Below are 56,330 nucleotides of genomic sequence, written 5' to 3' on the forward strand. Positions count from 1 at the left end.
GTCCAGCTGTCGACCAACGGCCCGAGGTTCACGGCCCAGCAGTTCTGCTCCGGCTTGGGCTCGGGCTGAGGCTGGGGCTGGGGCGCCGGCGGGGTTTCGGGCTTCGGCTCGGGCTTGGGCTCGGGCTTCGGTTCCGGCTTCGGTTCCGGCTTCGGCTCGGGCTTGGGCTCCGGCTTCGGCTCGGGCTTCGGTTCCGGCTTCGGCTCGGGCTTGGGCTCGGGCTTCGGCTCGGGCTTCGGTTCCGGCTTGGGCTCCGGCTTCGGCTCGGGCTTCGGCTCCGGCTGTTCCGGCTTGGTCTCCGGCTGCGTCTCGGGCTGCGGCACGGGGGCCGGCGGGACCTCGGGCCGCGTCGGGATCTCGGGAATCGGGGGCGCCTCGGGGGCTTCCGGCTGCGTCGGGATCTCCGGCGCCTCCGGGATCTCCGGTGCCTCCGGGATCTCCGGGATCTCCGGCACCTCGGGCGCCTCGGGCTCCGTCGGGATCTCCGGCTCCTCCGGGACCTCGGGTACCTCCGGCTCCGCGCCCGCCAGCATCTGGCGGAACACCTGGGAGGAGCGCGGGTTGTCGTCGCACTGCCAGACGCCGTGCGGGCAGTAGTCCGTGATCGTGTGGTACAGCGGCTTGTGCTCGGACATCCATTCGAGCATCCGCCGCATGTACTCGGGGTTGTCACCGTTCCGGAAGAGCCCCCATTCCGGGTACGAGATCTCCTTGCCGTGCTCGGCCGCGAAATCGACCTGCTTCTGCAGCCCGTACGGCTCACTCACATGGCGGTCGAAACTCGACCCCGGCGGCTGGTCGTAGGAATCCATCCCGATGATGTCGACGACGTCGTCACCCGGATAGCACTCCGTCCACGGAATGGCGTCCGTACCCCGGCTCGGATTGAAGTCGAAGCGGAACTCCTGACCAGGAACGGACCGCATCGCGGTGACGATCCGCGTCCAGTACTTCTTCCACGCCGTGGGGTCCGGCGCGCACCGGTGGGTGTACGTCGTCCCGTTCATCTCCCAGCCGAGCACGATGACGGTGTCGGTGGCCTTCAGGGCGACGAGCCGCTCGGCGAGCGTCTTGAAGTGGTGGTCGTAGTACCCCGCCGCGCCGAGCTGGAGCTGGCGGCGGACCTCGTGGTCGGAGACCCCGGCCTCGTTCCGCTCCAGCATCGGTACGTTCAGCACGAACAGCCGGTCGGCGCGCTCGTTGCGCCACTTCGCCCAGGCGTCCAGGAAGCCCGGGGGGCTCTCGATGTTCGACCACAGGTCGCCGGGGAGGTAGGTGTGACCGACCCGGAGCTCCCGTCCGCCGAGCCATCGCTGGAGCTGGCCGATGCGGTCGACTCCGGGCGGTCCCGATTCGAGGAACGCGCCCAGCGCGGTGGAGAGGGCCGGGGCGGGGTCCTTCGTCGTCACGGACTCGGCGGCATGAGCCGGGGAGGACAGCACGACCGAACCTGAGGCGAGGAGACCTGCGGTGAACACCCCCAGCCACACACTCGGCGTCTTTCGTTTCCGGTTCGCCATGGCCACTCCTTCATGCGCTACGCCATTTGATGGTCCATCAGTCCGATACTCAGAAAGTATTCCTAATAACCCGACCGTGAACTCCCTGCCGATCTGATCAGTAGTCCATTGGTGTATTTCATCGCCCGGTTGGGGCACCCGAGACGCTTGCGGGAGCCGGACCCTACGGCCTCTCCCCGCACGCCATGCCGCGCGGGCTACACCGCCGGGCCCGCCTGGTGCGCGGGTGCGGCAGCGGCTGTGGGCGGGGTCACGGGGCGGGGTGGGCCGTCCTCGTAAGGGTGGCGAGCGGACGTCCGCGGCGCGGGCATGACGAAGGGCCGGGCCCCCGGGCGTCGAAGGACGCGCCGCGGGACCGGCCCTGAACGTACGTCAGACGTTGAAGCAGGTGTTGCCGAACGCCGGGTTGATCAGCCCGATCACGTTCACGGAGTTGCCGCAGGCGTTGATCGGGATGTGGATCGGAGCCTGGACCACGTTGCCCGACAGAACGCCCGGCGAACCGATGGCCACACCCTCGGCGCCGGCGTCCGCCATCGCGGGGGCGGCCGCACCCAGGGCCATGAACAGTCCGGCGACGACGACCGCGGCCTTCTTGCACTTCATTTTCTTCGGTCCTTTCCGCGGCGGACCGAATTTCACGGATTTCGTGAATCGCCGGTGCAATGGAGCCCCCGACCTCCGCCGCACACATCACAACGACCATGCCCCGAAAAGGAAACCGGCCTATCGCCGACCGGACGGTATTCACTCCATTGAGCCCACCGGGCCGGAAGGGTCGACGCGGACGGAGGGGTCAGCGCGGCCAGACCGGCATCGCGACCAGCCGCTCCCACTCGCGGTCGGGCAGGCCGGGGACGGTGCGCCCGGCCAGGGCCCACTGCTGCACCAGCGAGGAATAGACGGGGAAGGGTCCCCTGTCGACGGGTGGCGGGTCCGCCACATAACGGCTCTTCGGAATGAAGGCCATCCGCTCCCATTTTCCGGGATCGGGTGCCATCTTCCCTCCCATCCACGGCGCTTCACGCATCATTCCACAGACCCCGCAGGAGAGTGATTCGACGGGACCATGTCGCGTCGCGAACCTGTGTGCGACGGAACGCGCTTTACGGTGCGCTCTACCTGTCTGCGAGACCTGGGTGGTGGTGTGCGCGTGCGTGTCAGAAAAACGTTTCTCGCCTCGTTGGCGCTCGTCGCCCTCGGCTCCGGTGCGCTGGCCGGAGCCGCTCCGGCGCTGCCCTCCCCCAAGGACGGGCTCACCGTCCTGGTGGTCGGCGTGGACAGCCGGGCGGGGCTGTCGGCCGACGAGTTGCAGCGGTTCAAGGCCGGCGGGAAGGGCTGCGACTGCACCGACGTGATGATGCTGGTGCACGTCTCCGCCGCCGACGACCGGGTCAGTGTGGTCAGTCTGCCCCGCGACTCGCTCACGGCCTTCCCCGACGAGCACGTCGACCGGCGGACCGGGAAGACGCACGCCCCGCACGCCGCGAAGATCAACGCGGCTCACTCGGAAGGCGGAGCCGCCTTCACCATCGAGGCCGTCGAGCGGATGACGGGCACGCCCGTCCACCGCTATCTGGAGCTCGACTTCCGGCGCTTCGTCGACACGGTCGACCGCGTCGACGGCGGGGTGCCGATCTGCACGACGGAGCCGCTCAAGGACCCCGTCACGGGGATCGACCTGGCGCCGGGCACCAAGCGGGTCGAGGGCGGCGAGGCGCTGCAGTACGTACGGTCGCGGCGCGACGGGAAGATGGACTTCGGGCGGATGCGGAAGCAGCAGAGGTTCGTCGCCAACATGTGGCGGACGATCCGGGGCGACCTCTTCGCCGACCCGACCGGACTCTGGCGGCTCGCGTCCACGCTCCGTGGCACGGCACCGGTCGAACGCTCCCTCTCCGTGACCGAGATGCTCCTGCTCGTCGCCCGGCTGAGGGACCTCGACCCGGCCGCGACGGAGTTCGCGACCGTGCCGGTGAGCCACTTCAACCCGACCGTCGGGGGCGTCGGTTCCACCGTCGGCTGGGACGAGGAGCACGCGGCGGAGGTGTTCGAGGCGCTGCGCTCCGACCGGCCACTGCCGCCGGCCCGCCCGGTGCCCACGAGTGCGATCCCGCTGGGACTTGGCGAGTACCGGCCGGTCGGAGGCGCCTCCCTGGTCTGTCCGTAGGCCGGTCAGCGGGAGAGCGAGCGGGCCAGGTCGGCCGGGTCCGTCGTCGGCGCGTCGCAGGTGAAGTGACGGCAGACGTACGCGGCCGCGCCCCCGGCGACCAGCGGCCGGTCCTTGAGCAGCGGGAACTCCTCGCTGTCCGGGGCGCCGTAGGCGACCACGGCGCCGGGCGCCTGGCCGAGCAGCGCGGTGCGGTGCAGCCCCCGGGCCGGACCGTCGTCGTCGGAGGGGCCGACCACCGCGATCTCGCGCGGCCCGTCGAGCAGCGCCTCCGCCGTGGCCAGGCCCCAGCCGATGAACCGGGGCGCGCGCGGACCGAGTGCCTTGACCACGCCGAGCGCCCCCTCGGCGGCGGTGCGGTGCGCCTCGGAGCCGGTGTGGGCGGCGTACGAGAGGAGGGCGCCGGCGGCGGCGGTCCAGCCGGACGGGGTGGCGTTGTCGGTGGGGTCCTGGGGGCGGCGGATCAGCGCCTCGGCGTCGTGGGCCGTGTCGTAGAGCGCGCCGCCCTCGGCGACGAACTGGTCGAGGACGATGTCGAGCAGGAAGCCCGCGAACTCCAGCCAGACGCCCTCGCCGGTCACCCCGGCGAGGGCGAGGAAGCCCTCGGAGACGTCGGCGTAGTCCTCCAGGACCCCGGCGTTCGCCCCGGCCCTGCCGTCCTTGGAGGTACGGAAGAGCCGCGCGCCCTCGCCCATGTGGAGCCGTACGAGCAGGTCGGCGGCCTCCGTGGCGCGCTCGACGAGGTCGGGCCGGTCGAAGAAGGCGCCGGTCTCGGCGAGCGCCGCGATCGCGAGGCCGTTCCAGGCGGCGACGACCTTGTCGTCGCGGCCGGGCCGCGCACGCCCGTCGCGGGCGGCGAGCAGCCGTTCCTTGATCGAGGCGATGCGACCGGCGTCGGCGACACCGGCGTCCTGCGGGAGCTGGAGGACCGAGGCGCCCTCCTCGAAGGTGCCCTCGGGCGTGACCCCGAAGTACCGCGCCGCGTACTCCCCGTCCTCCTCGCCGAGCACCTCGGTCAGCTGCTCCGGCGTCCAGACGTAGTACGCGCCCTCGACATGGCGCCCCGTGCCGTCGTCCGAGTCCGCGTCGAGCGCGGAGGCGAAACCGCCCTCGGGGGTGCGCAGTTCGCGGACCATGAAGTCGGCCGTCTCCAGGGCGACCCGGCGGGCCAGGTCGCTGCCGGTGGTCCGCCACAGGTGCGCGTACACCCGGCACAGCAGGGCGTTGTCGTAGAGCATCTTCTCGAAGTGCGGGACGACCCAGGCACGGTCCACCGCGTACCGGGCGAAGCCGCCGCCGAGCTGGTCGTAGATCCCGCCCCTGGCCATCGCCTCGCAGGTGTCGGCGGCCATCTGGAGCGCGCCCTCGGCCTCCGTGCGGGCGTGGTGGCGGAGCAGGAACTCCAGCGCCATCGACGGCGGGAACTTGGGCGCCCCGCCGAAGCCGCCGCTGCGGCTGTCGTACTCGCGGACCAGGCCGAGCAGCGCCTGCGCGAGCTCCTCCTCGCCGGGCACGCCGTCGCCGCCGAAGGCGAGGGAGCGGGCGGAGAGGTCCTTGACGATCTTCCCGGCGACCTCGCCGACCTCGTCGCGCCGCTCGGTCCACGCCCGGGCCACCCCGTCGAGGACGTCGCCGAAGGAGGGCATGCCGTGCCGGGACTCGGGCGGGAAGTACGTACCGAAGTAGAAGGGCTCCGCGTCCGGGGTGAGGAAGACGGTCATCGGCCAGCCGCCCTGACCGGTCGCCGCCTGGACGGCCTCCATGTAGACGGCGTCGACGTCGGGGCGCTCCTCGCGGTCGACCTTGACGGCGACGAAGTGCTCGTTGACGTGGGCCGCGGTCGTCTCGTCCTCGAAGGACTCGTGCGCCATCACATGGCACCAGTGGCAGCTGCTGTAGCCGACGCTGAGCAGCACGGGAACGTCGCGGCGGCGCGCCTCCTCGAAGGCCTCGGCCGACCACGGCCACCAGTCGACCGGGTTGTCCGCGTGCTGGAGGAGATAGGGGGACGTCTCATGGGCCAGTCTGTTCGGCATGCCTCCATCCTCGCGCACGTGACAAGGCCCCGGTCGTACGCCACGGGTGGCGGCGCGCGAACGGGGCAGTCATGGTGGAGACGCGAGACGGCCCCGTTCCTCGCAGGTCGAATGCGAGGAACGGGGCCGCCTCAACGGCGCGGTCGGAGTCAGCCGCCGACGTTCCCGTTCTGGGAGAGGACCTCGCCCAGGATGTGCGAGAGGGCGTCGTCGCCCTTCTGCTGCACGGAGTTCTGGGTGCAGGTCTGGTTCGCCATCGGGTTGCCGAGGACGTCCTGGACGGCGACCGGGACGGCGATGACGCCGACCGGGACCTGCGCCTGGATCTTCTGGATGTCGAAGCAGTGCAGGACACCACCGTTGATGAGGCCGAAGTTCGGGCTCATGTAACCACCGGTGGAGTTGCTGCCGATCGACTGCTTCGACGTGTTGCCGATGATGTTGGCGCTGCCGCCGTCGTTGCCGGCCGCGGAAGCGGCGGTCGCCGTCACACCGACGACCGAAGCCGCAACTGCCGCCGTAGCGAGAACCTTCTTGATCACGAGTCTTCCTTCTTGAGCTCGAGGGCCCTGGAACGCTCCGTTAGCCGAAGCACGCTGATCAACTGCCCGAAAATGGATTGGTTCCGGGAGGTCACTCGGACGCGCTATTCGGCAGATGAACGCCATCGGACGCGGTGTCGAGGGGCAGGCGTTCGGGAGGTCGCGGGCCCCGCTCCCTCGCGCCGACGCGCGTCCCGCAGCACACTTGGGGCCGCAAGCGGAAGCTCTCGGAGGGGGACGCACATGCGGGACAGCCACCGGGCCGAAGCCGAACGGCTGTTGGCACGCGCCGTGGAGGAGGAGGTGCGGCGCTCCGGGGGCCGTACCGACGCGACGGCCCTGCTGGCACGCGGCCGGGCCGCGCTGGACACCATGGCGGCGAGTGCGGGCGAGGAGTACGCGGCCTATCTGCGGGCCCTGGAGGAGTCGGAGGCCGGGCAGCGGTCCCTGGGGGACCGCTTCAGCAGGGCGACGGTGGGAACTCCCGCGCTGGTCACCGCTGTCGCGGCGACCGCCGCCTTCGGGGCGGACCTGGCCCTCGGCACGGCGGCCGGCACGGCGCTGGGCGCCGGGGCCGTGGTCGCGGTGGCGGGCGCGGCGGCGACCGTCCTGAAGGTGACCGCCGGGCACTGGCCCGCCGCCCACCGCAGGGCGGGCGCGCTCGGCCAGCCCGGCGGGTCCGAGCAGCTGCGGCTCCAGTGGCTGACGGCGCTGGACGTACGGGGTGTACGGCCGTTCCTCGACCAGCAGCGGGTGCTGCTCGCGACGGCCCAGCAACCGGCCAAGAAGGTGGTGTCCCAGCTGCGGGGCGCCGACCGCAGCGCGGCGGCCCGCCGGCGGACGGTCCTGGAGCAGTCCTTCGGCCATCTGCCGGACCCGGGCGGACCGTTCACCGGGCGGCGGGCCGAGCTGGCGCAGATCACCCAGTGGGTGCAGGCGGGCCGGGCGTCGACGCTGACCCGGCCGACGGTGGTGATGCTCCACGGCGAGCAGGGCGCGGGCCGCACGACGCTCGCGGTCCGGGCGGCGCACGCGCTGCGGGACCAGTTCCGCGGGGCGTGCGTGGTGGACCTGCGGGGCGGGACGCGCGGCGAGAAGCCGCTGTCGACCCGGGAGGCGCTGCTGCACCTGCTGAACCGGCTGGGTGCGCCGCGCGAGCAGCTGCTCTTCCGCGAGCGGTCGTCGGCGGAGCAACAGGTGCGCAGGCTGGGTGAGTTGTACCACCAGCATCTGACCGGGCTGCCGGTGACGGTGATCCTGGACGACGCGGTGGAGGCGGAGCAGGTCCGGACGCTGCTGCCCGAGCGCTCGGACAGTCTGGTCCTGGTCACCTGCCGGGAGCCGCTGGACCTGGGCGCGGAGGTGCCGGCCGCGGTGCACGCGCTGCCGGTGGCGGCGCTGGACGCGGCGGGCGCGGAGGAGCTGCTGCGGGAGGCGGCGCAGGCGCCGGAACCCGGGCCGTACGACTCCGAGGCGTGCGCGGAGATCCGGGAGCTGTGCGGCGGGCTGCCGCTGGCGCTGCGGGTCGCGGGTTCCTCGCTGGGCGGTCGCTCGATGAGCGAGCTCGCGGGGCTGCTCGGCCGGCCCGGCTGGGGTGACGGACCGCTGGAACGCGCCCTTTCCGTACGGTACTTCACCGATCTCGACGAGGACGGCCGGCGGCTGCTGCGGCGGCTCGCGCTCGCCGGGCGGGCCTCGCTGGGGGCGGCGGCGGCCGGGGCGCTGCTGGGCGCGAGCGGGCAGGAGGGGGCGCGGCTGCTCGCGGAGCTGTCCCGGGCCGGGCTCCTGGACCATGTGCGGGGCGAGCGGTACCGGCTGCACGACGCGGTGCGGGGGTTCGCGGCGGCCCGGCTGAGGGACGAGGAGGACGCGGCGGCGATCGCGGCGGCGCAGGAGCGGCTGATCCGGAACTACGCGGAGCTCGCGGACGCGGTGATCCGGATGGTCGACGGCAAGATGTCGACGCGCGCGAACCGGTTCGACGGGCACGGCTTCGGCTCCCTGGACGCGGCGCTGCGCTGGCTGGACGACGAGTCGAGCTTCATCACCTCGGCGCTGCGGCACGCCGAGGGAGTCGACCAGCAGGCCGTGCTGAACCTGCTCGGCGCGCTCTGCGACTACTGCCTGCTGCGCGGCGACCTCTACCGGCTGGGCGAGATCAACGAGCTGACGGACGCGGTCGGACAGGGGCTGCTGTCCCGTTCGGTGCAGTGGCGCACCGGTATCGCCGCCCGGCAGCTCGGCGAGCTCGACAAGGCGCGCACCACGCTGACCTCGGTGGTCTCGCTCTACCAGGAGGCGCACCAGGACGCGGGGGCGGCGCTGGCGCTCTGCTCGCTCGGGATCACCCTGCACCACCAGGGCAACCTCGTGGAGGCCTCGGCCAAGCTGCGGGAGGCGCTCGCGCTCCAGGAGCCGGAGTCGCTCGCCGCCGACCGGGGCTGGACGATGCACGCCCTCGCGGCGGTCGAGCGGGACCGGGCGAACCTGTCCGAGGCGCTGTCGCTGCTGCGGGGGGCGCTGGAGCTGCACCGGGAGAACGAGTCCCTGCACGGCGAGGCCTGGGCGCACTTCCAGCTGGGCCAGGTCTGTCTGCGCAGGGGCGACGCGGAGCGGGCCGGCGCCGAGCTGCGGGCGGCCCTGGACCTGTACGGCCGGACCCGGGACGGGCGCGGTGAGGCGTGGGCGCTGACGCAGCTGGCCCGCGCCCGGCTCGTCGAGGGCGAGGTGGCACCGGCGGTCGACGGCCTGCGCCAGGCGCTCGCCCGCCACCGCGAGCAGGAGGACGCCCGGGGCGAGGCCTGGACGCTGTACTACCTGGGACACGCCCTGGAGGAGCGCGGGGACCTGGACCAGGCGGTACGGGAGCTGGAGCGGGCGCGCACGATGTTCTCCCGGATGCGGGACGTGTACGGGCTGGCGTGCGCCCGACACCACTCGGGGCGCGTCACCCGTGACCAGCGGGCGGCCCAGACCGGCAACCTGCGCAACTCCGGCTTCGCCCGGCAGCTCCTGGTGGACGCGCGGGCGGACTTCCACCGCATCGGCGTGGCCCACGGCGAGGCGTGGACGTGCCTGGAGCTGGCGATCGTGGACGCCGGGAACGGCAGGACCGCGCAGGCCCTGGAGCTGTGCGCGGAGTCGGAGCGGATGTTCCTGTCGTACGACGACCGGCGGGGCGCCGACTGGGCCCGGTTCCTGCGCTGCACGCTGCTGCCGTACGCCTCGCCGGGCGGTGTGGAGGTGGGCACGGTGGTGGCCCAGGAGGAGCTGGCGCAGCTGGTCGGGGACCGCCATCCGACGCGGGACGGCAAGGTGGAGGACTGCGCGGAGGCGTACGCGCTGGTCCTGGAGCGGGGCGTCCAGCTGGAGGCGGGCTGGCAGGCCTGGCAGCTGAACATGGTCCCGACCCGGCACGCACGCGAGGTGATGGGGGTGCCGGTGGAGGTGGGGTGAGGTGGGGCGGCCCGCGGGGGCGGCCGGGGACGGCTCGGGTCGAGGCGGGGGCGGCCCGCGGGGGCGGCCGGGGACGGCTCAGGTTGCCCTCGGGGTCGCCGAGGCGCGGGCTCCCCGGGGGGAGCCCGCGACGGACGGTCGGGGCTACTCCTGCGCGGTGGCCTTCGAGGCCGCCGGCGTCGCCTTCGGGTCCGGGGCCTCCTCGAAGGTGACCTTGCCCATGTGGCGGTTCATGGACTTCATCAGCATCCAGACGGCGACCGCCATCACGGCGAAGACGACGAAGCCGAGGACGCCGGGGGTCACCTTGTTCTTGTCCAGCTCTTCGGCGGCGAAGGGGACAAGCTGGGTCAGTGCCAGGTGTGCGCTCATGTCAGGCATTGTCGCGGATGCCCGCGAAGAGGTCGTCCTCGGGGAGGGAGGTGGGCACCAGCGACTTGCTGAGCTCGTACTCCTCCGTCGGCCAGACCTCCTTCTGGATCTCCATCGGGACGCGGAACCAGCCACCGTCCGGGTCGATCTGCGTACGGTGCGCGATCAGGGCCTTGTCCCGGATCTCGAAGAACTCCGCGCACGGCACGAACGAGGTGATCGTGCGCTCCTTGCGCTCGAACTCCTTCCAGCGCTCCAGCCACTCGCCGTACGGCGACTCCAGGCCCCGGTCGAGGAGCGCCTGGTGCAGGGCCTCGGTGCGGGGGCGGTTGAAGCCCTGGTTGTAGTAGACCTTCTGCGGCTGGAACGCGGGGCCGAACTCGGCCTCCGGGTACTTCTCGGTGTCCGCGGCGCCGTCGAAGGCCACCATCGTGATCTTGTGGGTCATGATGTGGTCGGGGTGCGGGTACCCGCCGTTCTCGTCGTAGGTCGTGATGACCTGCGGACGGAAGGCGCGGATCTTGCGGACCAGCTCGCCCGCGGCCGTGTCGACGTCCTCCAGGGCGAAACAGCCCTCGGGCAGCGGGGGCAGCGGGTCGCCCTCCGGCAGGCCGGAGTCGACGAAGCCCAGCCACTCCTGCTTGACGCCCAGGATCTCCCGGGCCTCGTCCATCTCCTTGCGGCGCACCTCGTGGATGTTGGCCTCGATGTAGGCGTCGCCCTGGAGCTTCGGGTTGAGGACGGAGCCGCGCTCGCCGCCCGTGCACGTGACCACGAGCACGTCCACCCCCTCGGACACGTACTTGGCCATGGTCGCCGCGCCCTTGCTCGACTCGTCGTCGGGGTGGGCGTGAACGGCCATCAGTCGCAGCTGCTCAGTCAAGGCTCGATCCTCTGTGATGGGGCGTGGAGGGAGGTCTCTATAGTGACGGAACCGGGGGGCCGAAAATTCCCACCCCCGCGGCGAGAGGAACGATCATGAGCGCGGTGCGAGAGCGGCTGCCCGAGGGGCGCTACGGGCGTTCCGCGGACGAGCGCGCCGACCGCAAGCTCAAGATCGCCGGCGCCGTGCTCGGTGTGCTGTTCCTCGGGCTGATGGGCTGGTTCGGCTGGCACTACGTCGTCGACAGCCGGATCAGCGCGGAGACGATCAAGTTCGACGTGGTGAGCGACACCGAGGTGCAGCTGCACCTGGAGGTGCGCAAGGACGTCGACGCCCAGGGCGTCTGCACGCTGCGCTCGCGCTCCGAGGACGGGGCCGAGGTGGGCCGCAAGGACGTCCGCTTCGACCAGGCCGAGGGCCGGATCGACACCGTCGTCTCCATCCGGACGACCGCGCGGGCGACCAGCGCCGAGCTCATCGGGTGTACCGCCGGGTAGCGGTGGGTAGAGACCCGATGGCGCGCCGGGCCGGCCGGGCCGTGGTTCCGGCGCTGACCAGGAGTGACGCCATCTTTACGGTGTATGTCCTCCCCCTTTTCGCCACTCATTGTTAGGCTCGTGGTTTCGCCCACCCAGGAAGGACAATCCTTCTGGGTAGGGCGATGCTTTGTATTCCCAGTACCTACGAGGAGCACCTGTGACCCAGACCAGCGACAACGTCACCTGGCTCACCCAGGAGGCGTACAACCAGCTGAAGGCCGAGCTGGAGTACCTGTCTGGTCCCGCGCGAACCGAGATCGCCGGCAAGATCGCCGCGGCGCGCGAGGAGGGCGACCTGCGCGAGAACGGCGGGTACCACGCGGCCAAGGAGGAGCAGGGCAAGCAGGAGCTCCGGGTCCGCCAGCTGACCCAGCTCCTGGAGCACGCCAAGGTCGGCGAGGCTCCGGCCGACGAGGGCGTCGTCGCCCCCGGCATGGTCGTGACGATCGCCTTCGACGGTGACGAGGACGACACGGTGACCTTCCTCCTCGCCTCGCGCGAGTACGCGAGCAGCGACATCGAGACGTACTCGCCGCAGTCCCCGCTCGGCGTGGGCGTGAACGGCAAGAAGGTCGGCGAGGACGCCGAGTACGAACTGCCGAACGGCAGGAAGGCCGCGGTGAAGATCCTCAGCGCCAAGCCGTACACCGGCTGAGCCGCAGAATCGATCAGGGCCGGACCCCGTCGGGGTCCGGCCCTTCGCTGTGCGGTCCATGTCATGATGCGGGCTGACGTCACGTCACAAGGGGGGATGAGACGTGCTGGGACCGTTGCGCGCGGGTACGCCGCGCCGGATCGGACCGTACGAGCTGCTGGCGCGGCTCGGGGCCGGCGGCATGGGCGAGGTGTTCCTGGGCCGGGCGGATCGCGAGGGCACCTTCGTCGCCGTGAAGACCGTACGGCGCGACGTGGCGAACGAGCCCGCCTTCCGGGACCGCTTCCGCCGCGAGATCAAGGTCGCCGGGCTCGTGCGGAGCACGTACGCCGCCGCGCCGGAGGGCGGGGACGCGGACGCCGAGGTGCCGTGGCTGGCGACCGCGTACGTTCCCGGGCCGAGCCTGTCGCAGGCCGTGCGGCGGGGCGGGGCGCTGCCGGTGGCGACGGTGCGGGAGATGGGCGCCGGGATCGCCCGGGCGCTCGCGGACCTGCACGCCGCCGGGGTCCTGCACCGCGACCTCAAACCGGGCAACGTCATGCTGGCCGTGGACGGCCCGCGTCTGATCGACTTCGGCATCGCGCGCAGCACCGGCGCCACGACGATGACCGCGACCGGCGTGATGGTCGGCACCCCCGCCTTCATGTCGCCCGAGCACGTGTCGGGCGCGCGGCACGTCACGGGGGCCTCGGACGTCTTCTGCCTGGGCTCGCTGCTCTGCTACGCGGCGACCGGCGAGGACCCCTTCGGCGAGGGCCCGCTGGCGGCCGTCCTGTACCGCGTCTCCCAGGCGGAGGCCGACCTGAGCCGCGTCCCGGACGAGCTGCGGCCGGTACTGGAGCGGTGCCTGAGCCCGCTCCCGGCGGAGCGGCCCTCCCCGGCCGAGCTGGCGGAGCTCCTCGGCGGGGAGCGCCGGCCGGCGTGGCCGGAGAGCGTACGGGAGCACATCGGCGAGTACGGGCGGGAGCTGGCCCAGCTGGTGGCGTCGGGCGGGCCGCTGCTGGAGGTACCGGCGGCGGGGCCGGCCCAGGCGGTGGCACCCGGGACGGACCAGCTGCCGACGATGGCGCCATTGGCGCCGGTGGCGCCCTCCGGGACGCCCGACGCCCCGCGCCGCGAGCGGCGGCGGCGGCTGATCGCGGGGGCCGTGGCGCTCGCCGTGCTCGGTGCCGGTGTGGGCACGTACCTGCTGTGGCCGGAGAACGAGAAGACGGCCCCGCCGGCGAAGGCGGCGCCCGGCCCGGCCGTCCCGAAGGTCGCCGGTGTGGACGACCGGGGCCTGGCCGACGCCTCCGGAGTCGTCCCGCAGAACGCGGCGCAGCGGCCTGCGGGGTGGAAGCCGTGGCAGGCGAAGCTGACGGCCCCGGCGTTCGGCTGCTCGGCCGGGGAGTCGGTGGTGGTGTGCCGGACGGTGGACGGGCGGTACGAGGCGCTGGACCCCGCGAGCGGCGAGCAGCTGTGGAACGCGGACCTCGTGCCCGACCCGCGCGACAACGACAGCTTCATAGGACCCACGGGCGGGATCTTCATCGCCGGGGCGACCGCGCGCCCGATGGTCCACGGCTCCGCCGTGGTCCTCACCTCCGGCGACAAGGTCCAGGTGCGGGAGGCGCGGAGCGGGAAGGTCCGCTGGGAGGAGAAGGCCTGGGGGTCCCAGGACCAGCACAGCCGGCCGCTCGTGGGCGACGGCGTGGTCTTCGCCACGACCCGTTCCACCACGGAGGAGGCCACAGGCAGGACCATGGTCTTCCTGAGCGCGTTCTCCCTGGCCGACGGCCGTCAGCTGTGGACCAGGTCGCTGACCAACGCGTCCCTCTCCCGCGCGCAGTTCCGCTCCTTCGACGCCGTGGCCTTCGCGCAGGGCCGGGTGTACGCGCTGAGCGACGCCGGAATCGTGGCGTACGACGCGAAGAGCGGCTCGCTGCTGGGGCAGGTGGCGAAGGAGGGCGCGGGCTGCGCGGCCGTGAAGGTCCTCGGCGCCGTCGCGTACTGCACCGATGCCGAGTACGACAGCAGGGGTGAGTTCGTGCGGACAGTGCTGCGTGTCATGGACGCGGCCACCCTCGCGCCGAGGGCCGCGCTGCCCGCTCCGGTGGCGGCGCTGGACGCCGTGGCCATGGACTCCCGGACGGTCGTCACCGCGGACGAGAAGGGTGTGTCCGTGCACGACGCGAAGACCGGGCAGCGGCTGGGGCAGTACGCGGCCAAGGCCGCCCCGGCGGGGCGGAAGCAGGCGCGGTCCGCGCCTCTGTTGGCCGGCGACCAGGTCGTGTACGCCGACTACACCTCGCTCTACACCGTCCGGATCGGCACGGACGGCAAGCCCTCCGGGCTCGACGTGCGACCGGTCCCCGGGGCACCGGGACCGCGCACCCCGGGGAGGGACGAGGCGTCCGTCTACGCCGACATGATCAGGGCCCCCGAGGTGCTGGTCATCGGTGGGATCGCCCACATCGTCCACGACCAGGGCGTCGTCTCCTCGGTCGAGCTTCCCGAGTGACCTACGGAAAGGACGTGTTCGGTGCTGGAAGCACTGCCCTCCGGGCAGCCGCCGCGCCTCGTCGGCCCGTATCGGCTGCTCGCCCGGCTGGGCGCGGGCGGCATGGGCGAGGTCCATCTGGCGTGCCGGGCGGACGAGCCGACGGCTGATCCGTACCGGATGGTCGCCGTGAAGACCGTCCGGGAGGACCTGGAGGTCGACGGGGACTTCCGGACCCGGTTCCGGCGGGAGATCACCGCCGCGCGGGCGGTCAGCAGTCCGTACGCGGCGCTGCTCGTCGAGGCGGACGCCGACGCCGCCGTGCCGTGGCTGGCGACCGAGTACGTGCCCGGGCCCTCGCTCGCCGAGGCCGTCGTCCGGTCCGGGGCGCTGCCCGTCGCGGCGGTACGGGCGCTGGGCGCGGCGCTCGCGCGGGCGCTGGACGCCGTGCACACCGCGCAGGTGATGCACCGGGACCTGAAGCCGGCGAACGTCCTGCTGGGTGCCTCCGGGCCCAAGCTGATCGACTTCGGCATCGCGCAGGCCTTCGAGGCGACGGCGCTCACCTCGACGGGGCTCGTGGTGGGTTCACCGGGGTTCATGGCGCCGGAGCATCTGGTCGGGAGCCGGGCGGTCGTGCCGGCGTCGGACGTCTTCTGTCTGGGCGCGGTGCTGGCGTTCGCGGCGAGCGGGCGCGGGCCGTTCCATGACGAGGAGTTGGCGTCGGTCATCTTCCGGATCAGCCGGGCGGACGCCGACCTGTCCGGCGTACCGGAGGAGGTGCGGCCGGTCCTCGAGCGGTGTCTGCGGCTCGATCCGGCGGAGCGGCCGACGGCGGCGGAGCTGGTGGAGCTGCTCGGCGCGGAGGTCCCCACGGCGTTCCCGTGGCCGGGCGGGGTGCTGTCGCTGCTCGCGGAGTACGGGGATGCGGCGCGGCGGATCGGTGAGGCGGCGGCCTCGGGCGCGGGGGTGGCCGACCTCCCGACGATCGGCCCGGTGGTGCCGTACTCCCCCACGGCGGTGGGGCGTCGTCCCGACGGCCCCGCGTCGTCCGAGGGGTCGTCGAAGCCGCGTCGCCGCCCGTGGGGTCGCGTCGTGGCGGGGGCGGTGGCCGTGGCGGTGGTGGCGACCGTGGGTGTCGTGGCGTTCGACCAGGACGGCGGTCAGGGCGGGTCCGGTGGTTCGGCGGGGGCCACGCCGAGCGACGGCACGGGGCGGGGCAGTGGCACGCCGACGGCGAACGCCCGGCCCGCCGCGCTCGACCATGTGGTCCAGCCCTACGGGGGCGAAGGGCGGGCGGGCGACTTCGGTACGGACGGGCTCGCCCCCACCGCGCGCCCGGCCGGCTGGTCGCCGTGGGCGGTCGAGGTGCCGGCGGGCGTCGGCCCCTGCGCGCTCGGCCCGGAGATCCTGGTCTGCTCGGGCGACGGCGGCTCGGCGGTGGCCCTGCGCGCCGCCGACGGCGGCACGGTCTGGACGAAGCCGTCGAGGGGCGCGGAGCTGCAGACGGGCGCCCAGTACCCGGCGGTCGTCGGGGACGTCGCCTGGATGACCGGGCAGGACGGGCTGGTCGGGTACCGGCTGCGCGACGGCAAGGAGATGGCGCGGCTGCCCGCACCCGGCGGCGTGTACCAGGTGAAGGGGACGGACCTGCGCGGTGACGTGCTGTACACGACGTACCTGGACAGCACCGACATGGAGAAGCCGGGCGGCCTGGTGACGGCGGTCGATCTGGCGGGCGGGAAGCCGAAGGAACAGTGGCGGACGCCGATCGACGCCTTCCCCGAGGGCCCTGTCGTGTCGGACGGGCGGGTGTACGTGCCCGGGGACGGCACCGTGCGGGCGCTGGACGCGCGTACCGGCAAGGAGACGGCCCGGGCGCGGGAGCTCGACAGCTGCTTCCAGATCGTCGTCGCGGCCGGGAGGGTCCTGTGTCCGCCGTCGGGGCGGAACGGCGTCGACGTCCTCGACGCCCGGACCCTGCGGCGGGAGCGGACCGTCGGGACGGGGATGCTGGTGACGCTCCCGCCGGCGGTGAACGCGGCGGGGGTGGTGGCGCTGTCCGACGGCGAACGGCTCGCCACGTACGACCTCGGGACGGGGGCCGAGCGGTGGAGCCGGGACGTCCCGGCCTCGCGGATCGCGTTCGGCGGCGACCGGGTGCTGTCCGTCTCGGAGAGCAAGGTCGTCTCGGTGCCGGTGAACGATCCCCCGGACACTCCCCTCGGCGAGGACGAGCGGATCTTCCAGGTGCCCGAGGGGTCGGGCGCCGTCGAGGGCGGGGAGTACGCCTCCGGTGCCGTGGTCGCGGGCGGCGCCGTCTTCATCTCCCTCGCCGGCGGGGTCGTCGTCTCCGGGTACGCGCCCTGAGCGCGTCGAGGGCCCGGAGGAGAGTCCCTCCGGGCCCTCGACGGCCGAGCGGTGTCGTCAGCCGTCCGCGCGGCGGTACTTGCGGACGGAGAGCGTGCGGAAGATGGCGACGATCAGGATCGAGTAGATCAGCGACGCCCACACCGGGTACTGCATCGGCCAGGCGTCCGACGGTGAGACGCCCGGGTCGCCGAAGAGCGTGCGGCATGCCTGGACGGTGGCGCTGAAGGGGTTCCACTCCGCGATGGGCTGGAGCCAGCCGGGGAGGTTGCTGGAGTCCACGAAGGCGTTCGAGATGAACGTGACCGGGAAGAGCCAGATCAGGCCGCCGGACGTGGCCGCCTCGGGAGTGCGGACGGAGAGGCCGATGAGCGCGCCGATCCAGGTGAAGGCATAGCCGAGGAGCAGCAGCAGGCCGAAGCCGGCCATGACCTTGCCGAAGTTGGTCGGCTCCGCGTAGCCGGGGCGCCAGCCGATGAGCAGGGCGACGATCGCGAGGACCAGCAGGGTCAGCGCGGTCTGCACGAGGTCGGCGAGGGTGCGGCCGGTCAGGACCGCGCCCCGTGCCATCGGCAGCGAGCGGAAGCGGTCGATGAGGCCCTTGTGCATGTCGTCCGCGATGCCCGCGCCCGCGCCGGCCGTGGCGAAGGTGACGGTCTGCGCGAAGATGCCCGCCATCAGGAAGTTCTTGTAGACGTCGGGGTCGGTGCTGTTGCCGATCTGCATGGAGCCGCCGAAGACGTACGTGAAGAGGACCACGAACATCACCGGCTGGATCAGCCCGAAGAGGATCATCTCGGGGATCCTGGTCATGCGGATCAGGTTCCGCCGGGCGATGACCAGCGAGTCGTTCATGGTGCTCATCGCGCCCCTTCCTTCCGGCTCTGCTCGCGGTCGTGGGCGGCGTCGGCGGTCCGGCCGTCGGCCCCGTCCTCGCCGTTGCCCTCGTCGAGTTCGGCCGCGTGGCCGGTCAGCGAGATGAAGACGTCGTCGAGGGTGGGCCGGCGCAGCCCGATGTCGTCGATCTCGACGCCGACCGCGTCGAGGTCGCGGATGACCTCGGCGAGCAGCTTGGCGCCGCCGGTGACCGGGACGGTCAGCTTGCGGGTGTGGTCCTCCACGGCGACCTCGCCGCGCCCGACGCCCGCCAGGCCGTAGCGCGCGAGGACGTCCCTGGCGGCCGGGATCATGCCCCGCTCGTGCACGACGACCTCGACGCGCTCGCCGCCCGTCTGGGCCTTGAGCTGGTCCGACGTGCCACGCGCGATGACCTTGCCGCGGTCGATGACGCAGATGTCGTGGGCCAGGTGGTCGGCCTCCTCCAGGTACTGCGTGGTCAGGAGCAGGGTCGTGCCGCCCGCGACCAGTTCCTGGATGACCTCCCAGAGCTGCTGCCGGTTCCTCGGGTCGAGGCCCGTCGTCGGCTCGTCCATGAACATCACGGGCGGGGAGACGACGAGCGCGGCGGCGAGGTCCAGGCGGCGGCGCATGCCGCCGGAGTACGTCTTGGCCGTGCGGTCGGCGGCGTCGGCGAGGTTGAAGCGTTCGAGCAGTTCGCCCGCCCTGACCTTCGCCTGCTTGGCGCTCAACTGATAGAGCTGGCCGACCATCTGGAGGTTCTCACGGCCGGTCAGATACTCGTCGACGGCCGCGAACTGACCGGACAGGCCGATCGAGCGCCGGACTTCGTTGGGGTGCTTGAGCACGTCGATTCCGGCGACCTCGGCCCGTCCGCTGTCGGGCTGGAGCAGCGTCGTCAGGACGCGCACGGCGGTCGTCTTCCCCGCGCCGTTCGGGCCGAGCAGGCCCAGGACCGTGCCCTCGGGGACGTCGAGGTCCACGCCGTCCAGTGCTCGTACGTCGCCGAAGGTCTTCACCAGACCTTCGGCGTAGATCGCGCCTGGCATGTGGGTTCTCCCAGGGATTCGGGCGTTTGCGCCCAAGCTTAGGTATGCGGGGCGGGAGCCGCCCAGCGAATTCGTGACGGAGCGCACACGCTAACGCGATACATCGCGATACCACAAGACCTGGGGACAACCCGCGCGCTCATCCCGCCGCCACGGCAGCACCCCCGCCCCCGCGCCCGCCCCTCCGCTACGGCAGCACCACGTACCCGGCGTCCTGCAGCGCCGCCTCCACCTCGCGGCAGTGCTCCGGACCCTTGGTCTCCAGGTGCAGTTCGACCTCCGCCTCCGTCAGACCGAGCCGCGGGTCGGTGCGCACATGGCTCACGTCGAGGACGTTCGCGTCCACCACCGTCAGCACCGCGAGCAGCGTCGCCAGCGCCCCCGGCCGGTCCGTCACCCGCAGCCGCAGGCTCAGATAGCGGCCGCCCGCCGCCATGCCGTGGCGCAGGATCCGCTGCATCAGGAGCGGGTCCACGTTCCCGCCGGAAAGGACCGCGACCACCGGTCCCTGGAACGCCGTCGGGTCGCTCAGCAGCGCCGCGACCGGGCTCGCCCCGGCCGGCTCGACCACCAGCTTCGCCCGTTCCAGGCAGAGCAGCAGCGCCGAGGAGAGCGCGTCCTCGGAGACCGTACGGATCCCGTCCACGTACTCCCGCACCAGCGCGAACGGCACGTCGCCGGGGCGCCCCACCTTGATCCCGTCGGCCATCGTCGCCGGCGACTCGACCGCCACCGGGTGCCCGGCCGCCAGCGACGGCGGATAGGCGGCCGCGCCCTCCGCCTGGACCCCGATCACCTTCACGTCGGGGCGCACGGACTTCACCGCGAGCCCGATCCCGGCGGCGAGCCCGCCGCCGCCGACCCCGACGAGGATCGTGCGGACCTCCGGGCACTGCTCCAGGATCTCGAGACCCACCGTGCCCTGCCCCGCGATGATGTCCGGGTGGTCGAAGGGGTGGATGAAGACCGCCCCGGTCTCCGCCGCGTACTCCTCCGCCGCCGCCAGCGTCTCGTCCACGACATGGCCGTGCATCCGCACCTCGGCGCCGTACTCCCGGGTCGCCGCGACCTTCGGCAGCGGAGCGCCGACGGGCATGAAGACCGTGGAGTGCACCCCGAGGAGCGCGGAGGCCAGCGCGACGCCCTGCGCGTGGTTGCCCGCCGACGCGGCGACCACTCCGGCCGCCCGCTGCTCCGGCCGCAGCCCGGCGATCCGTACGTACGCCCCGCGCAGCTTGAACGAACCGGTTCGTTGAAGGTTCTCGCACTTGAGGTGGACCGGCGCTCCCACCAGCGAGGACAGGTACCGGCTGCCTTCCATCGCGGTCACCCTGGCCACCCCGGACAGCATCTTCTGAGCCCCGCGGACATCGTCGAGGATCAACGGGTGCAAGGGGTCTGGCCTACGGAAGCTCATGACAGCAAGTCTCGCAGCTCACGGGCCTCGTGGCCGCCCGGGAGCGGCGGCCTCGACCGGTTTGCGCAGCACAGGTACGCACCCCGGCGGGTCCGCGTACTCTGTCCCCCACCAACCGACCGCCGCACGAGAGAGCCCCCACAGCCATGCCCACATCTCAGGACATGACGACTGAGCTTGACCCCGGTCTCCTCGATGCCCTCCAGCACCAGGTGGCCGTCTTCGCCCGCCGGGCCGAACAGACGCGCCTCGGCGGCACCGGGCAGCTCCGCAACTCGATGGACCGCGCCGCCTACCTGCTCCTGAACCGGCTCGACCAGGAAGGCCCGATGGGCGTCAAGGCGCTCGCGGCCGGCATGGGCATCGACTCGTCCACCGTCACCCGCCAGGTCGCCCCGCTCGTCGACACCGGCCTGGTCAAGCGCACCTCGCACCCGGAGGACGGGCGCGCGGTCGTGCTCCAGCTCTCCCCGCGCGGCCTGGCCCGCCTGGAGGAGGTCCGCGCCTCGCGCCGCGAGTTGATGGCGCAGGTGACGGAGGGCTGGACGGCGGCGGAGCGCGAGTCGTTCTGCACCCTGCTCACCCGCTTCAACTCCGCGCTCTCGGCCCGCCAGTCGGGTCTGCCGCCCGCCACGGACACGGAGTCCGCCGCGACCTCTTGACCCCGGGCGCGCCCTGTCCTCATATGAGGACGTGCGAGATCGGCAGGACGCGCGGGCGGGCGAACCCCGCTACCGCACCCGTCAGTTCGAGGCGTTCGTGGCGGGAGCGGCGGGGCGGCTGCTGCATGCCGCGACCCTGCTCACCGCCGAGACCCAGGCCCGCAACCCGCACGCCCAGGCCCTCCTGACCGCCTCCCTCGCGCACACCTACGCCCACTGGGGCCGGCTGCGGGGCGAGGACCCGTACGACCGCACCCGCGCCGACCTCGCCGCCCGCTTCGCGCGCACCGCCTGGCGGCACCACCGCGGGCGGGGCGGCATCCTCGCCGCGCTCACCCCGCAGGAACGGCTCGTGGTGGTGCTGCGGCTGTACGAAGGGGTGGCGGAGGAGCAGACCGCGGCCCTGCTCGGCCTGCCCGAGGACCGGGTACGGGCCGTCTGCGCCCGCTCCGTGTACGCGCTGCGGGAGCGCCGGCGCGGGGGGATCGCCTCGTGAGCGGGGGGATCGCCTCGTGAGCGGGCGGGGCGCCTCGTGAGCCGGCACGAGGAGAAGGAGGACGAGGTCCGGCGGCTCCTGGAGTCCCCGCACCCGCAGGTCCCCGCGGATCTCGCCGCCCGGGCCGTCGCGCGCGGCACCCGGCTGCTGCATCGCGACCGTGCGGTGCGCCGGGCCCTGTGGGCGCTGCTCGTGGTGGGCGTGCTGGTGTTCGTGGTGTGGGCGGCGGTGGCCGAGCCCTGGCACGGACCGCCGGCGGAGACGACGCCACCGCTCGAAGGCTGGTGAGGGCGGACTTAGCCTGGAAGGAGCAGGCGAGACGAGGAGGTCGTCATGACCAGGAAGGTCGCCGACTGCCGGAACACGCCCAGCGTCATGGGCTGCACTCTCACCATCACCGGTGAGGAGGACGAGGTCGTCCGGGCGGCCGCGGAGCACGCGGTCTCCGTCCACGGCCACGAGGACAGCCCCGAGCTGCGGGCCATGGTGCGCGAGTCACTGGAGGACGAGAAGGTCGCGGCCTGACCCCGCGAGCCGGACGCCCCTCGGCGGGGCGCCCGGCCGGAGGCGGTCTAGCCCAGCGCCTGGCGCAGGTCCGCCAGCAGGTCCTCGACGTTCTCGATGCCCACCGAGAGCCGTACGAGGTCCGCCGGGACCTCCAGGGCGGAGCCGGCCACGCTCGCGTGCGTCATCCGGCCCGGGTGCTCGATCAGCGACTCGACGCCGCCCAGGGACTCGCCCAGGGTGAAGAGCTTCGCGCGGTCGCAGACCTCGACCGCCGCCTCCTCGCCGCCGGTGACCCGGAACGAGATCATGCCGCCGAAGGACTTCATCTGCTTGGCGGCGATCTCGTGGCCCGGGTGCTCCGGCAGACCCGGGTAGAGGACGTGGGTGACCTTCGGGTGCTGGGTCAGCATCTCCGCGATCTTCTCCGCGTTCTCGCTGTGCCGGTCCATCCGGACCGCCAGCGTCTTGATGCCGCGCAGCACGATCCACGAGTCGAACGGCCCGGCCACCGCGCCCATCGCGTTCTGGTGGTACGCCAGTTCCTCGCCGAGCGCCGCGTCGGCCGTCACCAGCGCGCCGCCCACGACGTCCGAGTGCCCGCCCATGTACTTGGTGAGCGAGTGGACGACCACGTCCGCGCCGAGCGCCAGCGGCTGCTGGAGGTAGGGCGAGGCGAAGGTGTTGTCGACGACCAGCTTCGCGCCGGCCGAGCGGGCCACGGCCGCGACCGCCGCGATGTCGGTGATGCCGAGCAGCGGGTTCGACGGGGTCTCGACCCAGATCACCTTCGTACGGTCGTTGACCGCGCCGCGCACCGCGTCGAGGTCCGAGGTGTCCGCGACGGAGAAGTCCACGCCCCAGCGCTGGACGACCTTGGCGAAGAGCCGGAAGGTGCCGCCGTAGGCGTCGTTCGGGATCACCACGTGGTCGCCGGGGGCGAGCAGCGTTCGCAGCAGGCAGTCCTCGGCCGCCAGACCGGAGGCGAAGGCCAGACCGCGCCGGCCGCCCTCCAGGGCCGCCAGGTTCTCCTCGAGGGCGGTGCGCGTGGGGTTGGCGCTCCGGCTGTACTCGTAACCGCCGCGCAGCCCGCCCACGCCGTCCTGCTTGTACGTGGAGACCTGGTAGATGGGCGGGACGACCGCGCCGGTCAGCGGGTCGGCGGTGTTGCCCGCATGGATCGCGCGGGTCTCGAAGCTCTGGTGGATGTGCTCGTCGCTCATGGGTCAGGAGCGTAGTCCGCGGGGCGGTCGACCGCCGCCCGCGTCTCACCGGGTGTCCTGGACAATGGACGCATGGAGATTCTCTGGTTCCTGCTCGCGATGGGGCTGCTGTTCGCGGTCCTGGCCCCGTACCTCAGGCGCCGCCGGGCCGGTGTCGGCATCCGGCAGGTCGCGCCCGGCTCGCCGGACGCCGCCGACCCCGAGGTGTACGGCTTCCTGCGCCAGGAGGAGCAGGACGTGCGGATGCCGGGGCCTGACCGGGACCTGCTCGACGTGCTCGACGTGGTCCAGGCGACGCAGGAGTGGCGGGCGGCCTCGCAGCTGCTCGCGGGGACGGAGAAGGAGGGCGAGGTCCGCTGGCAGCGCGTGCAGGCGTTCGCGGGCGCGGCCTCCCTGGAGCTCCAGCAGAAGCCCGGCGTCGGCGGCGCGTGGCTGCGCGCCTGGCGGGCGGAGAACCCCAAGGACGCGGGCGGCGCGGCCGTGCACGCGGAGTTCCTGGTGCAGCAGGCCTGGCGCTCGTCCGCGAGCGGCAGCGACGACTTCCGGATCATCCTCGAGGAGGCGAAGAAGGTCAGCGAGGAGGCGGCGCTGCTGGCCCCCGGCGACCCCGTCCCGTACATCACGCAGCTCGCCGTCGCCCGAGGACTCGGCTACAGCCACGAGGAGTTCGACCAGGTCTGGGCGAAGATCATCGACCGGGCGCCGCAGCACATGGGCGCGCACCTGGCGGCGCTGCACTACTGGTGCGAGAAGTGGCACGGCTCGCGCGAGGACGCCGACCGCTTCGCGACGGCCTCGGCGGCGCGTGCCCCGCAGGGCTCGCTGCTCGCCGCGCTGCCGCTGTTCGCGGTCTACGAGCACCTGCCCGAGATCGTGCTCGTCCAGGACTTCTTCCGTACCGAGGTGGTGCGCAAGGCGATGGAGGGCGCGCTGTACGCGGTCCACTCGGCGCGCCCCGACGACCCGATGCTGGCGCACGTCCGGCACCTGCTCGTGCTCTTCCTGGTCCGCGCGGAGCGCTGGTCGGAGGCCATGCACCAACTGGTGCACGTCGACGGTCACGTGGGCGCGCTGCCGTGGACGCTGAACGAGGACCCGGCGGCGGAGTACACGGTCTACCGGAACCTGGCGGTGGCGGGGTACGAGGCGAACGGCGGGAGCCCGGCGACGCTGCCGAGGTGAGCACGGGCGCTGCCGAGGTGGGCAGGGGGCTGCTGCCGAGGTGAGCACGGGCCTGCTGCCGAGGTGAGCATGGGTCCGGCGGGTGCGGCCCGGGGGCCGGGGGGAATCCCTCCCGGCCCCCGGGCGTTGTGGGTAACGCCCACCGTCGAGGAGATGCCGCATGTTCCTGTCACGCACCCCCGTCCTGCCCACGCCCGAGCAGGCGCTGAAGGGCCGCCCGGAGCCCGAGTTCCAGGTGCCCGAGCGCCACACGGTGCTGGGCAACCCGCTGCTCGGCCCCTACCCCGAGGGCCTGGAGGTCGCCGACTTCGCCCTGGGCTGTTTCTGGGGCGCCGAGCGGAAGTTCTGGCAGACCGAGGGCGTCTGGACGACGCTCGTCGGCTACCAGGGCGGCTTCACGGAGAACCCCGCGTACGAGGAGGTCTGCTCGGGCCTCACCGGCCACACCGAGGTCGTCCGGGTCGTCTTCGACCCCACGAAGGTCTCGTACGAGCAGCTGCTCAAGCTGTTCTGGGAGTCGCACGACCCGACCCAGGGCTTCCGCCAGGGCAACGACGTCGGCACCCAGTACCGCTCGGCGGTCTACACCCACTCCCCCGCCCAGGCCGAGACCGCCGAGGCCTCGCGCGCCGCGTACCAGAAGGTCCTGACGGGCTCGGGCTACGGCACGATCTCCACGGAGGTGCTCGCCGTGGAGGGCCGCACCTTCTACCCGGCCGAGGGGTACCACCAGCAGTACCTGGACAAGAACCCGGCCGGTTACTGCGGCATCGGCGGCACGGGCGTCTCCTGCCCGATCGGTGTCGCGAAGGCCCAGTAGCGGGGTTCTGTCGAGGGACCGGTTCCCGCGAGGGGCAGCGTCGTGTGCCCGGAAGTTGCCCGTACGGCACTTCCGGGCATCGCTGTGCGTGGTCATCCTGGGCGCGGGCGGACGTCGCCGTCGGAGCCATCGGGACCACCGGAGATGCCATGCGCGTAACTGAGCCGGGCCGCGAGCGCGGTGAACCGGAGCGGTCGGCGCGGCAGTCCGCGCCCGCCGGCTCCGGCCCCGCCCCGGCGGCCTTCTCCCCGCTCCACCTGCGCGCGCTCCAGCGCTCCGTCGGCAACCGCGCGGTGACCGCGATGCTCGCCGGGCGGCAGGAGCACGACCACGCCCACGAGGCGCGGGAGACGCACGGGGCGGACGAGACGCCTGTGCAGCGCGCGGCCGCGCACAGCGTGCTCCGCTCGCCCGGGCGGGCGCTGGAGTCGCCGCTGCGCAGCGAGATGGAGGCCCGTCTCGGCGCGGACTTCTCGAGCGTACGGCTGCACACGGGCCCCGCCGCCCAGCGTTCGGCGACGGAGCTGGGCGCCCGCGCGTACACCTCCGGCGAGCACGTCGTCATCGGTTCCGGGGGCTCGGACAAGCACACCCTCGCCCACGAGCTGACGCACGTCATCCAGCAGCGGCAGGGGCCCGTCTCCGGTAGCGACAGCGGCGACGGGCTGCGCGTGAGCGACCCGGCCGACCGCTTCGAGCGGGCCGCGGAGGCGAACGCGACCCGCGCGATGGCCGCCCCGCTGCCGGACGCGCACGGACACGAGCACGGACGACACGAGGAAGGGCACGAGGAGGGGCACGAGCACCGGGGAGGCGGTGCCGGGCACGCCTCGCACGCCGGGGAGCCCGCCGTGCAGCGGGCCGTCGGGTTCGAGTTCGAGGCGCAGTGGAACGTCCGGCGGATGGAGGACGACTCCGAGGACGTCCAGAAGCAGCGGGCGGGTGACCGGCTGAAGCTGATCGACGCCAAGATCCTGGACATCTTCCTCAACCCGCACTCGCCGTACCACCAGCGCCTCGACGGGGCGGAACAGACAGAGGTGAAGGAGGGCCGCCTCGACACGCTCCGGGCGCGGTGGTTCGGCGCCGACGGCTTCTTGAACGCCGACGGCGAGCAACGGCTCGCGAAGCTCAAGCTGAAGGAGCACGAGCGCGACGGTCTGGTGTCGACCCTGCTGATCAGGGGCGAGGTGGCGGAGCCGCCCCTGGCGGGCGAGAACCTCGGCAAGGGGCGCGTCGACGGTCTCGTCGTGCGCGGCACCCGCTTCGACCTGACGGCGGACGCCAGCCCCACCGGCGGCTCCAACCTGGAGTGGATCACCGACCCGCTCACCTCGGTCGCTCAGGTCGGTACCGTCATGGACGACGTGACGGCCATGGCCTCGTACCTCGACAGCCGCAGGGACGACCGGTTCATCCCCTCCGAGGAGGTCCTGGCGGGCGGCGGTACCCCGCAGCCCGGCCTGCGGATCTACCCGGACAAGAACCCGCTCAGCTTCGCCCCGCAGGCCACGCTCGGGGCGCGCCTTGAGCGCCTGCCCAAGCTGATCGACTACCTCGCCAACCGCCGGCCGATGGGCACGCTGGAACGCGTCCCCGTGCTGGGGGCGGGCCGGGCGAGGGGCCGCAGGCAGGCGTCCACCGACCTGTCGGCGGGCGGGCTCGGCGAGCTTCCGGCGGCTCGGGCGGGCGCCGACACCGCGATCGCCGCGCTGCTGCCGACCCTCGGCTTCGAGGTGACGGCCACCGAGCGGAAGGCGCTGACCGGCCTCGTCATGCACCTCGCCGCCTACCTGATCCAGGGACAGAACCTGCAGGCCGGGGCCAACGCCAAGTCGATCGCCGGAGCCCTGATGGCCCGGACGGACTTCGCCCACAACTTCAGTCTGCTGGCGCAGAACCTGAAGGCCCACTTCCAGGGCAACCCGGCCGAGTTCACCTCGCTCGTCCTGAGCGCGGCGGGCATGGACGGCGGCGGCAGCGCCCCCGTCTTCGGCAGCCAGGTCGAGCGGGGCCTCGCCAACGACCGCACCCGGACCTCGATCACGCTGACCCGCGCCCAGTGGCTGGGCGGCCTGCCGGCCGGCAACGACCTGCTGAAGAACTGGGACCATCTCACGGCGCCCGAGCAGGGCATGGTCGAGCAGGACAGCGCCCAGGCGGTCCACAAGTCCCTCGGCGCCCTGGGCACCCAGCAGAACCTCGTCGGCCCGCAGGGCGACCAGGAGGCGATCGTCGCCGAGCTGCGGCGCATGCAGGACAACATCCCCACGCGCCAGCTGAAGCCGTTGGCCATCGCCGTCTTCCGGCTGGTGGAGCAGCTCAACGCCGAGCAGACGCTGAAGTACCCGAAGCGGGAATGACCGCGACGGCCAACCCGACGTCCGGCCCGGGCGCTGCGGCCCGGGGGACAGCGACCGGCTACCGGCTACCGGCTACCGGCTACCGGCTACCGGCGGAAAACACCTCGGCTGTCGGGCGGCGCCTGGTTACACTCGATCGCATGGGTTCGTACTACTTCTTTCTCTGATTCCGGCCGCGGACACGGCCTGTCCCGCTGACGCGGCGCCCTCAGGGCGCTCCGGCGGGAGTTCCGGTGTCCCCTCTCCCGGCCCGAACGAACCCGTCACCCAGGGAAAGATCCCATGCGCGACCGCGCCCAGTTGACCGTCAAAGACGTCTCCATGTCCTACGGGACCCGCTCCGTCCTCGAACAGATCTCGTTCACCGTGCGCCCCGGCGAGCGGGCCGCCGTCATCGGTGAGAACGGCTCCGGCAAGTCCACGCTGCTGCGGCTGCTCGCCGGGGCGGAGGCCCCCGACAGCGGGGAGGTGACCGTCCGCTTCCCCGGCGGTGTCGCCCGGCTCGCCCAGACGCTCGCCGAGACCTTCGGCGTCGGCCCCGACCACACCGTGCGCGACACCGTCGACGCGGCGCTCGCCGAACTCCGCGCGCTCGAGCGGGAGATGCGGGCCGCCGAGGAGACACTCGGCTCCGCGACCGCCGAGGAACTCGTCGCGTACGGCGAGCTGGCCGCCCGGTACGAGGAGCGGGGCGGCTACCGCGCCGACGCCCTCGTCGACGCGGCCCTGCACGGCCTCGGCCTCGGCCATGTCCCGTACGAACGCCCCGTCGGCACGCTCTCCGGCGGCGAACAGTCCCGGCTGGCCCTCGCCTGCGTCCTCGCCTCGGGCGCCGAACTGCTGCTGCTCGACGAGCCCACGAACCACCTCGACCGTTCCGCCGCCGCCTGGCTGGAGGAACGGCTGCGCGCCCATCGGGGCACGGTGGTGGCGGTCACCCACGACCGGGCGTTCCTGGAGGGCATGGCGACGACAGTCCTGGAGGTGGACCGGGACACCCGCGCCGTGACCCGGTACGGGGACGGCTGGTCCGGCTACCGCGCGGCGAAGGCGGCCGCCCGCCGCCGCTGGGCACAGGAGCACGAGGAGTGGCGGGAGGAGCTGGCCCGCACGCAGGCGCTGGTCGAGGCGGCCGGGCAGCGGCTCGCGGCGTCCGGCAAGGACCCCCGGCAGGGCTTCGGCAAGCACCGGCGCTCGTCGGAGAACAAGCTGTCCGGGCAGGTCAGGGCGGCCCGGAACCGGCTCGAAGAACTCCGCGCGTCTCCGGTACCGCCCCCACCGCAGCCCCTGCGCTTCCGGGCGGCGTTCACGACGCCGACGAGCGGGGCGGGCGGCGCGGACGCGCAGGGCGGCGCGGGAGCGCAGGGCGGCGCGGACGCACAGGGCGGCGCGGACGCACAGGGCGGCGCGGACGCACAGGGCGGCGCGGACGCACAGGGCGGCGCGGACGCGCAGGGCCTGGAAATCACGCAGACCCCGCAGACCCCGCAGACCCACCAGACCCACCAGACCCACCAGACCTCCCCGGCCCCGCAGTCACCGCGGCTGCTCGCCGAGCTCGTCGACATCGCCGTCGGCGATCGGCTGCGGGTCGACAAGCTGCGGATCTCGGCCGGTGACCGGCTGCTCGTGTCCGGGCCCAACGGGGCCGGGAAGACGACCCTGCTCCGGGTCCTCGCCGGTGACCTGCGGCCCGACGCGGGCACGGTCGTCCGGTCCGCGCGGGTCGGGTACCTGGCCCAGGAGCTGCCGCCCGTACCGTCCTCGAAGCCACTGCTCACGGCGTACGCGGCGGGCCTTCCCGGGCTGCCCGAGGAGCACGCGGCCGGACTGCTCGCGCTCGGGCTGTTCCGGGAGGAGGACCTGACCGTTCCGGTGGCGCGGCTCTCGGTGGGCCAGCAGCGCCGGCTGGAGCTGGCCCGGTTGGTGACCCGCCCCGCCGACCTGCTGGTCCTGGACGAGCCGACCAACCACGTGGCGCTCTCCCTGGTCGAGGAGCTGGAAGCGGCGCTGGCCGCCTTCGAGGGCGCGGTCGTCGCGGTCTCCCACGACCCCCGCTTCCGCGCGGGCTTCGGCGGCGCCGTACTGGAGCTCCGCTCAGGCCGCGCCGCCTGACCTCGCCGCCGACCCCGCCGCCGACTCGGCCTCCGTCGTCGTCGCCGACTCCGTCGTCGCGGCCTCCGCCGCCGCCCGCATGAGCGCGGCCGTCTTCGCCGGGTCGTAGCCGGGGCCGACCCCGTCGATCAGCAGGATGTCGCCCGGTATGTGCCGGGCGCGCAGCGGGATCAGCTCCTGGTAGGCGGCGGAGTCGTACCAGCGGCGGGCGTGATCCATCGACGGGAAGGAGATGAGGACCAGGGCCTGGGGCCACGCGCCCTCCCGGACCTCACGCTCGGGAGCGCCGTGGACGAGGAAACGCCCGCCGAAAGGGTCCATCGTGGGCTGGATGCGCTCGATGTAGGTGAGGACCTCGTCGTGGGCGACGGGCTGCGGGCTGAGGTTCGCGAGGGCGTATGCGGTCATGACGCCAGCGTGCCGGGGCATGCCGTACGGGGTCGATTACCCCGGACGTCATGCCCCGGCACGCGCCCGTCGGCCGGGCTCCCGGCGCTCACGCCGACAGCCCGCCGACAGCACTCCGACAGCTCGCCGCCGGCCCGCTCGGCTCAGATCGTCGACGCGTCGATCACGAAGCGGTACCGCACGTCGCTCGCGAGCACGCGCTCGTACGCCTCGTTGACCTGGTCGGCGCGGATCAGCTCGATCTCCGCGCCGAGGCCGTGCTCCGCGCAGAAGTCCAGCATCTCCTGGGTCTCCGCGATCCCGCCGATCATCGAGCCGGCGAGCGTCTTACGGCCGCCGAGCAGGGCGAACAGGTTGAGCGCGATCGGCTCCTCCGGGGCGCCGACGTTCACCATCGCGCCGTCGGTCTTCAGCAGGCCGAGGAAGGCGCCGAAGTCGATCGGGGCCGAGACGGTGGAGACGATCAGGTCGAAGGTGCCCGCGAGCTCGGTGAAGGTCGCCGGGTCGCTGGTCGCGTAGTAGTGGTCGGCGCCCAGCTTGAGGCCGTCCTCGCGCTTCTTCAGCGACTGGCTGAGCACGGTCACCTCGGCGCCGAGCGCGTGGGCGATCTTGACGCCCATGTGACCGAGGCCGCCGAGGCCGACGATCGCGACCTTCTTGCCGGGGCCGGCCTGCCAGTGGGCGAGCGGCGAGTAGAGGGTGATGCCCGCGCAGAGCAGCGGGGCGGCCTCGTCGAGGGCGATGCCCTCCGGGATGCGCAGGGTGTAGTTCTCGTCGACGACGACGTGGGTGGAGTAGCCGCCGTAGGTCGGCTCGCCGTTCTTGTCGAGGGCGTTGTACGTGCCGACCATGCCGGTGCCCGAGCAGTACTGCTCCAGCCCCTTGCGGCAGTACTCGCACGCGCGGCAGGAGTCGACGAAGCAGCCGACGCCGACGCGGTCGCCGACCTGGTGCTTGGTGACGTCGGCACCGACCTCGGTGACGATGCCGGCGATCTCGTGGCCGGGCACCATCGGGAAGATGCCCTCGCCCCAGCCGTCCCTGGCCTGGTGGATGTCGGAGTGGCAGATGCCGGCGTACTTGATCTCGATCAGGACGTCGTGCGCGCCGACCGGGCGGCGCGGCACGGTGGTGCGCTCCAGCGGAGCGTTGGCGGCGGGGGCCGCGTAGGCGGCGACCGTGGTGGCCGAGGCCGTGGCGGGGGTGGTGGTCGTGGTCGCGTGGGTGGTCATGGTGTCCAGCGTGCCCGGCCGGGCGCGCGTCACCCAGCCCCCTGTCGTGCCTACGACCGGCGTGCGTACCACTGGCAGGGACAGGAACACCCGTCCGCCCGGCCTCGCGGCCTGGGATAATCAGGCTGCATGGACCTCAGTGCGGAACTCAGCGAATTCCTGCGCTCGCGCCGGGCCCGGCTGAAGCCGGAGGACGTGGGCCTGCCGGACTTCGGCCGCCACCGTCGCGTACCCGGCCTGCGGCGGGAGGAGCTGGCCCAGCTGGCCGGGGTCTCCGTCGCGTACTACACGCGTCTTGAGCAGGGCAACGGGCGCAATGTGTCCACCGAGGTCCTGGACTCGATCGCGCGGGCGCTGCGGCTGAACGACAGCGAGCGGGCGCATCTGACGCACCTGGCCAAGCCGACGGCGAAGAAGCGGCAGCACCGGGCGGCGATCGCCCGGCCCCAGCAGGTACGGCCGGGGCTCGTGCAGCTCATCGACTCGATGGAGACCGTCCCGGCCTTCCTCGTCGGGCGGCGGCTCGACATCCTCGCCTGGAACCGGATGGCCCGGGCGCTGATCGGCGACTTCGCGGCCTGGGAGCCGCGCGACCGGAACATGGCGCGGATGCTCTTCCTCGACCCGAACTCCCGTGACCTGTACCTCGACTGGGACTGCAAGGCGACCGAGACGGTGAGCGTGCTGCGGCTGTACGCGGGCTGCTACCCGGAGGACCCGGCGCTCCTGGAGCTGGTGGGTGAGCTGTCGGTACGGAGCGAGGAGTTCCGCTCGCTGTGGGCGGCGCACACGGTCGCCGACAAGGGACACGGCTCGAAGCGGCTGCGGCATCCGCTGGTGGGCGAGATGACCCTCCAGTACGAGTCGCTGAAGGTCGCGGGGCCCGACCCGGACCTCGTGCTGGTGACGTACCACGCGGAGCCGGGGACGGCCTCGGCGGACGCGCTGCGGCTGCTCGCGCAGTGGGGTGTGGACGAGCCCGCGGTCCGCTGACCGCGCGAGCCGGCGGTACGGACGTACGAGAACGGCGGCCCCCGGGTGGAGGGGGCCGCCGTTCTCGTACATCCGAAGGAAGCGCGTACCGAAGGACGCGTGCCGGGTGGCGCCTGGCGGAGGGTCAGACCGCCGAGCCGGCCTTCCAGGCCGACCAGCTCATGTTCCAGCCGTTGAGGCCGTTGTCCGGGGCGATCGTCTTGTCCTTGGAGTTCTTGACGACGATGACGTCACCGACGATGGAGTGGTCGTACAGCCAGGCCGCCGACTGGTTCGGGTCGCCCGCTCCCTTGACGTCGTTCAGGCCCACGCAGCCGTGGCTGGTGTTGGCGGAGCCGAAGATCGAGTCCGGGCCCCAGTAGTTGCCGTGGATGAACGTGCCCGAGGTGGACAGCCGCATGGCGTGCGGGACGTCCTTGATGTCGTACTCGCCCTTGCCGTCGTCGTCGGTGAAGCCGACGGTGGCACCGTTCATCCGGGTCTCCTTGAACTTCTCGGAGATCACCATCCGACCGTTGTAGGTCGGGTTCTCCGGAGAGCCGGCGGAGATCGGGATGGTCTTGACCGTCCTGCCGTCCTGCGTGACCGTCATGGTCTTGGTGGCGACGTCGACGGTGGAGACCTGGTTGCGGCCGATCTTGAAGGTGACGGTCTTCTGCTGGACGCCGAAGACACCCTTGGCGCCCTCGACGCCGTCGAGGTTCAGCTTCAGCGTGACGGTCGAGCCCTCGGTCCAGTAGTCGTCGGGGCGGAAGTCGAGGCGCTGGGAGTTGAACCAGTGCCCGACGACCTCCTGGCCGGTGCTGGAGCTCACCGAGATGCCGCCCTGGACGGCGGCCTTGTCGGTGATGGCCTTGTTGAAGTTGATCGAGACCGGCATGCCGACGCCGACGGTGGAGCCGTCCTCGGGCGTGAAGTTGCCGATGAAGCTGTTGGCCTGCGAGACGGTGGTGAAGGAGGAGTTCTCGTGCGCCTCCAGGCCGTCCGCGTCCTTCGCCGACGCGGCGAGCTTGTAGACGGTGGCGCGCTTGAGCGCTCCGGTGGGCTGCCAGCTCTTGCCGTCGGCGGAGATCTCGCCCTCGACCGGCTCGCCGTCGGCGGTGGTGAGGGTGACCTCGGTGAGCGTGCCGTCGGTGACGGAGACCTTGGCGTCGTTGTTGATCGACGCGTTGGACGCACCGTTCTTGGGCGAGATGGATATCTGGGCCTTCGACGTCTTCTCCGCCGCCGCCTCGTCGACCTGAGCCTGTGACTGCGCCGAACTGGAGGCATCGGCCGCGCCGCTCTTGTCCCCGTCGCTGCACGCCGAGAGCACCAATACGCCACCGAGCACCGCGGCTGCCGCCGCCAGGCTCTTGCGGCGCTTGCTGTCCGTCATCACACGCTTCTCCATCGTCGCCGGATCCCTGCCAACACTCGTCTGAACATCCATGAGACCCTCCGCGGTTCCACAAGCGGCGGGTTTGTGGGGAACGCCACTGATCGACACGTATCCACGTGCCGTCCGGTTCCCGTACAGGGGGAAGCCCCGGCACGGGACTCCGTACCGGGGCTTCGAGGGAGTGTGTGACGCCCTCGTCAGACCCGTTCGGTGTCGTGTTCGTCCACCTCATCTTCCTCGTCGAGGTCCCACTCCTGGGCATCGGGGTCGTAGTCGACCTCCTCGCTGCTCCAGGAGGCCTGCACGAGCTCGACCCCGGGGACCTCGCTGACCAGGTCGAACGGCTCGATCAGGTAGGCCAGCGCCTCGGCGTCGTCCTCGCGCACGGCGGACCGGGCGTGGGTCCGCTCCTCCTCCGGCATGAACTCGTCGGCGTCGATCCGGCCGACGGCCGCGCCGGTCAGTTCGTCGGAGCCGGTGATCTCCAGGACGACTTCCACCCGAAGCCGTACATAACGTGATGTCTCGGAAGTGCTCATACGACCGAGCGTAGGCCGCCGGGGCGCTCGACTTTCTTCCGACCCGCTGTGTTCATTAGCATCGGCGCACGCTGCCAATTCGCGGTTTCCGCAAGGGGGATCGAATCTCTGTGTCCGTCGCTCGACGCCCACTGCTGACCGCCACGACGGCCGGGGCGCTGCTCTTCGCTCTCTGGTTCGTCCCGTCCGCGAACGCGACCGACGAGGGTCGCACGACCGCGACCGCGCAGGAGCGCGCGGCCGAGGGGGCGCGGCTCGCCGAGACCGGCGGCCCGAACACGACGCCGTACGTGATCGGCGGGACGGGCTTCCTCGCCGTGGGCGCCGGGTTCGTGGCTCTGGCGATGAGACGCGGCGGCCGCGCGCACTGAGCCGCACGCACTGAGCCGCACGCACTGAGCCGCACGGCACGGACGTACGGAGCCGCACGGCACGGACGTACGGAGCCGCACGGCACCGACGTACGGAAAGGGCCGGCGCCCCCCGCGGGGAACGACGGCCCTTTCCGCAGGCCTCGTCCGCTAGGCCAGGGGGCCGGTGACCGGCTCGACGGCGGCGACCAGCTTGCCCTCGCGGACGAAGGCGTCGGCCGCCGCCAGGTCGGGGGCGAGGAAGCGGTCCGGGCCCGGGCCCTCGACGCCGGCGGCGCGCAGGGCGTCGATGGCGGCCTGCGAGGCGGGGGCGGGGGTCAGGCCGCGGCGCAGCTCGATGCCGCGGGTGGCGGCGTAGAGCTCGACGGCGAGGATCCGGTTCAGGTTGCCGATCGCGGTGCGCAGCTTGCGCGCGGCGGACCAGCCCATGGAGACGTGGTCCTCCTGCATCGCGGAGGACGGGATGGAGTCGGCGGAGGCCGGCACGGCCAGCCGCTTCATCTCGCTGACCAGAGCCGCCTGGGTGTACTGGGCGATCATCAGGCCCGAGTCCACGCCGGCGTCGTCGGCGAGGAAGGGCGGCAGGCCGTGGGACCGGTTCTTGTCGAGGAGCCGGTCGGTGCGGCGCTCGGCGATGGAGCCGAGATCGGCGGCGGCGATGGCGAGGAAGTCGAGGACGTACGCGACCGGGGCGCCGTGGAAGTTGCCGTTGGAGCGGATCTGTGCTCCCCCAGAGCCTCCGGCCTGGGAGGTGCCCCCAGCGAGGATCACCGGGTTGTCGACGGCGGAGGCGAGCTCGCGCTCGGCGACCGTACGGGCGTGGGCCATGGTGTCGCGGCCGGCGCCGGCCACCTGCGGGGCGCAGCGCACGGAGTACGCGTCCTGGACGCGGGGGGCCTCCTCCTCCTGGAAGTGGCCGGTGAGCCCGGAGCCCGCGAGCACGGCGAGCATGTTGGCGGCGGAGGCGCCCTGGCCCGGGTGCGGGCGGATGGCGTGCAGCTCGGGTTCGAGGACCTTCTCGGTGCCGAGGAGCGCTTCGAGGGAGAGGGCCGCGGTGATGTCGGCCGACTTGTAGAGGGTGTCGAGGTCGGCGAGGGCCATGATCAGCATGCCGAGCATGCCGTCGGTGCCGTTGAGGAGGGCGAGGCCCTCCTTCTCGCGCAGCTCGACGGGCTGGATCCCGGCGGCGGCGAGCAGCTCGCCGGCCGGCTTCACCGTGCCGTCGGGGCCCTCGGCGTCGCCCTCGCCCATCAGGGCCAGGGCGCAGTGCGAGAGCGGCGCGAGGTCGCCGGAGCAGCCGAGCGAGCCGTACTCGTGGACGACCGGCGTGATGCCCGCGTTCAGGACGTCGGCCATGGTCTGCGCGACCTCGGGGCGGACGCCGGTGTGGCCGGAGGCGACGGTCTTCAGCCGCAGGAACATCAGGGCCCGCACGACCTCCCGCTCGACGCGCGGGCCCATGCCGGCGGCGTGCGAGCGGACGATGTTGCGCTGGAGCTGCGCCCTGAGCTCGGGGCTGATGTGCCGGGTGGCGAGGGCCCCGAACCCGGTCGAGACGCCGTACACGGGCTCGGGCTTGGCGGCGAGCGCGTCGACGACGGCACGGGACTCGGCGAGCGCCCGCACGGCCTCGGGGGACAGCTCGACGCGCGCGCCGTGGCGGGCGACGTCGAGGACGTCCTGGAAGGTGGTGCCGGACGTGCCGAGGACGACGAAGTGCATATCCATATTCAGCACCCTACGGATTGAAGACCTACCTGTCACTAGTCGACCTGGGGACAGGCCCTTACCGACGGACGCGGCGGCGGGCGCGGCGGACGCGGCGGCGGGCGCGACAGGTCCTCACCGACGGACCCGGCGGGCGCGGCGGGTCACACCGGGGGTGCGTCGCGGAAGCGTCGGCGGTCGCGTGCCCCGGGCGGGGCGTCGGCCAGCTGGATGACCGTGCCGTCGCGGCCGGCCACCACCGGCTTCGCCGAGCGGGCCGCCTTCGCCTGGTACTGGGCGGCGTCGGCGAGCCGGAAGAGCCGGCGGGCGGACTTGACCGGGCCGATGGGGTCACCGGTCGACGCGACGCCGCAGGCGACGCCCTCGCCGAGTTCCAGCTCGCCCGCGCGGACGCAGAGCTCCTCGGCGACCGCCACCACCTCGTCGGCCGTCGGGCCGAGCGAGAGCAGACAGAACTCGTCGCCGCCGAGCCGTGCCGACAGGGCGCCGGGGAGCATCGCCCCGCACCGCGAGAGCACCGAGCCGAACCGTTCCAGCAGACGGTCGCCGACCGCGTGCCCATGGGTGTCGTTGACCCGCTTGAGGCCGTTGAGGTCGCAGACCACCAGGCTGACCACGGAGCCGTCGGCCCGGTAGCGCTCGACCGCCTCGTCGAGCCGGGTGTCGACCGCGCGCCGGTTCGCGAGCCCCGTCAGCGGGTCGGTGAAGGCGAGTTTGCGTACCTCCTCCAGCCGTTCGGCCTGCGCGATGCCCGCCGCGACCACGGCCGCGAGGACCGCCGCGAAGTCCGCGTCGTCGCGGTCGAAGACCGGTGACCCGGCGCGTCGGGCCACGTACAGCTCGCCCCACGCCCGTCCGTGCAGCACCACCGGCGCGACCACGCAGCAGCCGCGCCCGCGCCTGCGCAGACCCGTGACGCGGCCGGACGGGACCCGGTCGCCCGCGGTCTCCACCCAGGCGTCCGGCTCGCCGCCACCGGCCCACCGCGCGTGCAGGAACTCGGTGATCTCGGGGAACTGGTGCACCGGGTACGTCTCCGCGTCGGGGAACTCCTCCTCGCCCGCGGCCCGCTCACCGGCGTTCACCAGCACCTTGAGGCGGCCGTGGTCGCGTTCCCAGACCGAGAGGGCGGCGAAGCTCCCGCCGAGCCCGTCGCGGGCGCCCAGCGCCGCCGCCCGCCAGAACTCGCGCGGGGTGTGCGCCGCCGCCATCGCCTGCGCCAGCGCCACTACGGCCCGCAGCCGCACGTCCTCTCCCATTCCTCCAGCTTAGGGAGGTTTCGCCCGTTTTCCCGTGCGAGGCGTCACGGAAAGTGACATAACGGGGCATTCTGGAGATTTCTCACGGAAATCTCAGACCCCCGGGCCCCCGCGCCGCGCGGCTCAGACGCCCGGCCACCGCGGCTTCCGCTTCTCGTTGAACGCCGCGACGCCCTCCGCGCGGTCCCCGGAGAACGCCACCGCCCGCCACGCCGCGTCCTCGACCTCCAGGCCCGCCCGCAGATCCAGGCCCTGCCCCAGCCGCAACGCGCGCTTGGCGGCGCGCAGGCCGACCGGGGAGTTCGCCGCCATGCGTCCGGCCAGCTCCAGCGCGGCCGTACGGGCGTCCTCGGCGAGCACGTCGACGAGCCCGAGCTGGCGCGCCTCGGCGGCCTCCACCCGGCGCGCGGTGAAGACCAGTTCGGCCGCGCGCGCCGCGCCCACCCGGCGCGGCAGCAGCTGCGTACCGCCGCCGCCGGGGATGACGCCCACCGACACCTCGGGCAGTCCGACCACGGCGGTCGCGTCGGCCACGATCACGTCGCAGGCGAGCGCCAGCTCGTAACCGCCGCCGAGCGCGAAGCCGTGCACGGCGGCGACGGTCGGCATCGGCAGGTCGAGCACCCCGCCGTAGGCGCCGCGCGAGACGGGCCGCTGGCGGACCATGTCGGCGTCCGTGAAGGAGTTCCGCTCCTTGAGGTCGGCGCCGACACAGAAGGCCTTGTCGTTCGAGGACGTCAGCACCGTCACCCGTACCGTCTCGTCCGCCGCGAGCGCCGCGCAGGCCGCGCTGACGGAGCGGGCCATCTCCAGGGAGACCGCGTTCATCGCCTTGGGCCGGTCGAGGACCAGCTCGGCCACGTACGCGTGCCTCCGGACCGCGACGAACTCACCAAAACGCTGCTCGGACTGCTCGGACATGCCCGCACCCTCCCGGTCGACGCCTGTTAACGGCTGTTAACGGCTGCTGACCGGATCCTAGGTCGGGCGGCGGCTCAGCTGCCAGGGTTCGACGACGCCGAGTCCACGCACCGGGCGCTGCCACATGGGCTGGAGCGCGAAGCGGTACGTCGGTGCCTGTTCGCCCTCCTTCTCGGCGCGGGCGGCCTCCTCGGCCGCCTGCGTCTCGGAGACGGGCGCGTCACCGGTGCGCGTGAGCTCCTCGGCGAGGGCTCCGTCGACCAGGACGGTGTCCTTGGGCGCTATCGAGGTGAGCCGGCTCGCGAGGTTCACCGTGGTCCCGAAGACGTCTCCCATCCGGGTCGTCACGGTGCCGAAGGCGATGCCGACGCGCAGCGCGGGCATCGTCTCGTCGTGGCCGAGCGTCTCGATCAGCCGCAGCGCGATCTCGGCGGCGGTGCCCGCGTCGTCGGCGGCGTACAGCACCTCGTCGCCGAGGGTCTTGATGAGCCGGCCGCCGTGCGCGGCGACCAGGTCGGCGCAGGTGGTCTCGAAGGCCTCGACGAGTTCGCCGAGCTCCTCCTCCTCCAGGCGCCGGGTCAGCCGGGTGAACCCGACCAGGTCGGCGAAGCCGACGGCGAGCCGCCGGTCCACCATCTCCTCGTCGTCGGCGGCCTGCACGACGCGGCCGGTGGCGGCGGCGAGCTGGCGTCGCCAGACGTAGATCAGGAACTCCTCCAGCTCGGGCAGGAGCAGCTCGACCAGGGGGTACGTGACCTCGGTGCGGGTCATCCCCGGCTCCGGAGGCTCGGTGAGGCCCTCCAGGAACGAGTCGATCTGCCACTCGGCAAGCCGGGCGGTGGTCTGGCCGGTGGACCGGGCGACCTGGACGGCCATCGGCTCGCTGAGCAGTCCCGCCTCGACGAGACCGGCGAGCCGGCGCAGGGCGAGGACGTCGGCCTCGGTGAGCGCCTTGGCCTGGCCGATGTCGGCGAAGCCCATGGCGCGCCAGAAGCGGGAGGCGAGCTCCATGGAGACGCCGGCCGTGCGGGCGGCCTGGAAGGGCGTGTAGCGGCGGTCCGCGCCCAGGATGAGCTGTTCCAGGCGGATCGCGAGGGGGTCGTCGGACGGCTCGGCCGTGTGGTCGACGTGGTGGTGCGGGGTGGGGTACGCCGGTGGCTCCGCCTCACCGCCGTTGTGCGCGTCGTCGACGGTCACCGGCCGCCTCCTGCCGTTTCCCTGCCCACTGCCCTGCCGATCTGTCGCCCTGGATCGCGGTCCACGATACGACAGGTGTGTGCCAGCTCACGCCGTTCGGGCCGGGTGACCGGTCCCCGGGTCGTGGGCGATCGTTCCGCGGGGCGGGCCGGCGGAACGGACGCCCACCACGGCGGGGGCGGGCCGGGCGTCGTCAGCCCGTCGCCCGGACGTGGACGATGTCGCCCGCGGCGACCGCTTCCGTGCCGCCGCCCTCCGTCTCCACGACCAGGCGCCCGTCGCCGTCGACGGCCACCGCCTCGCCCTCCAGCATCCGCTCGCCCGGGAGGTCCGCCCGGACGTGGCGGCCGAGCGTCGAGCAGCCCGTCTCGTACGCCGCCTGGAGCCCGGAGGCCGCCGGGTCGCCGTCGGCCCGGGTCCACTCCCCGTACCAGTGCTCGAGCGCCCGCAGGACCGACCGCAGCAGCGTGTCCCGGTCCGTCGAGATCGCGTCGGCGAGCAGCAGCGAACCGGCGCCCGGCACCGGCAGCTCCTCCTCCTTCAGGGTCACGTTGACCCCGATCCCGACGACGACCCCGTCCGCGCCCGCCCGCTCGGCGAGGATGCCGCCGGTCTTCCGCTCCTCGCCGCCGACCGAAACCATCAGGTCGTTCGGCCACTTGAGGGAAAGGTCGGCCCCGGCGGACTTCGTCAGCCCGGTCGACGCCGCGACGCCGGCGAGCAGCGGGAGCCAGCCCCACCGGTGCACGGGCACGTCCGGCTTGAGCAGGACGGAGACGAAGATCCCGGCGCGCGGCGGCGAGACCCAGTCGCGGTCGAGACGGCCGCGCCCGGAGGTCTGCTCCTCGGCGACCAGCACCGCGCCCTCGGGCAGCTCGTCGGCGCGCGCGGCGAGGTCGGAGTTGGTGGAGCCGGTCGTGTCGACCAGGTCGAAGGAGGTCCACAACCCGTCGGGAAGGACGAGCGCGCGGCGCAGCGCGGCGGCGTTGAGCGGGGGCCGGTCCAGGTCGGACCACCGCGCTCCTGAGGCATCGGAGGACGTCATGCAAGCCAGACTAGGTGTGGCAAAGACCGCAGTGCCGAACCGTATCGCCGTCGATACGCTACGGGTCAGTAGCCGAGCAGTAGCCCATTCGTACCAAACGAACCCCCGTGACCAGGCAGGGAGCCGCATCCCGATGTCCGAGTCGGTAGAGCCGCAAGAGATCGACATTCACACGACCGCGGGCAAGATCGCGGATCTTCAGCGCCGTATCGGCGAGGCCACCCACGCCGGCTCCGAGCGGGCGGTGGAGAAGCAGCACGCGAAGGGCAAGCTGACCGCGCGGGAGCGGATCGCGCTCCTGCTCGACGAGGGCTCGTTCGTGGAGCTCGACGAGTTCGCCCGGCACCGGTCGACCCAGTTCGGCCTGGAGCAGACCCGCCCCTACGGCGACGGTGTGGTGACCGGCTACGGCACGGTCGACGGCCGTCCGGTGGCCGTCTTCTCGCAGGACTTCACGGTCTTCGGCGGCGCGCTCGGCGAGGTCTACGGCCAGAAGATCATGAAGGTCATGGACTTCGCCCTGAAGACCGGCTGCCCGGTGGTCGGCATCAACGACTCCGGCGGCGCCCGCATCCAGGAGGGCGTCAGCGCGCTCGGCATGTACGGCGAGATCTTCCGCCGCAACACCCACGCCTCCGGCGTGATCCCGCAGATCTCCCTGGTCGTCGGCCCCTGCGCGGGCGGCGCGGTCTACTCCCCCGCGATCACCGACTTCACCGTCATGGTCGACCAGACCTCGCACATGTTCATCACCGGCCCGGACGTCATCAAGACCGTCACCGGCGAGGACGTCGGCTTCGAGGAGCTGGGCGGCGCCCGCACGCACAACGCCACCTCCGGCGTGGCGCACCACATGGCGGGCGACGAGAAGGACGCGATCGAGTACGTCAAGTCCCTGCTGTCGTACCTGCCGTCGAACAACCTCTCCGAGCCGCCGGCCTTCCCCGAGACCGCCGACACCGAGCCGACGGACGAGGACCGCGCGCTGGACGTCCTGATCCCGGACTCCGCCAACCAGCCGTACGACATGCACACCGTCATCGAACACATCGTCGACGACGGTGAGTTCCTGGAGACGCAGGCGCTCTTCGCGCCGAACATCCTCACCGGCTTCGGCCGCGTGGAGGGCTTCCCCGTAGGGATCGTCGCCAACCAGCCGATGCAGTTCGCCGGCTGCCTGGACATCGACGCCTCCGAGAAGGCGGCGCGGTTCGTGCGGACCTGCGACGCGTTCAACGTCCCGGTCATCACCTTCGTCGACGTGCCGGGCTTCCTGCCGGGCGTGGACCAGGAGTACGGCGGCATCATCCGCCGCGGCGCGAAGCTGATCTACGCCTACGCCGAGGCGACCGTCCCGCTGATCACGGTCATCACCCGCAAGGCCTTCGGCGGCGCGTACGACGTCATGGGCTCCAAGCACCTGGGCGCCGACCTCAACCTGGCGTGGCCGACCGCGCAGATCGCGGTCATGGGAGCGCAGGGCGCGGTCAACATCCTGCACCGCCGCACCATCGCCGCCGCCGAGGAGCGCGACGAGGCGGACACCGTGCGCGCCCGCCTCATCCAGGAGTACGAGGACGCCCTGCTCAACCCGTACACCGCGGCCGAGCGCGGCTACGTCGACGGCGTCATCATGCCGTCGGACACCCGCCCGCAGATCGTGAAGGGCCTGCGTCAACTGCGCACGAAGCGGGAATCCCTGCCTCCGAAGAAGCACGGCAACATCCCCCTCTAGACCTCAGGGAGTCCACATGATCAAGGTCGTACGAGGAAACCCGACCCCGGAGGAGCTGGCCGCCGCACTGGCGGTGGTCCAGGCCCGGGCCGCGGCGACGGCGGCGGCGTCCGCGGCCGGCGGCGGCCCGGTGGTCCCGGAGGGCTGGTCGGACCCGGCACGGATCGCCCGTTCGGTACGGTCCCGGCCGGGACCGCGCTCCTGGGCGCGCTCCTACTGGCCCGCGTAGCCGGAGCGACACAGCGACGTACCGCCGTACCGCCGTACCGCCGTACCGCCGTACCGCCGTACCGCCTGTACGCCGAAGGCCGGACCCCGTGTGCGGGGGGTCCGGCCTTTCGCGTACCCGGGCGTCGGCGGCGGTGTCACGCCCTGCGCAGGAAGATCCCCGCCAGGACGGCGCCCACGACCACGATCGCGGCGTTGACCAGGACCGCGAGGCCGATGCCGTCGAAGACCGTGGCGGAGGTGACGACGACGGCGCTCATGATCGGCGTGCCCATGGTGATGCCGATCTGCTGGGTCATCGTGGCGAGACCGGTCGCCATGCCCTGCTCGGAGTCGGGCAGTCCGGAGGTGGCGGTGACCATGAAGCCGACGATGGCGAGCATGTTGCCGACGCCGCCGACGAACGTGGCCGTGAGCAGCAGCCAGAGCCAGCTTCGGTCGTCACCGAGGGCGTAGAGCGAGGCGGTGGCGACGGCCTGGACCAGTCCGCCGGCGACCAGCGCGGCGCGGGAGCCGTACCGGCCGATGAAGCGCGGTGCGAGGACCCCGCCGAGGACCGTGCCCGCGCCGAGCACGCCGAAGGACAGGCCGGCGGCGAGCGGCGAGAAGCCCAGGACGTCCTGGAGGTGGAGCGTCATCAGGAAGACCAGCGAGGTCTCGGTGACGAAGGCGACGAGCCCGGCGAGGTTCCCCCAGATCACCGTGGGGCGGGCGAGAATCCGTACGGGCACCAGCGGCGACGCGGCCCGCCGCTCGACGAACCAGAAGGCGACGAGGAGGGCGGCGCCGACGGGCAGCGCCAGGGGCTCGGTGGTGAGGCCGTAGACGAGGGCGAGGAGCCCGCCGGTGACGGTGATCGCGCCGGGGACGTCCAGGCGCGGCCGGACGGCCGGACGGCTCTCCTTGAGCACGACGGGCGCGACGAGGAGGACGGCGAGCGCGACAGGCACGTTGACGAAGAACGCCCAGCGCCAGGAGAGCAGGTCGGTCAGGACTCCGCCGAGGATCGCGCCCGTGGTGAACCCGGCCGACATCAGCGCGCCGTTGAGGCCGAGCGCCTTGGCGCGCAGCGGCCCCTCGGGGAACGCGGACGTGAGCAGGGAGAGCCCGGCGGGGGTGACGGCGGCGGTGGCGAGGCCCTGGGCGACGCGTGCGGCCATCAGCAGGGCGGGGTCGGTGGCGAGGCCGCCGGCCAGGGAGGAGACCCCGAGCAGGGCCATGCCGCCGAGGAAGAGGCGGCGGCGCCCGACGAGGTCGGCGACGCGCCCGAAGAGGAGGGTGAATCCGGCGGCGGTGAGCGCGAAGGCGGTGGCGATCCACTGGAGGTCGGCCAGCGAGAAGCCGAGTCCTTCGCCGATGGCGGGCAGCGCGACGTTCAGGATCGAGAAGTCGACGGCCAGCATGAACTGGGCGACGAGGAGGACGAGGAGGACGAGCCGCATCCGTCCGTCCATACGGGCGGCGGGCTGGACGCCGGCCTGTGACCGGACATCGGTGGCAACCATCGGCGGACCCCTTAATGGGAATCTGATTCCGTTAAGATGTCCCGTACCGTAGCAGACTCGAAGGCGTTAATGGAACAGGAGACCCGTTTGAGTGAGAGCCAGCCGGCCGTGCCCGGCACCGTGCGTCCCGGGGGCCGTACCGCGAAGGTGCGCCGGGCCGTCCTCGAGGCGACCGAGGACGCCCTGGCCGCTTCGGGCTTCCACGGGCTGAACATGGACCACGTCGCCGCGAGCGCCGGCGTGGGCAAGACGACCGTCTACCGACGGTGGGGCTCCCCCGTCGGCCTCGTCGCCGACCTGCTCCGGGACATGGCCGAGCAGTCCCTGCCGGCCTCCGACACCGGCAGCCTCGCGGGCGACCTGCACGCCAACGCCACGCTCGTCGTCAGGACGCTCACCGACCCCCGGATGGGCGGGGTCTTCCGCGCCGTCATCGCGGCCGCCGCCTGCGACGAGGAGTGCGCCGAGGCCCTGAACGGCTTCTACCGGGCCCGCCTGGAGGAATGGGCCCCGGTGGTGAAGCGGGGGGCGGCGCGCGGCGAGATCCCGCCGGAGACGGACGGCCTCGAACTGCTGCGCGCGGTCTCGGCCCCGCTCTACTACCGCTTCATGATCACGCGCGAGCCGCTCGGCCCCGAGGACGGCGAGCGGGCGGTCCGGGCGGCACTGACGGCCGCGGAGGCGGGGGCGTTCACCTCGATGTGACTAGTTCTTCGGCACGGGGTCGCTTGAGTACGGGTACTCAGGCGCCCCGGCCGTCGCGCGAGCAGGATCGGACGCATGCTGTGGTCCGACCCGGAGAACGAGCCGCCGAAGGAGATGCGCGACATGCAGGCGATGCTGCGCCGCGCGTCGATCCTGCTGGCCCTGGCGATGGTGGTGGCGATGCTCGTGGCCGGCATCCACTGACCACGACATCCGCAGACCACGACATCAGCAGACCACGACCGGCGGGACCCGCGCGCCGCCCGCCGGCAGGCGACGTGCCCGCCGGAGCCACCGGGAGCGGCCGTACTGGCTACGCTTTCCCCATGACTCCTGATCGACGCCGTCTCGTGCTCGCCTCCGCCTCGCCCGCCCGGCTCGGACTGCTGCGGCAGGCCGGACTCGCCCCCGAGGTCATCGTGAGCGGCGTCGACGAGGACAAGGTCCACGCCCCGACGCCCGCCGAACTCGCCCTCGCCCTCGCCGAGGCCAAGGCCGCCCATGTCGCCGCCCGCCCCGAGGTCTTCGGCGCCCTGGTCATCGGCTGCGACTCGGTCCTGGAGCTCGACGGGCAGGCCCTCGGCAAGCCCGCCGACCCCGAGGAGGCCACCGCCCGCTGGAAGGCCATGCGCGGCCGCGTGGGCATCCTGCAGACGGGCCACTGCGTCTACGACACGGCCGCCAAGCGGTACGAGTCGGCGACCGCCTCGACCGTGGTCCGCTTCGGCGAGCCGACCGACGCCGAGGTCGCCGCGTACGTGGCCAGCGGCGAACCGCTGCACGTGGCGGGCGCGTTCACCCTGGACGGCCGCTCGGCGCCGTTCATCGACGGCATCGACGGCGACCCGGGCAACGTGATCGGCCTGTCGCTGCCGCTGCTGCGCACGCTGCTCGGCAAGCTCGGGGTCTCCATCACCGACCTGTGGCACTGAGCGCGCGGCTCGCCGGCGCTACGCGGGCGCCGGTGCCCCTTCGGGGGCGTCGGCGCCCTTGCCGTACGCCACCAGCGTCAGCACGATCAGGCCGAGCACCACCGTCATGAACGCGAAGGCGCCCCACCCGATCAGACCGACCGTCACCGCGCCGAGCAGCCCGTGCACGACCGCGCAGCCGATGAGCAGGGCCCGGCCGGCGCGCCCCGGGCGCCGGTCCCGGATGCCGGCGATCAGCGCGACGGTGCCGCAGAGGGCGAGCAGCACGCCGGAGACGATGCCGATCACCCAGGTCCCGGTGACCATGTGGTCCGGGTCGAGCCCGTCCAGGGACATCGACTGGATCTCCAGGAGCCGTGCCATGACGGCGTTGAGCGCGACGATGGCGGGCGCCTCCAGAAAGAGCACCCCCGCCGTCACGAGTGCTATCGATCTTCGGGCCACCCCGGCCACCCCCTGCTGACGACTGTTACCGACAGTACGTACGACAGCGCGAAGGCTACTGCCGGGTAAACCCGCGGACAAGGGTCGGCGACGGACGGAGCACGCGCAAAGAATCATTGCGCCATTCGTAGGGACTCGACAAAGAAACCTGATCGGCGACTGGTCGCCTGAACAGAGACCTGTGCCACACCTCGGAGCTACTGTGCCGTAGAGGAGTCCTGCGTACCGTGGTACGACAAGGGATTTCATGACCCCGAACGCCTCGTATCACGCTCCGTGTGGGCAAGCTCACCACTGGGGACGGGTCGAAAGGCCGTGTCGGCAGTCCCTAAACTCAGCTTGTTTTCAAGGAGGGAGCCATCGTGCGCAAGGTGCTCATCGCCAACCGTGGCGAAATCGCTGTCCGCGTCGCCCGGGCGTGCCGGGATGCCGGGATCGCGAGCGTTGCCGTCTACGCCGAGCCGGACCGGGACGCGTTGCACGTCCGTGCGGCCGACGAGGCGTTCGCCCTGGGCGGTGACACCCCGGCCGCCAGCTACCTGGACATGGCCAAGGTGCTGCAGGCCGCGAAGGATTCCGGTGCGGACGCCATCCATCCCGGATACGGCTTCCTCTCCGAGAACGCCGAGTTCGCGCAGGCCGTCCTGGACGCCGGACTGACCTGGATCGGTCCCCCGCCCCAGGCCATCCGCGATCTCGGCGACAAGGTCGCCGCCCGTCACATCGCCCAGCGCGCCGGCGCGCCGCTGGTCGCCGGCACCCCCGACCCGGTGTCCGGCGCCGACGAGGTCGTCGCCTTCGCGAAGGAGCACGGCCTGCCGATCGCGATCAAGGCCGCCTTCGGTGGCGGCGGACGCGGCCTGAAGGTCGCCCGCACCCTCGAAGAGGTCCCGGAGCTCTACGACTCCGCCGTCCGCGAGGCCGTCGCCGCCTTCGGCCGCGGCGAGTGCTTCGTCGAGCGCTACCTCGACAAGCCCCGCCACGTCGAGACCCAGTGCCTGGCCGACACCCACGGCAACGTCGTCGTCGTCTCCACCCGCGACTGCTCGCTGCAGCGCCGCCACCAGAAGCTCGTCGAGGAAGCCCCCGCGCCCTTCCTCACCGAGGCCCAGAACACCGAGCTGTACACGGCGTCCAAGGCGATCCTGAAGGAAGCCGGCTACGTCGGCGCCGGCACGGTGGAGTTCCTCGTCGGCACCGACGGCACCATCTCCTTCCTCGAGGTCAACACCCGCCTCCAGGTGGAGCACCCGGTCACCGAGGAAGTCACCGGCATCGACCTCGTACGGGAGATGTTCCGGATCGCCGACGGCGAGGAACTCGGCTACGACGACCCGGCCATAAGGGGTCACTCGTTCGAGTTCCGCATCAACGGCGAGGACCCCGGCCGGAACTTCCTGCCCGCCCCCGGCACCGTCACCCTCTTCGCCCCGCCCACCGGCCCCGGTGTCCGCCTCGACGCAGGCGTCGAGTCCGGCTCTGTCATCGGCCCCGCCTGGGACTCCCTCCTGGCCAAGCTCGTCGTCACCGGCGCCACCCGCGAACAGGCCCTCCAGCGCGCCGCCCGCGCCCTGGCCGAGTTCAAGGTCGAGGGCATGGCCACCGCCATCCCCTTCCACCAGGCCGCCGTCGCCGACCCCGCCTTCACCGCCGACCCGTTCCGCGTCCACACCCGGTGGATCGAGACCGAGTTCGACAACCAGATCAAGCCCTTCAACCCGGCGGGATCCGAGGCGGACGAGGACGAGTCGGGCCGCGAGACCATCGTCGTCGAGGTCGGCGGCAAGCGCCTGGAGGTCTCCCTCCCCGTCTCGCTGGGCATGTCCCTGGCGCGTACGGGCCTGGCCGCCGGTGCCAAGCCGAAGCGGCGGGCCGCGAAGAAGTCCGGCCCCACCGCCTCCGGCGACACCCTGGCCTCCCCCATGCAGGGAACGATCGTCAAGGTCGCCGTCGAAGAGGGCCAGGAAGTCAAGGAGGGCGACCTCATCGTCGTCCTCGAAGCCATGAAGATGGAACAGCCCCTCAACGCCCACCGCTCGGGCACCATCAAGGGCCTCACCGCCGAGGTCGGCGCCTCCCTCACCTCCGGCGCCCCCATCTGCGAGATCAAGGACTGAGCACCCAGCACGTACCGTACGAAGGGCCCGCAGGCGTACCGCCGGTGGGCCCTTCGCCCGTATCCGGAGGGGAGACCCATGCGCGCCGACGCGCGCCGCAACCACGAGCGGCTGCTCACCGAGGCCCGTGCCGTCTTCGCCGTGCACGGCACGGACGCGTCCCTGGAGGACGTCGCCCGGCGTGCGGGGGTCGGCATCGGCACGCTGTACCGCCACTTCCCCGCCCGCGAGGCGCTGATCAACGCGGTCTTCCAGGAGGCCCTGGCCGCGCTGCTGCAGCACGGCCAGGAGCTGGCGGAGGCCGAGGAGCCGTGCCCGGCGCTCGTGGAGTGGCTGCGCTCCCTGATCACTCATGCGGGTGAGTACCGTGGGCTCTCGCGCGCGCTGATGACGGCCATGTCGAGCTCGCGGGACGCGAGTTCGGCGCTCGCCCAGTGCGGTGTGCCGCTGCGCGCGGCCGGTGAGACCCTGCTGTCGCGGGCCCAGGAGGCGGGGGCGGTACGCGACGACGTGTCGATCGGGGATCTGATGCAGCTCACCAACGCGATCGCGCTGGCCGCCGAACAGTCTCCGCAGGACGAGGAGTTGGCCGACCGCCTCCTCGCGCTGACCCTCCGGGGGCTGAAGCGCTGAGGGGGAGGGCCCCGGTCGGCGCCCTGAGGACGGTCGGCACCCTAGGGGCGGTCGACCCTGGGGACGGTCGGCACCCCGAGGACGGTCGGCACCCTGGGGGCGGTCGAGGCACAGGCCCGGCAGGCCCCCTGGGGGAGGGGCCTCGTGCCGGTCAGCGCCTGCGCATGTCCGCCACCCGCGCCGCGCGCTCGGGGGCGAGCACCTCACCGGTCAGCGCCCCGCCCGCGCTGCGGAGTTGACCGCCCGGGTGGCGGCCCCGCTGTCCCGGGAGCGGGACGTCGCGGCGGGGGCGTCCGGGCGGGGGGACCACGTCACCGCCCGCGCCGGTGCCCGCGACGGCGATCTGCACGCCCTGGTCGGCCAGCGCCTGGAGCTCCGTCGCGGCCCGGTCGTCGTGCGCCGGGGGCTCGTCGGTGACCAGGCGGGTGATGACGTCCGTCGGCACCGTCTGGAACATGGTGTCGGTGCCGAGCTTGGTGTGGTCGGCCAGGACCACGACCTCGGCCGCCGCCTGCACCAGCGCCCGGTCCACGCTCGCGGAGAGCATGTTGGACGTGGAGAGGCCACGCTCGGCGGTCAGGCCGCTGCCGGAGAGGAAGGCCCGGGAGACCCGCAGCCCCTGGAGGGACTGCTCGGCCCCGCTGCCCACCAGCGCGTAGTTGGAGCCGCGCAGGGTGCCGCCGGTCATGACGACCTCGACCCGGTTGGCGTGGGCCAGGGCCTGGGCGACGAGCAGGGAGTTGGTGACCACGGTCAGACCGGGCACGCGGGCGAGCCGGCGGGCCAGCTCCTGCGTGGTCGTCCCGGCGCCGACGACGATGGCCTCGCCCTCCTCGACGAGGCTCGCGGCGACGTCGGCGATGGCCGTCTTCTCCGCGGTGGCGAGATGGGATTTCTGCGGGAAGCCGGATTCTCGCGTGAAGCCGCCCGGCAGTACCGCACCGCCGTGCCGGCGGTCGAGGAGTCCTTCTGCCTCCAGTGCCCGCACGTCTCGCCGTACGGTCACTTCTGAGGTCTGGACGACGCGGGCGAGCTCCCGGAGCGACACGGCTCCGTTGGCGCGCACCATTTCGAGGATCAACTGACGACGTTCTGCAGCGAACACGAAACTGACAGTAACCTGAGCGGCCGGAACTTTTCAGCACTATGCGCCGAATTGCAGAAGATGCGCACAGACGGGGCCTCCAAGTGATATGGGAGGCCCCGTCGTTGGTCGTTCTATGCCCCGCCTTGCCGGGGGTTGTCCAGATCTCCCCAGGCGGGAGGGGGAGCGGGCGCCTGATCAGGCCTCGCCCGTCACCTTTCGGGTGTGCAACTGCCGTGCCACTTCCGCGATCGAGCCCGACAGGGAGGGGTACACGGTGAAAGCGTTTGCGATCTGTTCCACGGTCAGATTGTTGTCGACCGCGATCGAGATGGGGTGGATCAGCTCGCTCGCCTTGGGGGCGACGACACAGCCGCCGACCACGATCCCGGTGCCCGGGCGGCAGAAGATCTTGACGAAGCCGTCCCGGATGCCCTGCATCTTGGCGCGCGGGTTGCGCAGCAGCGGCAGCTTGACGACCCGGGCGTCGATCTTGCCCGCGTCCACGTCGGCCTGCGTGTAACCGACGGTGGCGATCTCGGGGTCGGTGAAGACGTTCGAGGAGACCGTCTTCAGGTCCAGCGGGGCCACCGCGTCGCCGAGGAAGTGGTACATCGCGATCCGACCCTGCATGGCGGCCACCGAGGCGAGCGCGAAGACGCCGGTGACGTCACCGGCCGCGTAGACGCCGGGGGCGGAGGTGCGGGAGACCTTGTCGGTCCAGATGTGTCCGGAGTCCTTCAGCCGGACCCCGGCCTCCTCCAGACCCATTCCGGCCGAGTTCGGGATGGCGCCGACGGCCATCAGACAGTGGCTGCCGGAGATGACCCGGCCGTCGGAGAGGGTGACCTCGACCCGGTCGCCGACCCGCTTGGCGGACTCGGCGCGCGAGCGGGCCATGACGTTCATGCCCCGGCGGCGGAAGACGTCCTCCAGGACGGCCGCGGCGTCCGGGTCCTCGCCCGGGAGCACCCGGTCGCGGGAGGAGACCAGGGTGACCCGGGAGCCGAGGGCCTGGTAGGCGCCGGCGAACTCGGCGCCGGTGACACCGGAGCCGACCACGATGAGCTCCTCGGGGAGCTCCTTGAGGTCGTAGACCTGGGTCCAGTTGAGGATCCGCTCGCCGTCCGGCTGGGCGTCGGGCAGCTCGCGCGGGTGGCCGCCGGTCGCGATCAGCACCGCGTCGGCGGTCAGCGCCTCCTCGGAGCCGTCGGCGGCGGTCACGATCACCTGACGGGATCCGTCCACCGCCTGCTGCCCGGAGAGCCGGCCGCGACCGCGCAGCACCCGGGCGCCGGCCCGGGTCACGGAGGCGGTGATGTCGTGGGACTGGGCGAGCGCGAGGCGCTTCACCCGGCGGTTGACCTTGCCGAGGTCGACACCGACGACGCGGGCGGCCTGCTCCACGTGCGGGGTGTCGTCGGCGACGATGATGCCCAGCTCCTCGTACGAGGAGTCGAAGGTGGTCATCACCTCGGCCGTCGCGATGAGGGTCTTCGAGGGGACGCAGTCGGTCAGGACGGACGCGCCGCCGAGCCCGTCGCAGTCGACGACGGTCACCTCCGCGCCGAGTTGGGCGCCCACCAGGGCAGCCTCGTATCCGCCGGGTCCGCCGCCGATGATCACGATCCGGGTCACTGGGATCTACGCCTCGCGCTCTCGTTCTGCCGGGGGGTCCCCCGCTGGGCTGCAGTGCGTACGCCATTGTCCCGCACGCTTCAAGTGCGTACCCCATTGTCCCGCACGCGCCCGCCCGACTCGCGCCGGGGCCTCCGAACGGACCCCGTACCGGCCCCACCACCGACTTCCGCCGACACGCTCTCCCCTCCCGTACCCTCGACCCCATGTCGCTCTACGCCGCGTACGCCGGCAACCTCGACGCGCGGCTCATGACCCGCCGCGCCCCGCACTCCCCGTTGCGCGGCACCGGCTGGCTCAACGGCTGGCGGCTGACCTTCGGCGGGGAGCAGATGGGCTGGGAGGGCGCGCTGGCCACGATCGTCGAGGCCCCTCGCTCCCAGGTCTTCGTCGCGCTGTACGACATCGCGCCGATGGACCAGGACTCGATGGACCGCTGGGAGGGCGTCAACCTCGACATCTACCGGCGGATGCGGGTGCGCGTGCACACCCTGGACGGCGACGAGGCGGCCTGGGTCTACGTCCTGAACGCGTACGAGGGCGGGCTGCCGTCCGCCCGCTACCTGGGCGAGGTCGCGGACGCGGCGGAGTCGGCGGGCGCGCCGCACGACTACGTGATGGAGCTGCGCAAGCGCCCCTGCTGAGGGCGCGCCCGGCGGGCCGGGCAGGGGCCGGTGCGAGGTGGGGCCCGAGCACATCAGGGTGACGACCGGGCCATTCGTCGGAAACGACAACACAACGATCGCATGTCCGTCAGCATCGTCATCTACGCGCGTAGGAATTCTCGGGCTACGCTTCTGCGCGTACGAAATCCGTCCGGGGTGCTCCCCTCGGACCCCCCTCCCCGAGGCGAGAGAGTCAGTGAACGCAACTGCCACCCCGTACGAGGCCGCCGAGGCCGCAGCCGCGCGCCTTCGCGAGCTGACCGGAATCGAGAACCACGACGTGGCGCTCGTCATGGGCTCCGGCTGGGCGCCGGCCGTCGACGCGCTCGGCGCGCCCGAGGCCGAGTTCCCCGTGACCGAGCTGCCCGGCTTCCCGCCGCCCGCGGTCGAGGGCCACGGCGGCACGGTCCGCTCGTACAAGATCGGCGCCAAGCACGTCCTGGTCTTCCTGGGCCGCACCCACTTCTACGAGGGCCGGGGCGTCGCCTCCGTCTCCCACGGGGTGCGCACCGCCGTCGCCGCCGGCTGCAAGACCGTCGTCCTGACCAACGGCTGCGGTGGTCTGCGCGAGGGCATGCGCCCCGGCCAGCCGGTCCTGATCAGCGACCACATCAACCTGACGGCCGCCTCCCCGATCGTCGGCGCGAACTTCGTGGACCTCACCGACCTCTACTCGCCGCGCCTGCGCGCGCTGTGCAAGGAGGTCGACGAGACCCTCGAAGAGGGCGTCTACGTGCAGTTCCCCGGGCCGCACTACGAGACCCCGGCCGAGATCAACATGGTCCGCGTCGTGGGCGGCGACCTGGTCGGCATGTCCACCGTCCTGGAGGCCATCGCGGCCCGTGAGGCGGGCGCCGAGGTGCTGGGCATCTCCCTGGTCACCAACCTGGCGGCGGGCCTCTCGGGCGAGCCGCTGAACCACGAGGAGGTCCTCCAGGCCGGCCGTGACTCGGCCGCCCGGATGGGCGAGCTGCTGACGCGGGTCCTCGACCGCATCTGACGGCGCCGGGGCGGGTGTCCGCACCCCGCCCCCGGTTCCACTCCCCGCCGGCGGGTACGGCGCGGAGGTCCGGGGCGGAGCCCCCGGTTTCGGGAAGGGGCGGGCCGGGGGAAGGCTCCGCGCAGCGAGCCACCGGCCCGCGGCGCGTCCGCCCCCGCCCCACTCCGCCCCCGGCCCGCGACCCCACCCCTCCCCCGACCCTCCCGAAAGGCACACCGTGACGCAGGACGACCTCCTCGCCCGGGCCCAGGCATGGCTCGCCGAGGACCCCGACCGTGAGACCCGCGAGGAGCTCGCCAAGCTCATCGAGACCGGTGAGACCGGCGAGCTCGCGGCCCGGTTCGCCGGCACGCTCCAGTTCGGCACCGCCGGCCTCCGCGGCGAGCTGGGCGCGGGCCCCATGCGGATGAACCGCTCGGTGGTCATCCGGGCCGCCGCCGGCCTCGCCGCGTACCTCAAGGCCAAGGGCCAGGAGGGCGGCCTGGTCGTGGTCGGCTACGACGCCCGCTACAAGTCCGCCGACTTCGCCCGCGACACCGCGGCCGTGATGACCGGCGCCGGACTCCGCGCCGCCGTGCTCCCCCGCCCGCTGCCGACGCCGGTCCTCGCGTACGCCATAAGGCATCTGGGCGCCGTCGCCGGTGTCGAGGTGACCGCGAGCCACAACCCGCCGCGCGACAACGGCTACAAGGTCTACCTCGGCGACGGCTCGCAGATCGTGCCGCCCGCCGACGCGGAGATCGCCGCCGAGATCGCCGCGGTCCGCTCGCTGCACGACGTCCCTCGCCCGGAGTCCGGCTGGGAGACCCTCGGCGACGAGGTCCTGGAGGCCTACCTGGCCCGTACGGACGCCGTCCTGACCCCCGGCACCCCCCGTACCGTCCGGACGGTCTACACGGCCCTGCACGGCGTCGGCAAGGACGTCGTCACGGCCGCCTTCGCCCGCGCCGGCTTCCCGCCGCCCGCGCTCGTCGCCGAGCAGGCCGAGCCGGACCCGGCGTTCCCGACGGTCGCCTTCCCGAACCCGGAGGAGCCGGGCGCGATGGACCTCGCCTTCGAGGCGGCCCGCGCCGTGGGCCCCGACATCGTGATCGCCAACGACCCGGACGCCGACCGCTGCGCCGTGGCCGTGCCGGACGCCGGCGTCGAGGGCGGCTGGCGGATGCTGCGCGGTGACGAGGTGGGGGCCCTGCTCGCCGCGCACCTGGTGCACAAGGGGGTGTCGCGGGGCGACAGGAACAGCGTCTTCGCCGAGTCGATCGTGTCGTCCTCGCTGCTGGGCCGGATCGCCGAGGCGGCGGGTGTCGGCTACGAGGAGACCCTGACCGGCTTCAAGTGGATCGCCCGCGTGGACGGCCTGCGGTACGGCTACGAGGAGGCGCTCGGCTACTGCGTCGACCCTGAGGGCGTCCGGGACAAGGACGGCGTCACGGCGGCGCTGCTCGTCGCCGAGCTTGCCTCGGTGCTCAAGGAGCAGGACCGTACGCTCACCGACCTGCTCGACGACCTGGCGGTGGCCCACGGGCTGCACGCCACGGACCAGCTGTCGGTGCGGGTCGACGACCTGAGCGTCATCGCGAACGCGATGAGCGCGCTGCGCGAGCGCCCGCCGGTCCGCCTCGCGGGTCTGACGGTCACCACGGCCGAGGACCTGACGAAGGGCACGGAGTCGCTGCCCCCGACGGACGGTCTGCGCTACTACCTGGAGGGCGACTACAAGGCCCGGGTGATCGTCCGCCCGTCCGGCACGGAGCCCAAGCTCAAGTGCTACCTGGAGGTCGTGGTCCCGGTCGCCGACGCGAGCGAGCTGGCGACGGCCCGCGCGACGGGCGCCGAGATCCTCGCCGCGATCAAGCGCGACCTGTCGGAGGCGGCCGGCCTGTAGCGACCGGTCTGTAGCGGCCCGCGTCCTCGCGTGAGGCCCGTACGGAATCTCCTCCGTACGGGCCTCACGTCCTTTTCCCGTACGGGTGAATTCGGTACGGCAGCCGGCGCAACGGGCGTCCCGCGATCAGGTGGTTCCGGCCAGGGTGACCCGGTGTCCCGCCGAGCCTTCCTGGAGCCGCAGTGCCTCCGGTCCTGACCGCCCGACCGACCGTTCCCGCCTCCCGGCGGCCGCCGTCCGCGCACGGCGTCCGGCTCCCGAAGCGGGTGCGCGGCACCCTGCGGCACGCGGCGCCCGCGCTCCTCGGCTATCTGGCCGTACGGCTCCTGGGTCTGCTCGTCCTCGGCCGCTGGGCCCACCTGCGGGGGCACGGGATCTGGCCGGCGCTCGCGACGTCCTGGGACTCGCGCTGGTACCTCGCGATCGCCGACCACGGGTACGCGCCCGGACCGCCCGGTGAGCCGCCGGGCGACCGGCCGATGGCGTTCTTCCCGCTCTACCCGGCCCTGATCAAGGCGGTGGCGGCCGTCACCCCCGGCTCGCGCGCCTCCGTCGGCCTGGTCCTCGCCGTGCTCTGCTCGCTGGCCGCCGCCTGGGGGATCTTCGCGGTCGGCGACCGGCTGTACGAACGCCGGGTGGGCACGGTCCTCGCGGTGCTGTGGGGCGCGCTGCCGGTCGCCGTCGTCCAGTGGATGGGGTACACGGAGTCGCTGTTCACGGCTCTGGCCGCGTGGGCGCTGTTCGCCGTGCTGGACGGGCGCTGGGCCTGGGCGGCGGGGCTCGCGGTGGCGGCGGGGCTGACCCGGCCGACCGGGATCGCGGTCGCCGCCGCCGTGACGGTGGGCGGGCTGTGCGCCGCGCGAAGGGGCAGCCGGTGGGCGCTCGCCGCCGCCCTGGCGGCGCCGCTCGGCTGGCTCGGGTACGTCGGCTGGGTGGGGCTGAGGCTCGGCCGCTGGGACGGCTACTTCGTGGTG

General features: G+C 72.7%; 50 protein-coding genes and 1 pseudogene (1 of these 51 only partly in view). 27 read left to right on the top strand and 24 right to left on the bottom strand.

Annotated features, from left to right (window positions below):
- Positions 1 to 521: 521 nt before the first annotated feature.
- The 3 genes and pseudogenes from ACIPPS_RS04045 to ACIPPS_RS04055 all read right to left on the bottom strand — a co-directional run.
- Positions 522 to 1,520 (bottom strand): annotated as a pseudogene (locus tag ACIPPS_RS04045) (glycoside hydrolase family 26 protein); the annotation flags it as partial.
- 372 nt (positions 1,521 to 1,892) lie between these two features.
- Positions 1,893 to 2,126 carry a chaplin gene (locus tag ACIPPS_RS04050; RefSeq protein ID WP_401426507.1) on the bottom strand — a complete coding sequence of 78 codons (234 nt, stop codon included), beginning with the start codon at positions 2,124 to 2,126 and terminating at the stop codon, positions 1,893 to 1,895.
- 190 nt (positions 2,127 to 2,316) lie between these two features.
- The gene (locus tag ACIPPS_RS04055) at positions 2,317 to 2,490 is read right to left on the bottom strand and encodes a hypothetical protein (RefSeq protein ID WP_361968251.1); all 174 of its coding nucleotides are present in this window, start codon (positions 2,488 to 2,490) and stop codon (positions 2,317 to 2,319) included.
- A 183-nt stretch (positions 2,491 to 2,673) separates the two neighbouring features.
- Here ACIPPS_RS04055 and ACIPPS_RS04060 point away from each other — a divergent pair, with 183 nt between their 5' ends.
- Complete coding sequence (locus ACIPPS_RS04060; RefSeq protein WP_401426509.1) at positions 2,674 to 3,690, top strand: LCP family protein; 1,017 nt, start codon at positions 2,674 to 2,676, stop codon at positions 3,688 to 3,690.
- Between the two features lie 5 nt (positions 3,691 to 3,695).
- On the opposite strand, the gene ACIPPS_RS04065 is transcribed toward ACIPPS_RS04060, so the two are convergent.
- Together ACIPPS_RS04065 and ACIPPS_RS04070 are read right to left on the bottom strand one after the other, a co-directional pair.
- A complete protein-coding gene (locus ACIPPS_RS04065) occupies positions 3,696 to 5,726 on the bottom strand; it encodes a thioredoxin domain-containing protein (protein ID WP_401426512.1) in 2,031 nt (676 codons plus the stop codon).
- 149 nt (positions 5,727 to 5,875) lie between these two features.
- Positions 5,876 to 6,268, bottom strand: coding sequence for a rodlin (locus ACIPPS_RS04070; protein ID WP_383171248.1), 393 nt, complete (start codon positions 6,266 to 6,268; stop codon positions 5,876 to 5,878).
- 243 nt (positions 6,269 to 6,511) lie between these two features.
- Between ACIPPS_RS04070 and ACIPPS_RS04075 the strand changes: the two genes are divergently transcribed.
- A complete protein-coding gene (locus ACIPPS_RS04075; RefSeq protein WP_401426516.1) occupies positions 6,512 to 9,724 on the top strand; it encodes a tetratricopeptide repeat protein in 3,213 nt (1,070 codons plus the stop codon).
- Between the two features lie 144 nt (positions 9,725 to 9,868).
- Here the strand turns inward: ACIPPS_RS04075 and ACIPPS_RS04080 are convergent, their stop codons facing one another.
- Together ACIPPS_RS04080 and mca are read right to left on the bottom strand one after the other, a co-directional pair.
- Positions 9,869 to 10,105, bottom strand: coding sequence for a hypothetical protein (locus tag ACIPPS_RS04080; protein ID WP_401426519.1), 237 nt, complete (start codon positions 10,103 to 10,105; stop codon positions 9,869 to 9,871).
- A complete protein-coding gene (gene mca, locus ACIPPS_RS04085; protein WP_401426522.1) occupies positions 10,098 to 10,979 on the bottom strand; it encodes a mycothiol conjugate amidase Mca in 882 nt (293 codons plus the stop codon). The genes ACIPPS_RS04080 and mca overlap by 8 nt, the downstream gene beginning before the upstream one ends.
- 95 nt (positions 10,980 to 11,074) lie before the next feature.
- On the opposite strand from mca, the gene ACIPPS_RS04090 reads away from it, so the two are divergent.
- The 4 genes from ACIPPS_RS04090 to ACIPPS_RS04105 all read left to right on the top strand — a co-directional run bounded on the left by ACIPPS_RS04090 (position 11,075) and on the right by ACIPPS_RS04105 (position 17,022).
- Positions 11,075 to 11,476: a DUF4307 domain-containing protein gene (locus ACIPPS_RS04090; protein WP_401426525.1), complete on the top strand. Its 402-nt coding sequence runs from the start codon at positions 11,075 to 11,077 to the stop codon at positions 11,474 to 11,476.
- Between the two features lie 199 nt (positions 11,477 to 11,675).
- Entirely contained in the window at positions 11,676 to 12,173 is a 498-nt protein-coding gene (gene greA / locus ACIPPS_RS04095; RefSeq protein WP_401426528.1) for a transcription elongation factor GreA, read from the top strand.
- 103 nt (positions 12,174 to 12,276) lie between these two features.
- Complete coding sequence (locus ACIPPS_RS04100) at positions 12,277 to 14,673, top strand: PQQ-binding-like beta-propeller repeat protein (protein WP_401426531.1); 2,397 nt, start codon at positions 12,277 to 12,279, stop codon at positions 14,671 to 14,673.
- Between the two features lie 21 nt (positions 14,674 to 14,694).
- Positions 14,695 to 17,022, top strand: coding sequence for a protein kinase (locus ACIPPS_RS04105; protein ID WP_401426534.1), 2,328 nt, complete (start codon positions 14,695 to 14,697; stop codon positions 17,020 to 17,022).
- Between the two features lie 57 nt (positions 17,023 to 17,079).
- On the opposite strand, the gene ACIPPS_RS04110 is transcribed toward ACIPPS_RS04105, so the two are convergent.
- The 3 genes from ACIPPS_RS04110 to ilvA all read right to left on the bottom strand — a co-directional run bounded on the left by ACIPPS_RS04110 (position 17,080) and on the right by ilvA (position 20,346).
- Complete coding sequence (locus ACIPPS_RS04110) at positions 17,080 to 17,886, bottom strand: ABC transporter permease (protein ID WP_401426537.1); 807 nt, start codon at positions 17,884 to 17,886, stop codon at positions 17,080 to 17,082.
- Positions 17,883 to 18,929, bottom strand: coding sequence for an ATP-binding cassette domain-containing protein (locus tag ACIPPS_RS04115; RefSeq protein WP_401426540.1), 1,047 nt, complete (start codon positions 18,927 to 18,929; stop codon positions 17,883 to 17,885). Before ACIPPS_RS04115 ends, ACIPPS_RS04110 begins: the two co-directional genes overlap by 4 nt.
- A 187-nt stretch (positions 18,930 to 19,116) precedes the next feature.
- The gene (gene ilvA, locus ACIPPS_RS04120; protein ID WP_401426542.1) at positions 19,117 to 20,346 is read right to left on the bottom strand and encodes a threonine ammonia-lyase; all 1,230 of its coding nucleotides are present in this window, start codon (positions 20,344 to 20,346) and stop codon (positions 19,117 to 19,119) included.
- Between the two features lie 146 nt (positions 20,347 to 20,492).
- On the opposite strand from ilvA, the gene ACIPPS_RS04125 reads away from it, so the two are divergent.
- From ACIPPS_RS04125 to ACIPPS_RS04140, 4 genes are read left to right on the top strand one after another with little or no spacing between them, the layout of a single operon-like run.
- Positions 20,493 to 21,008 (top strand): MarR family winged helix-turn-helix transcriptional regulator, encoded by a 516-nt coding sequence (locus tag ACIPPS_RS04125; RefSeq protein WP_260229209.1) that lies wholly within the window; start codon positions 20,493 to 20,495, stop codon positions 21,006 to 21,008.
- 31 nt (positions 21,009 to 21,039) lie between these two features.
- Positions 21,040 to 21,504, top strand: a complete 465-nt coding sequence (locus tag ACIPPS_RS04130) for a sigma factor-like helix-turn-helix DNA-binding protein (protein ID WP_401426546.1) — start codon at positions 21,040 to 21,042, stop codon at positions 21,502 to 21,504.
- Positions 21,505 to 21,540: 36 nt separating this feature from the next.
- A complete protein-coding gene (locus ACIPPS_RS04135) occupies positions 21,541 to 21,792 on the top strand; it encodes a hypothetical protein (protein ID WP_401426548.1) in 252 nt (83 codons plus the stop codon).
- A 45-nt stretch (positions 21,793 to 21,837) separates the two neighbouring features.
- A complete protein-coding gene (locus tag ACIPPS_RS04140; RefSeq protein ID WP_401426550.1) occupies positions 21,838 to 22,029 on the top strand; it encodes a DUF1059 domain-containing protein in 192 nt (63 codons plus the stop codon).
- 47 nt (positions 22,030 to 22,076) lie between these two features.
- On the opposite strand, the gene ACIPPS_RS04145 is transcribed toward ACIPPS_RS04140, so the two are convergent.
- The gene (locus ACIPPS_RS04145) at positions 22,077 to 23,231 is read right to left on the bottom strand and encodes a cystathionine gamma-synthase (protein WP_401426553.1); all 1,155 of its coding nucleotides are present in this window, start codon (positions 23,229 to 23,231) and stop codon (positions 22,077 to 22,079) included.
- A gap of 72 nt (positions 23,232 to 23,303) precedes the next feature.
- Here ACIPPS_RS04145 and ACIPPS_RS04150 point away from each other — a divergent pair, with 72 nt between their 5' ends.
- The 4 genes from ACIPPS_RS04150 to ACIPPS_RS04165 all read left to right on the top strand — a co-directional run bounded on the left by ACIPPS_RS04150 (position 23,304) and on the right by ACIPPS_RS04165 (position 29,711).
- Positions 23,304 to 24,413: a hypothetical protein gene (locus tag ACIPPS_RS04150; protein WP_401426555.1), complete on the top strand. Its 1,110-nt coding sequence runs from the start codon at positions 23,304 to 23,306 to the stop codon at positions 24,411 to 24,413.
- Positions 24,414 to 24,573: 160 nt separating this feature from the next.
- Positions 24,574 to 25,233: a peptide-methionine (S)-S-oxide reductase MsrA gene (gene msrA, locus ACIPPS_RS04155; protein ID WP_401426557.1), complete on the top strand. Its 660-nt coding sequence runs from the start codon at positions 24,574 to 24,576 to the stop codon at positions 25,231 to 25,233.
- A 149-nt stretch (positions 25,234 to 25,382) separates the two neighbouring features.
- Positions 25,383 to 27,596: a DUF4157 domain-containing protein gene (locus ACIPPS_RS04160; protein ID WP_401426559.1), complete on the top strand. Its 2,214-nt coding sequence runs from the start codon at positions 25,383 to 25,385 to the stop codon at positions 27,594 to 27,596.
- Between the two features lie 282 nt (positions 27,597 to 27,878).
- A complete protein-coding gene (locus ACIPPS_RS04165) occupies positions 27,879 to 29,711 on the top strand; it encodes an ABC-F family ATP-binding cassette domain-containing protein (RefSeq protein ID WP_401426561.1) in 1,833 nt (610 codons plus the stop codon).
- Here ACIPPS_RS04165 and ACIPPS_RS04170 read toward each other — a convergent pair.
- Together ACIPPS_RS04170 and ACIPPS_RS04175 are read right to left on the bottom strand one after the other, a co-directional pair.
- The gene (locus ACIPPS_RS04170) at positions 29,694 to 30,119 is read right to left on the bottom strand and encodes a DUF1330 domain-containing protein (RefSeq protein WP_401426567.1); all 426 of its coding nucleotides are present in this window, start codon (positions 30,117 to 30,119) and stop codon (positions 29,694 to 29,696) included. The genes ACIPPS_RS04165 and ACIPPS_RS04170 overlap by 18 nt on opposite strands.
- A 143-nt stretch (positions 30,120 to 30,262) precedes the next feature.
- Entirely contained in the window at positions 30,263 to 31,351 is a 1,089-nt protein-coding gene (locus tag ACIPPS_RS04175; RefSeq protein WP_401426570.1) for an NAD(P)-dependent alcohol dehydrogenase, read from the bottom strand.
- A 129-nt stretch (positions 31,352 to 31,480) separates the two neighbouring features.
- Between ACIPPS_RS04175 and ACIPPS_RS04180 the strand changes: the two genes are divergently transcribed.
- Positions 31,481 to 32,344 (top strand): helix-turn-helix domain-containing protein, encoded by an 864-nt coding sequence (locus tag ACIPPS_RS04180; RefSeq protein ID WP_401426573.1) that lies wholly within the window; start codon positions 31,481 to 31,483, stop codon positions 32,342 to 32,344.
- Between the two features lie 124 nt (positions 32,345 to 32,468).
- Here the strand turns inward: ACIPPS_RS04180 and ACIPPS_RS04185 are convergent, their stop codons facing one another.
- Entirely contained in the window at positions 32,469 to 33,737 is a 1,269-nt protein-coding gene (locus ACIPPS_RS04185) for an Ig-like domain-containing protein (protein ID WP_401426575.1), read from the bottom strand.
- A gap of 185 nt (positions 33,738 to 33,922) precedes the next feature.
- Entirely contained in the window at positions 33,923 to 34,264 is a 342-nt protein-coding gene (locus ACIPPS_RS04190) for a hypothetical protein (protein WP_401426577.1), read from the bottom strand.
- A 110-nt stretch (positions 34,265 to 34,374) separates the two neighbouring features.
- Between ACIPPS_RS04190 and ACIPPS_RS04195 the strand changes: the two genes are divergently transcribed.
- A complete protein-coding gene (locus ACIPPS_RS04195) occupies positions 34,375 to 34,635 on the top strand; it encodes an LAETG motif-containing sortase-dependent surface protein (RefSeq protein ID WP_401426579.1) in 261 nt (86 codons plus the stop codon).
- Between the two features lie 150 nt (positions 34,636 to 34,785).
- On the opposite strand, the gene hutH is transcribed toward ACIPPS_RS04195, so the two are convergent.
- From hutH to ACIPPS_RS04220, 5 genes are all read right to left on the bottom strand, one after another.
- Positions 34,786 to 36,357 (bottom strand): histidine ammonia-lyase, encoded by a 1,572-nt coding sequence (hutH, locus tag ACIPPS_RS04200; protein WP_401427205.1) that lies wholly within the window; start codon positions 36,355 to 36,357, stop codon positions 34,786 to 34,788.
- Positions 36,358 to 36,506: 149 nt separating this feature from the next.
- A complete protein-coding gene (locus ACIPPS_RS04205; protein ID WP_401426581.1) occupies positions 36,507 to 37,622 on the bottom strand; it encodes a diguanylate cyclase domain-containing protein in 1,116 nt (371 codons plus the stop codon).
- Between the two features lie 123 nt (positions 37,623 to 37,745).
- Entirely contained in the window at positions 37,746 to 38,543 is a 798-nt protein-coding gene (locus ACIPPS_RS04210) for an enoyl-CoA hydratase/isomerase family protein (RefSeq protein ID WP_401426583.1), read from the bottom strand.
- A 57-nt stretch (positions 38,544 to 38,600) separates the two neighbouring features.
- Complete coding sequence (locus tag ACIPPS_RS04215) at positions 38,601 to 39,740, bottom strand: adenylate/guanylate cyclase domain-containing protein (protein ID WP_401426585.1); 1,140 nt, start codon at positions 39,738 to 39,740, stop codon at positions 38,601 to 38,603.
- A 193-nt stretch (positions 39,741 to 39,933) separates the two neighbouring features.
- Positions 39,934 to 40,785: a biotin--[acetyl-CoA-carboxylase] ligase gene (locus ACIPPS_RS04220; protein ID WP_401426587.1), complete on the bottom strand. Its 852-nt coding sequence runs from the start codon at positions 40,783 to 40,785 to the stop codon at positions 39,934 to 39,936.
- Between the two features lie 133 nt (positions 40,786 to 40,918).
- Between ACIPPS_RS04220 and ACIPPS_RS04225 the strand changes: the two genes are divergently transcribed.
- Positions 40,919 to 42,520, top strand: a complete 1,602-nt coding sequence (locus tag ACIPPS_RS04225; protein ID WP_401426589.1) for an acyl-CoA carboxylase subunit beta — start codon at positions 40,919 to 40,921, stop codon at positions 42,518 to 42,520.
- Positions 42,521 to 42,536: 16 nt separating this feature from the next.
- Positions 42,537 to 42,749 (top strand): acyl-CoA carboxylase epsilon subunit, encoded by a 213-nt coding sequence (locus tag ACIPPS_RS04230; protein WP_401426591.1) that lies wholly within the window; start codon positions 42,537 to 42,539, stop codon positions 42,747 to 42,749.
- Positions 42,750 to 42,885: 136 nt separating this feature from the next.
- Here the strand turns inward: ACIPPS_RS04230 and ACIPPS_RS04235 are convergent, their stop codons facing one another.
- Positions 42,886 to 44,253, bottom strand: a complete 1,368-nt coding sequence (locus tag ACIPPS_RS04235) for an MFS transporter (RefSeq protein WP_401426593.1) — start codon at positions 44,251 to 44,253, stop codon at positions 42,886 to 42,888.
- 36 nt (positions 44,254 to 44,289) lie between these two features.
- Between ACIPPS_RS04235 and ACIPPS_RS04240 the strand changes: the two genes are divergently transcribed.
- The 3 genes from ACIPPS_RS04240 (at position 44,290) to ACIPPS_RS04250 (ending at position 45,890) form a co-directional block, all read left to right on the top strand.
- Positions 44,290 to 44,958 (top strand): TetR/AcrR family transcriptional regulator, encoded by a 669-nt coding sequence (locus tag ACIPPS_RS04240; RefSeq protein WP_401426595.1) that lies wholly within the window; start codon positions 44,290 to 44,292, stop codon positions 44,956 to 44,958.
- Positions 44,959 to 45,033: 75 nt separating this feature from the next.
- Positions 45,034 to 45,162: a morphogenic membrane protein MmpB gene (mmpB, locus tag ACIPPS_RS04245; RefSeq protein ID WP_401426597.1), complete on the top strand. Its 129-nt coding sequence runs from the start codon at positions 45,034 to 45,036 to the stop codon at positions 45,160 to 45,162.
- 122 nt (positions 45,163 to 45,284) lie between these two features.
- Entirely contained in the window at positions 45,285 to 45,890 is a 606-nt protein-coding gene (locus tag ACIPPS_RS04250; protein ID WP_401426600.1) for a nucleoside triphosphate pyrophosphatase, read from the top strand.
- 18 nt (positions 45,891 to 45,908) lie between these two features.
- Here ACIPPS_RS04250 and ACIPPS_RS04255 read toward each other — a convergent pair whose 3' ends face one another.
- Positions 45,909 to 46,310 carry a hypothetical protein gene (locus ACIPPS_RS04255; RefSeq protein WP_401426602.1) on the bottom strand — a complete coding sequence of 134 codons (402 nt, stop codon included), beginning with the start codon at positions 46,308 to 46,310 and terminating at the stop codon, positions 45,909 to 45,911.
- A gap of 386 nt (positions 46,311 to 46,696) precedes the next feature.
- Between ACIPPS_RS04255 and ACIPPS_RS04260 the strand changes: the two genes are divergently transcribed.
- Both ACIPPS_RS04260 and ACIPPS_RS04265 read left to right on the top strand, forming a co-directional pair.
- A complete protein-coding gene (locus tag ACIPPS_RS04260; protein ID WP_401426604.1) occupies positions 46,697 to 48,451 on the top strand; it encodes an acetyl/propionyl/methylcrotonyl-CoA carboxylase subunit alpha in 1,755 nt (584 codons plus the stop codon).
- A gap of 78 nt (positions 48,452 to 48,529) precedes the next feature.
- Entirely contained in the window at positions 48,530 to 49,084 is a 555-nt protein-coding gene (locus tag ACIPPS_RS04265) for a TetR/AcrR family transcriptional regulator (RefSeq protein WP_401426606.1), read from the top strand.
- Positions 49,085 to 49,235: 151 nt separating this feature from the next.
- Here ACIPPS_RS04265 and ACIPPS_RS04270 read toward each other — a convergent pair whose 3' ends face one another.
- A complete protein-coding gene (locus ACIPPS_RS04270; protein ID WP_401426608.1) occupies positions 49,236 to 50,189 on the bottom strand; it encodes a DeoR/GlpR family DNA-binding transcription regulator in 954 nt (317 codons plus the stop codon).
- Positions 50,190 to 50,366: 177 nt separating this feature from the next.
- A complete protein-coding gene (locus tag ACIPPS_RS04275) occupies positions 50,367 to 51,806 on the bottom strand; it encodes an NAD(P)H-quinone dehydrogenase (RefSeq protein ID WP_401426610.1) in 1,440 nt (479 codons plus the stop codon).
- Positions 51,807 to 52,012: 206 nt separating this feature from the next.
- Here ACIPPS_RS04275 and ACIPPS_RS04280 point away from each other — a divergent pair, with 206 nt between their 5' ends.
- From ACIPPS_RS04280 to ACIPPS_RS04295, 4 genes are all read left to right on the top strand, one after another.
- Entirely contained in the window at positions 52,013 to 52,450 is a 438-nt protein-coding gene (locus ACIPPS_RS04280; protein WP_401426612.1) for a gamma-glutamylcyclotransferase, read from the top strand.
- A gap of 217 nt (positions 52,451 to 52,667) precedes the next feature.
- On the top strand, positions 52,668 to 53,471 hold the full coding sequence (locus tag ACIPPS_RS04285; protein ID WP_401426614.1) for a purine-nucleoside phosphorylase: 804 nt from the start codon (positions 52,668 to 52,670) through the stop codon (positions 53,469 to 53,471).
- Positions 53,472 to 53,688: 217 nt separating this feature from the next.
- On the top strand, positions 53,689 to 55,356 hold the full coding sequence (locus ACIPPS_RS04290; protein ID WP_401426616.1) for a phospho-sugar mutase: 1,668 nt from the start codon (positions 53,689 to 53,691) through the stop codon (positions 55,354 to 55,356).
- Between the two features lie 182 nt (positions 55,357 to 55,538).
- Positions 55,539 to 56,330, top strand: the 5' portion of a protein-coding gene (locus tag ACIPPS_RS04295) for a hypothetical protein (protein ID WP_401426618.1). It continues 396 nt past the right edge of the window; only the first 792 of its 1,188 coding nucleotides appear in the window; it begins with the start codon at positions 55,539 to 55,541; its stop codon lies off the right edge, out of view.

Source organism: Streptomyces sp. NPDC090127, from assembly GCF_044746945.1.
Taxonomy (GTDB): domain Bacteria; phylum Actinomycetota; class Actinomycetes; order Streptomycetales; family Streptomycetaceae; genus Streptomyces.

Coding starts and splice junctions, on each gene's coding strand:
- ACIPPS_RS04050 (WP_401426507.1), bottom strand. CDS start 2,126: ATGAAGTGCAAGAAGGCCGCGGTCGTCGTCGCCGGACTGTTCATGGCC.
- ACIPPS_RS04055 (WP_361968251.1), bottom strand. CDS start 2,490: ATGGCCTTCATTCCGAAGAGCCGTTATGTGGCGGACCCGCCACCCGTC.
- ACIPPS_RS04065 (WP_401426512.1), bottom strand. CDS start 5,726: ATGCCGAACAGACTGGCCCATGAGACGTCCCCCTATCTCCTCCAGCAC.
- ACIPPS_RS04075 (WP_401426516.1), top strand. CDS start 6,512: ATGCGGGACAGCCACCGGGCCGAAGCCGAACGGCTGTTGGCACGCGCC.
- ACIPPS_RS04080 (WP_401426519.1), bottom strand. CDS start 10,105: ATGCCTGACATGAGCGCACACCTGGCACTGACCCAGCTTGTCCCCTTC.
- ACIPPS_RS04090 (WP_401426525.1), top strand. CDS start 11,075: ATGAGCGCGGTGCGAGAGCGGCTGCCCGAGGGGCGCTACGGGCGTTCC.
- ACIPPS_RS04110 (WP_401426537.1), bottom strand. CDS start 17,886: ATGAGCACCATGAACGACTCGCTGGTCATCGCCCGGCGGAACCTGATC.
- ACIPPS_RS04115 (WP_401426540.1), bottom strand. CDS start 18,929: ATGCCAGGCGCGATCTACGCCGAAGGTCTGGTGAAGACCTTCGGCGAC.
- ilvA (WP_401426542.1), bottom strand. CDS start 20,346: ATGAGCTTCCGTAGGCCAGACCCCTTGCACCCGTTGATCCTCGACGAT.
- ACIPPS_RS04125 (WP_260229209.1), top strand. CDS start 20,493: ATGCCCACATCTCAGGACATGACGACTGAGCTTGACCCCGGTCTCCTC.
- ACIPPS_RS04140 (WP_401426550.1), top strand. CDS start 21,838: ATGACCAGGAAGGTCGCCGACTGCCGGAACACGCCCAGCGTCATGGGC.
- ACIPPS_RS04145 (WP_401426553.1), bottom strand. CDS start 23,231: ATGAGCGACGAGCACATCCACCAGAGCTTCGAGACCCGCGCGATCCAT.
- ACIPPS_RS04150 (WP_401426555.1), top strand. CDS start 23,304: ATGGAGATTCTCTGGTTCCTGCTCGCGATGGGGCTGCTGTTCGCGGTC.
- msrA (WP_401426557.1), top strand. CDS start 24,574: ATGTTCCTGTCACGCACCCCCGTCCTGCCCACGCCCGAGCAGGCGCTG.
- ACIPPS_RS04160 (WP_401426559.1), top strand. CDS start 25,383: ATGCGCGTAACTGAGCCGGGCCGCGAGCGCGGTGAACCGGAGCGGTCG.
- ACIPPS_RS04165 (WP_401426561.1), top strand. CDS start 27,879: ATGCGCGACCGCGCCCAGTTGACCGTCAAAGACGTCTCCATGTCCTAC.
- ACIPPS_RS04170 (WP_401426567.1), bottom strand. CDS start 30,119: ATGACCGCATACGCCCTCGCGAACCTCAGCCCGCAGCCCGTCGCCCAC.
- ACIPPS_RS04175 (WP_401426570.1), bottom strand. CDS start 31,351: ATGACCACCCACGCGACCACGACCACCACCCCCGCCACGGCCTCGGCC.
- ACIPPS_RS04180 (WP_401426573.1), top strand. CDS start 31,481: ATGGACCTCAGTGCGGAACTCAGCGAATTCCTGCGCTCGCGCCGGGCC.
- ACIPPS_RS04185 (WP_401426575.1), bottom strand. CDS start 33,737: ATGGAGAAGCGTGTGATGACGGACAGCAAGCGCCGCAAGAGCCTGGCG.
- ACIPPS_RS04190 (WP_401426577.1), bottom strand. CDS start 34,264: ATGAGCACTTCCGAGACATCACGTTATGTACGGCTTCGGGTGGAAGTC.
- hutH (WP_401427205.1), bottom strand. CDS start 36,357: ATGCACTTCGTCGTCCTCGGCACGTCCGGCACCACCTTCCAGGACGTC.
- ACIPPS_RS04205 (WP_401426581.1), bottom strand. CDS start 37,622: ATGGGAGAGGACGTGCGGCTGCGGGCCGTAGTGGCGCTGGCGCAGGCG.
- ACIPPS_RS04210 (WP_401426583.1), bottom strand. CDS start 38,543: ATGTCCGAGCAGTCCGAGCAGCGTTTTGGTGAGTTCGTCGCGGTCCGG.
- ACIPPS_RS04220 (WP_401426587.1), bottom strand. CDS start 40,785: ATGACGTCCTCCGATGCCTCAGGAGCGCGGTGGTCCGACCTGGACCGG.
- ACIPPS_RS04225 (WP_401426589.1), top strand. CDS start 40,919: ATGTCCGAGTCGGTAGAGCCGCAAGAGATCGACATTCACACGACCGCG.
- ACIPPS_RS04230 (WP_401426591.1), top strand. CDS start 42,537: ATGATCAAGGTCGTACGAGGAAACCCGACCCCGGAGGAGCTGGCCGCC.
- ACIPPS_RS04235 (WP_401426593.1), bottom strand. CDS start 44,253: ATGGTTGCCACCGATGTCCGGTCACAGGCCGGCGTCCAGCCCGCCGCC.
- ACIPPS_RS04240 (WP_401426595.1), top strand. CDS start 44,290: ATGTCCCGTACCGTAGCAGACTCGAAGGCGTTAATGGAACAGGAGACC.
- mmpB (WP_401426597.1), top strand. CDS start 45,034: ATGCTGTGGTCCGACCCGGAGAACGAGCCGCCGAAGGAGATGCGCGAC.
- ACIPPS_RS04250 (WP_401426600.1), top strand. CDS start 45,285: ATGACTCCTGATCGACGCCGTCTCGTGCTCGCCTCCGCCTCGCCCGCC.
- ACIPPS_RS04265 (WP_401426606.1), top strand. CDS start 48,530: ATGCGCGCCGACGCGCGCCGCAACCACGAGCGGCTGCTCACCGAGGCC.
- ACIPPS_RS04280 (WP_401426612.1), top strand. CDS start 52,013: ATGTCGCTCTACGCCGCGTACGCCGGCAACCTCGACGCGCGGCTCATG.